Consider the following 57,671-nt stretch of genomic DNA (forward strand, 5'->3'; position numbering starts at 1 on the left):
TCGCGTCCACGCCCTGCCCCGCTCCTGCCGCGCTGGCCCCTGCCCGCGCTGCGGCTTCTGTTCCGATCACGGCGGTTGCACCGGCTGTTGCGGCGTCCCCGGTGGCAGCCGTCCAGGCCCGGCCACGCTCCGCCGTCGTCTTCGGCGTCATAGCGCTGGTGCTGATCGGACTGAACCTGCGCGCGGGCATCACCGGGGCGTCGGCCCTGCTCCACGACCTGCAGGCGGTACTCGGATACGGCGCGCTGGTGGCGGCCGTCATTCCGTCCATCCCCACCCTCTGCTTTGCCTTGGCCGGCGCCGGAACGTCCTGGCTGACCGGGCGGCTGGGCGTGGAGAAGGCCATCCTCCTGGCCCTGGCCATGCTCGCCGGCGGGCTCCTGCTGCGCGGCATTCCGGCCACCGGGATGCTACTGGCCGGCAGCGTGCTCGGCATGTCCGGGCTGGCGGTCTGCAATGTGGCCATGCCGTCCCTTATCCGCGAACACTTTGCTTCCCGGACCTCGCTGATGACAGGCCTATACACGGTAACCATGACCACCGGGGCAACCGTCACCTCCGTGGCTGTGGTCCCGCTGGCGCAGTCCCTCGGTTCACCGTCCGCCGCCGTCGGAGCTATCGGGATCACCGCCGTCGCTGCTTTCCTGGGCTTCCTGCCGGTGGCGCTGCACGCCCACCGCAACAGCCGCCGTGCCACCGGCGGGCCGGTAACACCCTGGCCGCTGCTGCGCACCCGCAAGGGCCTGCTCCTCACGGCAATCTTCACCCTCCAGGCCCTGCTCGCGTACGCCCTGATGAGCTGGTACCCCTATATGCTCACCACCCTGGGCCTCAGCGCGACGGACAGCGGCCTGATGTTCGGGCTGATGCAGCTCGTTTCGGTACCGGCCGGCATGGCCCTGATCGCCATCGGTTCCCGGCCCAGGATGCTGCGCCCGGCGTTCTACCTGGTCAGCATCGTCATGGTCCTGGGCCTCGTAGCACTCCTGGCACTGCCGGTGCAGCTTGCCTTCGTCTCGGCGATCCTGGTCGGCTTCGGCCTGGGAATCTTCCCGCTGGTGATGGTGATGATCAGCCGCAGCGGCTCGAGCACCGCCGAGACCACTGCGCTGTCCACCCTGGCCCAGTCCACCGGTTACCTGCTGGCGACCGTAGGCCCCTTCGGCATGGGGCTGCTGCACGGCGCAACCGGCAGCTGGACCCTGCCCCTCTCGCTGCTCCTGGCCCTGGCGCTGGTCCAGGTTGTGGTGGCGCACCTGATCACCGGCCCGGCAATGACCGGCAAGCAGAAGATAAAGTAGGACGCCATGGCACTGAGCCCCTCCACCCGCGCGCCCCTGGCCGACGAAGTGACCGCCAAGCTGCGGTCCATGGTGCACTCCGGCGAGTGGCCCCTGAACCAGCGCATCCCGTCCGAAACCGAGCTGATCGCCGGGTTGGGCGTTTCCCGCGGCACCCTGCGCGAGGCCGTCAAGGCCCTGGCCCACAGCGGCATGCTGGAGGTCCGCCGCGGCGACGGCACCTATGTCCGCGCCACCAGCGAAATCTCCGGCGCCGCCCGCCGGATGTACCAGGACCACACCGAGCAGCACATCCTGGAGGTCCGGCTGGGGCTGGACACGCAGGCGGCGCGGCTCGCGGCCCGGAACGCCACCGCCGACGACGTAACGGCCCTGCGCGGGCTGCTCGCCACCCGGGACCAGGCCTGGCACGCCGGCGACTACGACACCTGGGCGCGTGCCGACTGGGGCTTCCATGAACGGGTGGCGCAGGCCTCCGGCAACCCCCTGCTGCACGAGCTCTACATCAGTTTCGGGCCCGCGCTCCACCAGGATCTCCTGACCCAGCAGGCCCGGCCGGGATTCGAGGGGCTGCCGCTGGAGGGCCACGAAGTCCTGTTGGAGGCTATCGAACGGCACGACGAAGAGGCCGCCGTCGCCACCGTCAACAGAAACCTGAACTCCTGCGCAGAGTGGCTCGGCGCCTAGTCAGTCAGTAGGCTTACTATCTGACGTAGGTAGTAAGCCTGCCCGCGCCCGCGGGCGGGCGCCGCCGATGATGAGGAGTTCCCGTGGCGCGATCAACACGCCTGACCGAACACGAGCTGGGCAACGAGTCCGAACAGTCGAAACCGGGCACGGAGGCCGTGACCGCGGAAGGTGCAGCCCGGCAGGGTCAACCCCTTGGAAAGTCCGCCCTGCAGCGGGGCGGGAAACAGGGCGAAACCAAACCGGCCGGCGCCTTATGGGCTGACGGACTGGGACGCGTGGGCATCCGCTCCGCCCAGATCCTGCTGATCCTGACGGTGGCCGTGGTGTCCGTCTATGGCCTGATGCAGATCAAGCTCCTGGTTATCCCGATCCTGATCGCACTGATCCTGGCCGCGGCCATCGGCCCGTTCGTCAACATGCTCCGGCGCCGCGGAATGCGGGGCGGGCTGGCCACCGGCATCGCCTTCATCGGGCTCCTCCTGCTGCTGGGCGGCGTTTTCACGGTGATCTACTTCTCGGTCCGGAACCAGTGGGGCGAGCTGGCAGCCCAGGCCTCGTCCGGCCTGGACGAGCTGGAGAACTTCCTCCGCACCGGCCCCATCCCCATTGACCAGGAGCAACTGAACCAGGCGCGGCAGGGCATCATTGACTTCGCCACCAGCAGCCAGGCCCGTTCAGGCGCGATCACCGGACTCTCCGTGGTCACGGAATTCCTCGCCGGGTCCGCCCTGATGGTGGTCATCCTGTTTTTCTTCCTCAAGGACGGCGCCAAGATCTGGAACTTCCTGCTCCGCCCCTTCAGCGGGCAGCGCGAAGCCAAGCTGCGCCGGGTGGGCCGCCGCACCCTTGAGGTCCTGGGCGGCTATGTCCGCGGCACCGCCATCGTGGCGCTCGTGGACACGGTGGCCATCGGCGCCGCCCTGTTGATCCTGCAGGTTCCGCTGGCGTTCCCGCTGGCGATCATCGTGTTCATCGGCGCCTTCATTCCGTTGGTGGGTGCCACCGTGGCCGGGATCCTGGCCGCCCTGGTGGCCCTGGTGGCGAACGGCCCTGTGGTGGCGCTGATCGTGGTGGCGGTGGTCATCGCGGTCAACCAGCTGGAGGGCGACCTGCTGCAGCCCATCGTCATGGGCAACGCCCTGAAGCTCCATGCGCTGGTGATCCTGATGGCACTGACCGCTGGCACAATCCTTGCAGGAATCGTGGGTGCGGTGCTGTCCGTCCCGCTGGCCGCCGTCGTATGGGCCATCATCCAGGTGTGGACGGCCGAGGACCCGAACCTCGAGGACATGAATCCGGACCTGCCGGCGGCGGGAACCAAACCGGTCTAGTAACCCTTGGAGTTTTCGTCCAGATATGGGGGCTTGTAGGGCGTTTTGGACTCCATATCTGGACAAAAACTCCAGCAGCCACAGGCACGACGGCGGTCCGGCACCCAGGTGCCGGACCGCCGTCGTGCGTTCCGCCTTGCCGCCGCCCGGGCAGCGAAAGATGGCTAGGAGCGCAGACCCACAAACACGTTCTTGGGACGCTGCATCTCACCGTGCTTGGCGCCAAGGATGATCACCAGGCCGGCGAAGGCGGGGATGACCCACTGGAGCGCCTTGAGCTGCTGCTGGGCCGCCTGCAGTTCCTCGGAGGCACCCGCCCGTGGCTCGGTGGCACCCTCGGAGCCCTCCTCGGCGAGCTTTTCCACCTTCTTGCCCAGGATGCCCGAGTACAGGGTTACCGCCGCGCCGGCCACCGTCACGGCCGTCTTGATGGCGGTGTCCCGCGCCACGCCTTCCTGCTTGGCGATCCGGCCCTTGTTCTCCCAAGCGATGGCAAGGTCAGCCACCAGGTGGGAGGCGAACGCCGCCGTCTGGATCGGCGCCCACTTCATCCAGCCGGCGCTTGAGAGCCGGGTCCGTTCGGACGGGTCCCTGGCTTCCGCCGCTGCACCGTTGAGGCCGATGGCGCCCATCAGGGAACCGCCGAACCACGCCGCTGCCGTCAGATCGTGTACTGACCGGGCAATGAGATTTCCTGCCATGATGTGCGTTCCTAACGTTGAACTGGTTTCGGGATGCCGCTGCTGCGGACTTCGATTTCCGTGTCCCCTCAAGGTCATGGTCCGCCTATGGTAAGCACACTTACTAATGTTACGAAAGCCCGTCTTTCAGCCACGGGAACGCGTAATATCGTCGCCATGGGAAACACAGGCACATTGTTCGGCTGGGCCTTCGGGGACCCGGCGCGGGAAGATGACCGCACCTACGTGGACGGGCTCCAGCGCGAGGCCCTGCGCAACGCGCGCGAGACGGCGGAAGCCAAGGGCGTCAGCGCCGTTGCAGGTTCGGAAGTATTCACTGTGTTGAGTGGCGACGATTCCCTGGTGGAGCTGGGCAACGCGCCCGGCCGGCTGGTGGTCCGCTGCACCATCCACGTGGAGGGACCGGGCGCGGAGAAGCTGCGTGCCGAAGGGCCCATGAACGGCTGATCCATGTCGGACGGGGAATCTACGCTGAGCCAGGCGGCGGACGCCGTCGAGGAGGCTTCCAACCACAAGGCCCTGGATGTCCTGGCGCGCGCCGGGTTCGCTGTCATGGCCTTGCTCCACGTCATTGTCGGGGCCATCGCCGTCGCCGTGGCCTTCGGGCAGCCGGGTGAAGCGGATGCCACCGGTGCCATTGAGCAGCTCGCGGCGAACCCCTGGGGCCCGATTGTGATGTGGGCCTGCGTTGCTGCCTGCGCCGGGCTGTCGCTGTGGCAGGCCAGCGAGGCCACGCTCCGGATGCGGGGCAAGCCGCGCAAGGAGCGCTTGGCCAAGCTTGTCTCGTCGGGATTCCTGGGCATCGCCTACGGCAGCGTGGGGCTCAGCTTCGCCGGCTTCGCCGTGGGGCTGCGCGGGGACTCCGGGGACAGTGCCCGGGATTTCAGCGCCTCGCTGATGGCCAACCCGCTGGGCCTCTGGCTGCTGGTGGCCCTGGGGCTGACGATCATCGGGATCGGCATCTACTTCGTGTTCAAGGGCGCGCGGCGCGGGTTCAAGGAGGAGCTCTTCCACTTCGATGGGACGCGCCGCGGCCGGCTGATCGACAGCCTCGGCGTGATCGGGCACGTCGCCAAAGGCGCCGCCCTCAACCTCACCGGACTTCTGTTCGTCATTGCCGCCGCCAAGCACCGTCCCGAGGAATCCACGGGGCTGGACGGCAGCCTCAAGGCCCTCCGCGACCACCCCTTCGGCCCCACCCTGCTGGTTGCGATCGGAGCCGGCTTCATCGCCTACGGCATCTTTGCCTTGATCCGCTCCCGTTTCGGCCGCATGTAGTTTCCGCGGTTTTGGGTAGGAAGGAAACATGACGCACCTGACGACGGACCAGACGGCCGACGACGGCGCCCGCGGCCTGGGTGCGCCCCTCACCGAAGCGACGGGGCAGTCCTTTGCCGGCCTGTTCCGGCTGCTCAAGGTGGTGCGTCCGGGCCGGCCGATCCACCCGAGGGGCCTGGGCCTGGCCGGCGAGCTGAACCGGACTGGGAATCCCTTCCAACCAAGCGGCCTCGACTGGTTGGATTCTCCGGGCACTGACGCGGTGGAGGCGAGGTTTTCCCGGTCAGTCGGCCTTCCGCAGGCACTGCCGGACGTCCTGGGGCTGGCTGTCCGGGCCCGGCCTTCCGATGGTGGAGTGCCCGGCGGCAGCGCGGATGTCCTGTTCGCCTCCACCGGCTGGCGCGTCCCCGGCCGGTTCCTCCTGCAGCCCCGGCTCGACGTTGACGGCGCCACCATGACCACGCTCATGCCGTACCGGGGCCGGAAAGGCCCGGTGCTGCTCGGCCTGCGCACCATCAGCCTGCCGCCGGGTTCGCTGTCCTCGGGTGAATGGGTGCTGGGCTTGTTCTGGGCAAGGCCGATGGGACGCTGGCGCCAGTGCGGCGAGCTCCGGCTCCATGCAGGTGCCCAGCCCGGCGACACCAACCTGCGCTTCAACCCGCTGGAAAACCCGCCGCCGGGGGCGCAGACCTACGCTTGGACCAGGCGGCTGCGCGAGCACTCCTACCGCACCGCGCAGCGCAAGGCACCCGCCGACGTCGGGCGTCCTGGCAACAACCACGCCGGCACCGCAGAAGGAAGGAAGACCATGTCCACCGTGTCCCAGCTCTTCAACTCCCCCGCAGGCGACGTATGGCGCGTCCTCTCCGATGGCTGGCTGTATTCCGGATGGGTGGTGGGAGCCTCCAGGATCCGGGCAGTGGATGACGCGTGGCCCCGGACCGGCGCCCAGCTTCACCATTCCGTGGGTGCCTGGCCGTTCGTCATCAACGACAGCAGCAAGGTGGTGAACTCCGAGCCCGGCCGGTTGCTGGAGCTCGTGGCTCGCGGTTGGCCGATGGGTGAGGCCAAGGTGGTGATCACCCTCGAGGAGCGGGGCAACCAGTGCCAGGTGACCATCGTCGAAGACGCCATCAAGGGACCCGGCAAGCTGATGCCCAAGTTCCTGCGGGACGCCATGATCGGCGTCCGGAACCGCGAAACCCTCCGGCGCCTTGAGCTCATGGCGGCCGGCGGCGCGGGGCGGTAACGGCTTAAGCAAAAAGGAGGCCATCCCGCGCCGGGAACCCTTACGGCCCGGCGCGGGATGACCTCCCCACCCGCACCCTAGCCTCGCAAGCTAGGCCAGGGAACCCTGCGGGTGTGGGCCCACGTTTGCTTTTGGGCTAGACCTGGGCGGCAACGCCGTCGCGGGAGATCTCCACCATGTCCTCGCGCGGCACCACCTTGATGCGCTCACGCTTGACCTCGACGCCGTGCGAGCCGCCGGCCTCGGTGGCAGCGGCGCCCAGGGCGAGCTCGTGGGCGTCCAGTGCCAGCCAGCCTTCCCAGCTGGTGAACTTCACGCCGCGGGCGTCAAGGAGGTCAACGACGGCGTCCTCGGCAGGCACGCTGGCAACCGGAAGGTTCTCGCGGTCTTCCAGCAGGTAGGTCACGGTCTCGAGGGCGTCGCCCTTGGTGTGGCCGATCAGGCCCACCGGTCCGCGCTTGATCCAGCCGGTGGCGTAGAGGCCCGGCACGTGCTGGCCGTCGGCATCCAGGACGCGGCCGCCGTCGTTCGTGACAACGCCCTTCTTGTGGTCGAACTCAACGTCCGGCAGCGGGGAGCCGAAGTACCCAATGGCACGGTACACGGCCTGGACCGGGTAGTCCACGAACTCGCCGGTGCCGCGGGCGTTGCCCGTTCCGTCCAGTTCGGTGCGCTCGAACTTGATGCCGGCAACCTTGCCCGGGGTCTCGGCGTCGTCGTAGATCTCCACCGGGCTGTGCAGGAAGTGCAGGTGCAGGCGGCGGGAGGCCTTGAGCTCGGAGAGGTCCTCGGGCTGCTCGGCGATCCAGTTGGTGAGCGTGCCCACCATGGTCTTGGTCTGGTTGTTGGTCTGGATCTGGCGGTCCGATTCCTCGTCGAACTCGAAGTCCTCCGGGTACAGGATGATGTCCACGTCCTTGGAGTGGGACAACTCGCGCAGCTCCAGCGGGGTGAACTTGACCTGGGCGGGGCCGCGGCGGCCGAAGACGTGCACGTCGGTGACGGGCGAATTCTTCAGGCCGGCGTAGACGTTGTCCGGGATCTCGGTGCTGAGCAGGTCGTCGGCGTGCTTGGACAGGACGCGGGCCACGTCCAGGGCCACGTTCCCGTTACCGAGGACGGCGATCTCCTTGGCGTCCAGCGGCCATTCGCGCGGCACGTCCGGGTGGCCGTCGTACCAGGAGACGAAGTCCGCGCCGCCAAAGGAACCTTCAAGCTCGATGCCGGGAATGTTCAGGTCCGCGTCCTTAATGGCGCCGGTGGCGAAGATGACGGCGTCGTAGTGGGTGCGCAGGTCCTCGATGGTGAGGTCTGTGCCGTAGTCGACGTTGCCGAAGAAGCGGATGTCACCGCGGTCCAGGACTTTGTGCAGGGCGTTGACGATGCCCTTGATGCGGGGGTGGTCCGGGGCCACGCCGTAGCGGATCAGGCCGTAGGGTGCCGGGTAGCGGTCAAAGAGGTCGATGCTCACGGTCAGCTCGCCGCTCTTGACGGCTTCGCTCTTGGTGAGGATGTCCGCGGCGTAGACGCCGGCGGGGCCGGAGCCCACGACGGCAACGCGCAGCGGACGTTCGGCAGAACCTACGGAGGTGCTTGATGACACGGCTGTGTTCCTTTTGTTCGCTAGGAGGTGAGGACTCGGGGCTTGTTCGGGGTGGTGGTGCTGTAGTCAGCGGTTTTGAAGTGCGACGGCGCGAAAGGGCTCACGCGCACCACGTCACCGATGACAATCACTGCGGGATTCGCGACGCCGGCGGCCTCGGCCTGGTCAGCTATGGAACCAAGCGTGCCGATGGTCACGCGCTGGTCCGGCAGGTATCCGTTCTCCACAATACCAACCGGGGTGCCGGCGGGCAGGCCGGCTTCGCCCAGCGCGGACGCTGATTCGCGGAGCTGGCCTACGCCCATGAGCAGGACGATGGTGTGGTCGGCGCGGGCCGGAACCTCCGACAGTTCCTCGTGGCCGGTGACCACGCTGAAGCCCTTGGCCAGGCCGCGGTGAGTCACCGGGATGCCCGCGGCGGCGGGGACTGAGACCGCTGAGGTGACGCCGGAAACGACCTCGACCTCGACGCCGTGCCGGCGGCAGTACTCGGCTTCCTCGCCGCCGCGGCCCAGGACGTAAGGGTCCCCGCCCTTGAGCCGGACCACGCGGTGGCCCTGCAGGGCCTCGTCCACGAGGATCCGGTTGATTTCGGCCTGCGGCACGGGGTGGTGGCCGGGCGTCTTGCCGACCTCGATGACGCGGACGTCAGGGGCCAGTTCGTTGAGGAGTTCGCGGGGGCCAAGGCGGTCGGCAACCACCACGTCGGCCTGGCCCAGGAGGCGGCGGCCGCGGACGGTGATGAGGCCGGTATCGCCGGGACCGCCGCCCACGAGGGCAACCGAACCGGTGGCCGCAGGACGCCGGCGGCGCAGCGGAAGGTCCCCGGTTTCCAGGGCGGTGGCCACGGCATCTCGGACGGCCATGGCGCGGCGCGGGTCTCCCCCGGCGTTCACGGCGATCTTGACGTCATCCACCTCGGCGACGGCGGGCGTCCAGGCCGCGGAGGCTTCGTGATCGGAGGCGTTGACGCACCAGATGCGCTGCGCCTCGGCGTCGGCCGATACCAAGGCGTCCACGGCGGCATCGCCGGTGGCCGTCTGGACGAACCAGACGCCGTCGACGTCTTTGGAGTCATAGGGGCGCGCTGCCCAGGTGAGCAGGCCGGCGTCGGCCATGTCCTGGAGCGCGGGAGAGGCAACGGGAGCCACCACGGTGACCACGGCACCGGCGTCGAGCAGGCCCTTGGCGCGGCGGGCAGCCACCGGGCCGCCGCCCACCACCAACACGGGACGGCCGAGGAGCCGCAGCGCCGTGGGGTAGATATCCTGAATTGCCATGAATCAACGGTAGGGCCGCGTCACAATCGCCCACAAAGGCCGAGCAACACCAGTTCACGCAAGGTAACGCTGCGTCACAAACCCGGCGGGCCGCCGTCGTGCTCCATAGCGGGGCACTTTGGCTCGGAATGCGGCAGTGCTCGCCATGAAAGCCGGTGCGTCCGTGTCATAGTCCCCCGTTTCGGCTGCTGACCGTAGTGAGGAATCGGCCGCGCTCCCGGATCAGCCGCTGCAGGTACCGGCGCCGCGCTTCTATCCGTACAGCCCAGTGCTGAGATACCGGAACCCGGAGTCAACCATGATGGTGACCACAGTTGCATCCGGGCCAAGCTGTTCGGCGACGCGCAGCGCGGCAACAACATTTCCTCCCGAGGAGGTACCGGCGAAGATGCCTTCCTCCCGCGCAAGGCGGCGGCTCATCGCCATCGCATCCTCGGAATTGACCGGCTCTATGGAGTCCACCTCCTCGGGTTCCCACAGCGGCGGCAGGAAGCCGATTCCGATTCCTTCAATCCGGTGGGAGCCGGTAGGGCCTCCGGAAAGTACGGACGACTCAGCCGGCTCGACGGCCACGACCCTAAGCGTTGGCAGGTGGCGGCGCAGGGCGCGCGCAGCGCCGTGTATGGAGTGGGCAGTTCCGACAGACTGTATTAAGGCATCCACGAGACCGTGCGATTGCTGCCAGATTTCCTCGCCCAAGGCCAGATATCCGGTCACGGCGTCGTGGTTGTTGAGCTGGTCGCAGGCCCAGTAGCCCGGCTGCGCGCTCAGCTCGCCTGCGCGGGCGATCATGGCCCTGATCAAGGATTCGGTGATGCGGCCCTGGTCACTTGGTACGTCCTCAACCGTTGCCCCCAGGGCCTCCATGGTGCGGCGTTTCTCGTCGCTGAAAGCGTCTGAGAAAACGACATGCAGCCGGTAGCCCTTGGCCGCACAGGCCAAGGCGAGCGAGATGCCTGTTGTTCCGGCGGTGTACTCAACAACCGTATCGCCCGGGCTGATGTCGCCCCGGGCTTCGGCGGCGCTGATCGCAGCCACAGCCATTCGGTCCTTCATGCTCCCGGTGGGGTTCGCATACTCCAGTTTTGCGAGCACACGCGCTGACCCCGGCGGCACCACTTTTCGCAGTTCGATCAGCGGGGTGGAACCGATGCCCGCCAGTATTCCTTGACCCGGTTCCAGTCCGTGTTCCATGTATCCGCCTCACGCTGAGCGCCTCCGGCCGGAGCGGTCCGGTAAGGAACAAGGTATACCTGTCGGGAAGGGAAGCACAGCAAAGCCCGACGGCGGGAGGTCGCCGTCGGGCTCTGCAGAAGGTGGGTAGGGGCTAGCGTGTGCTGCCGGCGAGGAGGCCGCGGCTGCGCAGGAGCTTCTTCTCGATGGGGGCGAACACCAGCAGTTCGATGAGGATGCCGACGGCCAGGATCAGCAGGATGGCCGACATCACTACAGACATGTCCGACAGGATGCGGCCCTGGTCCAGCAGCGAGCCCAGGCCGAAGCCGATGGTGCCGCCCACGGCGATGATTTCGGCGGCCATGAGTGAGCGCCAGGAGAAGGCCCAGCCCTGTTTCAGTCCGCCGAGGTATCCCGGAAGGGCGGCCGGGAGGATGACCTGAAGAGCCATCTGCAGCCGTGACGCTCCCAGGACGGTGCCGACGCGGCGGTACTGCGGCGGGATCTGGTCCACCCCGGAGATGAGTCCGTTGATGATGGACGGGATGGCGCCCATGAATACCACGAAGTAGACGGTGGCGTCCGTCAGGCCGAACCAGATGATGGCGGCAGGCACCCAGGCGACGGACGGCAGCACCTGCAGGCCGGAGATCAGGGGGCCGAAAGCCCGGCGCAGTGGTGCCACCTGGGCGAGCAGCAGGCCCACCGGTGTGGCGATGGCGACGGAGATGATGAAACCCACCACGCCGCGCTGCAGCGAGGTCCACATGGCTTCCTGCAGCTTGCCTTCATTCCAGAGAAGGCCCATCTGGGCCACAACGTCCAGCGGCCCGGGCACCAGGTCGCGGCGCTTGACCCCAAGCGAGACGTAGAACTGCCAGATGAGCACCAGGACCACCAGGGCGGCGATGGGCAGCAGGATCCGGCTCCAGTCGATCCGGTGCTTGCGCTCGGCGTCCGACTGCAGCGAGTCCAGCCCGGACTCAAGCTCCCGAAGGTCCTCGTTCCCCGTAGACGTCCGCGTCAAAGCGGCATGCACATGAGGGGCTGGTGAAGCGCCGGATGCCGCCCTCGTTTCGAGAGGCCCAACCACCGGGGTCCTGTCCTCGAGGGGGGTGGGGTTACTTGGCATGGCGGCGAATCTCCTCCCGCAGCCGGGCAGTGATGACCCCGGTCAGCTGGCCGGCGAGCCCGGCGTCGGTTCGGTGTTCCTCGGTGACGGCCCACTCCTGGACCACGCGGCCGGGGCGGGAGGACAGCAGCAGTACGCGCTGGCCCAGCCGCACGGCTTCACGGACGTTGTGGGTGACGAAGACAATCGTGCGCCCGGTTTCCTTCCAGATGCGCTCCAGCTCGTCGTGGAGGAGGTCGCGGGTGATCGCATCGAGGGCGGCGAACGGCTCATCCATGAGCAGCAGCTGCCGGTCCTGGGCGAGCGATCGGGCCAGGGACACGCGCTGGCGCATGCCGCCGGACAGCTCGTGCGGACGCTTGTCGCCGGCGGCGCCGAGGTGCACCAGTTCCAGGAGCTCCTGGGCTTTGACGCGCCGCTCCGCCTTGCCCACGCCGCGCAGCTTCAGCGCCAGCTCAATGTTTTCGCGGGCCGTGAGCCAGGGGAAGAGTGCTGCGTCCTGGAACATGAAGGCTGCACCGTCGCTGGGTACTTCCAGGGCGCCCGACGACGGCGCCTCCAGCCCCGCAATGATGTTCAGCAGGGTGGACTTGCCGCAGCCGGAGGCACCGAGGAGGGCAACGAACTCGCCCTTTTCGATGTTGGCGTTGACGTCGTCCAGTACCGGGGCGCCGTCGCCGAAGCGCTTGCCCAGGTGTTCCAGTACGACTGGCATGGTGCCGTCCTTAGGTAGTGGGTTGGTCAGTCCTGGCCGAGGCCGGCCGCTGAAATCTTGCTGGTGCCGGCGACTTCGTTGAGTGCCCGGAGGTCGAAGAGCCCGCTGATGTCGGCCTGCTTCGTGGTGCCGGCATCGACGCCGTCCTGCAGGAGCCGGGGGTAGGCACCTGCCAGCGGGTCAAGGGTGAAGGTGATGTTGGCCAGGGACCGGGCCAGGACGTCGTCGGCCAGTGCGGCGCCCGCGGATTCCTGCAGGGCCGAGTTGATGACCGCTGCTTTCCGGTCCGCGGGGGCCTCGTTCAGCCACGCCACCGACTTCGCGTGCCCGGCGAGGAGGGCCTTCACGGTGTCCGGGTGTTCGGCCGCGAACTTCTGGTTCACGATCAGGATGGTGGTAGGGAACTCGCCCGGCTTGCCGGTCCCGGTGCCGTCCCACAGGTCCTTCTCGTCAACAAGCACCTTGGCTCCGGCCTGAAGCACCAGGCGTGACGCCCACGGCTCAGGCAACCACGCGCCGTCGAGCTTTCCGTCCTGGAACAGCTTGAGCGTCTGGGCGTTTTCGGTCGGGTTGATGGCCACGTCGCCGCTGCCGTCCACGTTGGTCTTGTAGCCCTGGTGGGCGAGCCAGGCGCGGAGGGCCACGTCCTGGGTACCGCCAAGCTGCGGGGACGCGATGGTCTTGCCCTTAAGGTCGGCAGCGGAGTTGATCTCCGGCTTGACCACCAGCTGGGCACCGCCTGCCGCAGCACCGGCGATGACCCGGACGGATACACCCTGGCTCTTGACGAAGGAGTTGATGGCGGGGTTGGGTCCAATGTAGGCGGCGTCGATGGCGCCGGCGTTCAATGCCTCGATGGCTGCCGGGCCCGCGTTAAAGGTCTCGGTGCTGAGGCTGGTGCTGCCCAGCGATTCGGCCAGGAGGCCTTCCTTGATCCCCACCAGCGCCGGGGCGTGCGTGACGTTGCCGAAGTAACCGAGCTTCAGCTCGGCGGCGGGGGTGGGGGCGACGGCCTGCGCCTCAGTGTTGCGCGAGACGGTGGACGCGACCACCGCACCGACGGCGATGAGCAGGACCAGTCCGATGGCCAGGACGGCCTCGATGGCACGCTTGCGCTTGGGTACCGCGCTTTCGCCTGCCACGATGCGGGTCATCCCGGGCTTGGAACTAGTCATTGTTTCACCATAGGGAGTGACATATTCGCGTTCAATGAAGCCTAAACGGGGGGTCACGCACGTTCATCTAGCGTCACATTCCGACGCGGGGGCACCGGGATTGCGCGGTTCAGTTGCCCTTCACGTTGACCAGCTGCCGCAGCTTGTGCCGCACGGTCACGAGGTCCGCGGCGTCCTGCATCACCTGGTCGATCGGCTTGTATGCGGCGGGGATTTCGTCGATGAATGCCTCCGACGCACGGAATTCGATGCCGCGCATGGCCCGCTTGAGTTCCTCCAGGCTGAATGCCTTGCGGGCGGCGTTGCGCGAGTACTCCCGGCCCGCGCCGTGCGGGGAAGAGTTCAGCGACGCCGGGTTGCCCAGGCCCTCCACCACGTACGACGCCGTGCCCATGGATCCGGGGATGAGCCCGGGATCGCCGGGCTCGGCTTTGATGGCGCCTTTGCGGGAGACCCAGACCGGCTTGCCGTAGTGGGTCTCCTGCTGGGTGAAGTTGTGGTGGCAGTTGATCCGCTCGCGCTCCTGCACCCGGCCGCCCACCCAGCGGCCGAACTGGGCACTGACGCGGTCCATCATTTCCTCGCGGTTCAGCAGCGCGAAGTGCTGGGCCCAGCGCAGCTCGGCAATGTACCTCTCGAACTGCGGCGTGCCCTCGTCCAGGTACGCGAGGTCCGGGTCCGGCAGGTAGACCTGGTTCTTCCGGCTGACATGCTGGGCTACGCCGATGTGGTGCTGGGCGATCTTGTTGCCGATGCCCCGGGAGCCCGAGTGCAGGAACAGCCAGACGGCCTGGTTCTCATCGGCACAGATCTCGATGAAATGATTTTCTAACGGTTACGGAGTGTCAACCTTGCTGCTACTGACAACCTAAAACCTCAACACTGCTAGACATACGGGTTGCTTAGCTCCCCCGTATGGGGCACCAGTGTGGCGTGGATTAGCCTTCTTGTCGAGGCCCTGTCATCTCCTGCGGGCCGCCGCGGATGCCGAGGTCTCCGTTCAGGCTGGACAAATATTGTGAATTTCGAGGAAGAGCCCATGGAACCCACCCCTCCCCCTTCGTTCGTCGAGGCAGTAGCGTTCGCGGATACCGACATCAAGAGTGCCGCCGAAGACCGACTGTCCCGGGCACCTTTTGCCAAGCGTGTAGCAGACTTGATAAAAGGGATCCCCTTGGGAGCCGATAGCACCGTTATTGGCGTCATCGGACCATGGGGAGGCGGCAAGACATCGATTCTGAATTTAATCAGAAGAGAGCTCAGCCAAGACGAATCCATGGGCATTGCACAGTTCACACCTTGGGCGGTCGGCGATAGCAATGCATTGATGATCGAGTTCTTTGCGACGCTACTGAATTCCCACGAGAGCCTTAGTGAAGCCAAGGACAAACAAAAATTCCAGGCTCTCGCCAAGAAGCTCGCGCCGGCGCTAGGTGGTTTGGGCGCTGTAGGCAAGGCAGCTGAAGGTGTCTTCCAAGCATTCTTGAGTGACGGGAACTGGCAAAAACAATTTGATGAGCTCGATCGAATGATCTCGGATTCTGGCGCCCGAATCCTAATTACCGTAGATGATGTCGACCGGCTGCACGGCGAAGAGATATTGACGCTTGTCAAAACTATTAGGATGCTAGGCCGTTTTCATAACGTTCACTACGTCCTGGCATATGATCATGCCGCGCTTGTTGATGCGTTGAGTCCGGGACTAGGAGGAAATCGACGACGCGCCGCCGAATATTTGGAGAAGATCGTTCAATATCCGCTTGACATCCCGCCAGCGCAGGAAAGTCAACTGCAAGCCATGCTGAATGAAGGCCTGTCGCCGTTGTTTCAGGAGGACATGGCGACAATCCTCAGCGACGCGAAAGGGCGCTTTCAGCACTTGTATAGCCAAGAATTGAAACGCCATCTAACAACCGCTCGATCCGTCAAGCGCTTCATCGCACAAGCTAATCACTACCACGCACTTGTAGCTGAGCACGTGGATGTCAGCGATTTCCTGCTATTGACATTTCTCCGGCTCCACTTTCCGACGCTCTACAATCGGCTTCAAGGATGGCGCGCGGACCTGACAACTGAGCGATCAGGAGTGCCCCGGGAATTGGCAGAGTCCAGCCAAGCACGCTGGACCGAGCGGCTGAATGACGCCGCTATCACCGACAGCGAGGACCAAAGCGGGCTGATGAAGGTCCTGGCAAAACTATTTCCTGCTGGCTTCGGAGGCTCAACCCAAGGGGCTCAGCCTGGACGAGTCGGCAACCCACGATACTTCGACCGGTACTTCGTCTTCGGCCTGCCTGAAGGGGACCTCTCCGACCAAAAAGTCAGGGAGGACTTCTTGTCGGCCGCAGCGCAGGGAGACCTGCGGGAAGAAACTTTTGCAGGTACTTTCACGTCCCCATCGCCCAGCGTGCGCCGGCTGGCAGTTGAAAAGGCTGAGCCTCTCGTTGCAGAGGCTCATTTGGACAGCGTAGCTAAGATCACGCGTTTTGTGGTTTGGCTGATGAACAGGGAGACCGAAGCCGACCCTCGCTACATGTTTGGCACGTTACTCGGGGACCTTCTGGCGAACCATCCTGGGTTTGATACGGACGAGCAGTGGGAGAGTCTCCTGAAGGAGCTACCGGGCGTACGAGCACTCCGGTCGGCCCTAGAACGGGTTTACTTCCAGACTCGCAGTTATTCTCTGCCTGACGAGGAGGACCCGGCAATCTGGCAAATGCTTAAAGGACCCATTTCAACCGTCGGAGCAGAGGAGCTCATCTCACTAGCCAAAGCTGGCAATACTCGTTGGCGCGATTTCATGGAGACCTACGCCGTTGTATCCAGCCACGGTGATCTACATATTGCCCGCAACACTGTTACTGCGGCTGTATCAAGTGGAGTGCTAGATCCCCTTCAACTCGCAGCGTTCTTTGTCTACCCAGAGGTCCGGCATCACGATCCGGAGTACCAGCTTCAGGACCTCGACATCGCACGCCTTCTTACACTCATCGACGCGACTTTACTCAAGGAATTCGAACTACCCGCGTACCAGGACGATCTGGCTACTGATCGAAGCAACGTGAGTTGGGAGGCCCGGATAAGCCTGGCTATCAGAGGAATCCACCAGTGGCGCCAACAACAGACTGCCGAGTCAGATTTGGCAAAGTGATTCGAACTGACCCTTGAAAGTGGCATCTACCGCGGTCTCCTACATGAACGCGGTGATGGGACGAACGACTTACAGCGAGTGAACTTCCGTCGGTCAGGACCTAACTTTCAGCGGCATGACGTTCGGACTCTCGCTTTCCCCCCACTGCACAAGAACGGTGTTGCCGCCCCACGACCCCTCGTGGGCAAGGATATGAGCGGCCGTTACGGCGCCGTCGTGCCAGACCAGGTCTTGACTCCTACGCTGGTGCCAGTGGCCACAGAACAGCAGGGTGGGCTTGAGCACCTCGACCGTTTTCTGAAGCAGTCCGCGTGTGTGTTCTGCAGCTGAGGCAATGTGTGGCGGCAGCACGAGGCCCTCGAGTCCTTGGAAACCGGCAGGGGCATCGTGCGTCAAGAGCACGTCCACGGGAGCTGATGCGACGAGCTGTTCGGCTTCCGCCGGCGTCGGTTCTTCCAGCTCGGCCCAAACGTCCTTTCCCTCAGTCCGCCATCGCCGATCGACGCTGTACGCGCCCCCAAGGCCCCCGATCCGGAGGCCTTGGCGCTCGATTACCATCCCCCGGGGCACATAGCTCATCCGATCGGACAGCCTCCTGGTACCGTCAGGACGTGACTTCAGCTCCCGGAGTTCTTTGTGGTTGTCATGGTTGCCGTCTATGAAGAGGAATTCGATGTCGGCGTCATCGAGCAGCTGACCGAGGCGTTTGTCGAAACGGCCCTTCTTGGGCCCGGGCCACCTGACGGCTAGGTCGCCTACGTGGAGGAGCAGGTGGACATCCTCGCTTCTTAGCGTTCGAACGACGGCCCGGGCGATGCTAAGGTCTCCGTGCCAGTCGCCAGACACAGCAAACCGCACGGCGTTCAATTTGCGAGCCTTCGGATGGCAAACACAGGAGTCGTTGTTCTAGTTGTCTCTATGCCGTCGCCGCGAACGTCCAGTCGGAAGACCGCTCGACGTCCGAGTTGAAGCTTGACGATCCCCAGTAAGGGCAAAGTCTCCTCGTCGCGCCTGAGAAGCGCTGCTGTCCAATCGGTGGTGGTTTCGGTCCGCAAGGAGCGGACGATAGAGCTGGAATCAGCTCGAAGGTTGAGGACGTATACAGCAGCTGAGGCAGTTATTACCAGATAACGGCCAAGATCGAGGTCAGTGACAGCCTCTACCGATTCGGCGTCAACGCACCGGGCCCTCCAGGATGTGTCTTCCTGACCGCATGTCGAAGTCTTCTTCATGCGGCTTGGCTGCTCGGCACGGCTTCGGTTTGCGGTGATGCAGAAGGGAAATCAACTAAGAGGTAAGCGACACTGTCTTCCTGCACGTAGCGGTGGCGCAAGTCCTTCGTTGCGTCGACGTACTGCGGCACGCAGTTGAGGAAGGTGCGAAGATCGCGGATGGAGACTGGGTCCGAAAGGTTGAGCCTGACCTGTACTGCCAAAATTGGTGCTCCTTGTCTTGATGGTAATTTTCGTCCTAATGTCTCACTAGTGAGACATTAGGACGATCCAATCTTAGTGACAGTGAAGGGGTCTTTCTTCCAAAAGCCCTCCGGCGTCCAGCTGAAGCTTTGAAAAACGCTTGGCAAGGCAGTACGGCTCACATGCGGGCACGGTTGGAGCGGGCGGTGGGACGATGAAGGGGTTGAAGTGGCGGGCAGAGCACGGCGTTCCTATCAAGTCGGGCCAGTTCATCGACGAGGCAAGCTTTTTGCTCGCAAGCAACCAGTAAAGACTCACCCGTCGAAATGGGTTGACTCATGACGGACAGTCTCGGCGCATTGGAAGGTCCAGCACAGGACACCGCCACCAAGGTCTGACACCCAGCGGACTGCTTGCCGAGCAAGGGCCTAAGTTACATAGCGCATATGCTGTGCGCATGGCGGAACTTCTGTATTCGGGCCAAAAATTCCACGTGTCAAAGGACGTAGACATCGAGGAGCTGGCAGAAACCATTCTCGACACCCTGGCCGCGGGAGCCCATGCGTGGATCACATTGCCCGTTGGTCACTCGGAGCCGAAGCGCATGAAACTCCTGATAGGACCCGGTATCCCCGTCGCTGTGCTTGGCGAATGAATAGCGACATGCGGTGGGTGAAACGCCGGCAGCCCCTTATGGGACCAGTGGGGACTGGGGCACCTACATACATCTCCATTTCTTGGTGATCTGCGTCGCTTCTTCGCAAATGTCTCACTAGTGGAGCTGACAAATATGTTTTAGTCTAGTGACATGAGGTGTGCCCATTAGACCTTCACAAACTCCACCCGCTCGCTTGCAGCGATGGCAGGAACGCCGGCGACAGGTGGGGTCCAGAATTCGTGCTATCAGGGAAAGCCAGGGCTTGACACAGATGTCGTTCGCCCTCGAGGCAGGGCTCAGCCGGAACATGGTAATTGGCATCGAATGGGGAAAAAAGAGCCTCGCGTACGAACGGCTCTGGGACATCGCCGACGTCTTGGGAGTGGACGTTCGAGATCTCCTGTCGGACGGCGAACCGTCCGATGGCCCGACCGGCGACGGCGACAAGCTTTGAGAAAGCCATTCCTCCCCTAAGGAGCATCTAGCGTCGCACATTAGGTCGACTGGACTTGACTATCGAGAGTTGATTTTGCTGTAGCCGCCCGAGCAAGCCTTAACTGACACCGAGCTGGGCGACTGGGCCATGTGATACGACAGCACGCCTGAGCCTTAACTGAGCGAGCCATGGGGCGCGGCAAATTGCGAGTGGCAGATTCCCGTAGGGCAAGATACTTCTCATGGGTTCCACAAGCTTCGAAGACGTTCTCGACCGGCTGTATTTCTCCGCCACTGACCAGCATGACAAAGGTACAAAGTTCGAGCACCTGATGAAGCGGTACCTGGAACTTGAACCCAAGTACGCTGACCAGTTCTCGGACGTGTGGCTGTGGAACGAATGGCCCGGCAGGAACGGACATGTCGATACCGGCATCGACTTGGTGGCGAGGGACCGCTACACCGGCGAGCTCACCGGCATCCAGTGCAAGTTCTATGACCCCGCGCGTACGCTAGATAAAAAGCAGATCGACTCGTTTTTCACTGCAGTCGGAAAGGCTGACTTCTCCTACGGCATGGTGGTCTCCACCACAGATAAGTGGTCCAAGCATGCTGAGGATGCGCTGGAGGGCCAGTCCAAGCCGATGACCCGGATGCGTTTCGCTGATTTGGCCGACTCCACCATCGATTGGGCCCAGTTCAGCATGGACGCGCCCGACCAGATGAAACAGCTCGGGGGAAAGGAACCCCGGAAGTACCAGCGCGAAGCCATCGAGGATGTAAAGGAGGGCTTCACAGTAAGTGATCGCGGACGGCTCATCATGGCCTGCGGAACCGGCAAGACCTACACCTCACTGAAGATGGTCGAGGAGATCGTCCCCATAGGCGGTTCCGTGCTGTTCCTAGTTCCCTCCATCGCCCTGCTCCAGCAGACCCTCAATGAGTGGACCTCCCAGGCGTCCGTCCCGCTACGGCCCCTGGCCGTCTGCTCCGACACGAAGGTCGGACGCAGGGAGCACGAGGACGTCAGCGTCCACGACCTGGCGTTCCCTGCGACCACGGACCCTGCGAAGCTCCTGAACCGGGCCAGGATCAGCACCGGCCAGGAAGCCATCACGGTGGTGTTCTCCACCTACCAGTCGATCGACGTGATTCACCAGGCCCAGAAGGAAGGCCTGCCCGAGTTCGACCTCATCGTCTGCGACGAGGCGCACAGGACCACCGGCATCACGGATGCCAGCCACGACGACTCGGCGTTCGTGAAGGTGCACGACAACACCTACATCGAGTCCGGCAAGCGCCTCTACATGACGGCCACGCCGCGGATCTACGTCCAGGAAGCCAAGGCCAAGGCCGGCCAGGACGACGTCAAGATGTACTCAATGGACGATGAGGACATCTACGGTCCGGAATTCCATCACCTCGGCTTCGGCAAGGCCGTGGAGATGGGCCACCTGGCCGACTACAAGGTCCTGGTCCTGGCGGTGGACGAGGAGACCGTCAGTAAATCCTTCCAAAGCCTGTTCGAGGACAACGGCGACCTGAACTTGGACGACGCCGCCCGAATCGTCGGCTGCTGGAACGGTCTGTCCAAGCGCGGTGTCAACGGCCAGCGGCTGGACATTACCGACAGCTCCCCCATGCGCCGGGCCGTCGCCTTCGCTCGCAACATCAAGGAATCCAAGAAGCTGGCCGCCGACTTCGAGCTCGTCGGCCGGCAGCTGCTCGTCAACCGCGGTGAGACCGAAGCGCCGGCATTGAAGCTCGAAGCCGATCACGTGGACGGCACCTTCAACGTCCTGGAGCGCTCCTCCAAACTGGACTGGCTCAAAGCCGAAGACACTGGCACCTCTGAGGGTGAAGACACGTGCCGGATTCTCTCCAACGCCCGTTGCCTCTCGGAAGGCGTGGACGTTCCCTCGCTGGACGCAGTGCTCTTCCTGAACCCGCGCAACTCCCAGGTCGACGTTGTGCAGTCCGTCGGCCGCGTCATGCGCAAGGCTGAAGGCAAGGAGTATGGCTACATCATCCTGCCGATCGCCGTGCCGGCCAGCCAGGACCCCGAGACTGCCCTGAACGACAACAAGAAGTACAAGGTCGTCTGGGATGTCCTGCAGGCACTGCGGGCCCACGATGACCGGTTCGAAGCGATGATCAACAAGCTCGAGCTGAACCGGAATGCCAACGACAAGATTGACGTCATCACGGTCGCCGACCCCTTCGGTGACGGGCCGGCCGGGAGCGGTGGCGAGAACAGGGGTGGGACCGGCACGGAGGCCCTGTTCCACATGGCCGGTGCAGACCAGTGGCGCAACGCCATCTTCGCCCGTATGGTGCGGAAGGTCGGTGACCGCCGCTACTGGGAGTCCTGGGCCAAGGACGTCAAGGAGATCGCCGACAGACACGTGCTCAGGATCCGCACCATCCTGGACGGCGACGACCAGCGTCCGCGAGAAGAATTCAGCGTCTTCCTGCAGGGCCTCCGCGGGAACCTGAACGACTCCATCTCCGAGTCGGACGCTATCGACATGCTCTCCCAGCACCTGATCACCAAACCGGTGTTCGAGGCGCTCTTCGAGGGCTACTCGTTCGCTGCCAACAACCCGGTCTCTCAGGTTATGGATTCCATGGTCGACATCCTGGAGAAGTACAACCTGGACTCCGAGGTGGCCAGCCTCGAGTCCTTCTACCGCTCCGTCCGGGTCCGTGCCGAAGGCATCACCAACGCCGAAGGAAAGCAGAAGATCGTCACCGAGCTGTACGAGAAGTTCTTCAAGCTCGCCTTCCCGCGCACTGCGGAATCCCTGGGTATCGTCTACACCCCGGTGGAGGTCGTGGACTTCATCATCCGCGCTGTCGACGATGTGCTGGCCAAGGACTTCGGCGCCTCCATCAGCGACGAAGGCGTCCACGTCCTGGACCCCTTTACAGGCACGGGCACGTTCATTGTCCGTCTGCTTCAGTCCGGACGGATCAAACCGGAAGACTTGCTCCGGAAGTACACCTCCGAGCTGCACGCCAACGAGCTGCTGCTCATGGCGTACTACATCGCTGCCATCAACATCGAGGCCACAGTCCACGGGCTCCTCGAGGAACAGGCGTCAGCCGACGGCCGATCTGTATCGGATGTGAACTATCTGCCCTTCGACGGCATCGTCATGACCGACACCTTCCAAATGACCGAAGACGGCGACACCCTCGACGACTTCGTCTTCACCTCCAATAACGACCGTGTCAAAGCCCAGAACGCTCTGGACATCCGGGTCATCATCGGCAACCCGCCCTATTCTGTAGGCCAATCCAGCGGCAACGACAACAACGCCAACCTCAAATACCCGACCTTGGACGAATCAATCCGCTCCAGCTATGCCGAACTCTCCAGCGCAACCAACAAAAACTCCCTCTACGACTCCTACATCCGCGCCATCCGCTGGGGCTCCAACCGGCTCCTCAACTCCACCCACGGCGGCGTCCTCTGCTACGTCTCCAATGGCGGCTACATCGACGGAAACACCGCGGACGGATTGCGAAAAACACTCGTAACCGAGTTCCACGACATCTACGTCTACAACCTGCGCGGCAACCAGCGAACTGCCGGGGACCAAAGCCGGCGAGAGGGTGGCAAGATCTTCGACTCCGGCAGCCGCAACACTGTCGCGGTGCTTCTGCTCGTGAAGAGACCTGGTGCCGTAGAAGAAGGGACTTTGCATTATCGGGACATTGGCGACCATCTGGACCGGAAGCAAAAGCTGGCGATTGTGGATGCGGGCAACGTGGCCGACATCGCCTGGGAATCAATTACGCCCAGCCCAGATAGACTGGATCAACCATCGGAACGCTGACTTCGAAGCGTTCAACCCGATCAGCGCCAAGGACGGAGGAAACCGCGGCATCTTTGCCATGCACTCCGGTGGGGTGAAGACCAACCGCGATGTGTGGGTTTACAGCTCTTCTGAGCATGCAGTTCGTCGAAATGTTGAGTCCATGGTCGAGTTCTACAACAATGAAGTCGCTCGTTATGCCTCCGGGGGCAAGGGCATGCCTGTGGACGCTTTCATAAACGTAGATCCTAAGAAACTGAGCTGGAACAGAGCCGATAAAGTCCAGCTGAAAAGAGGTACGGCTTACGCGGTGAAGGATAGCTACTACCGCGTCTCTTCGTACCGCCCCTTCCAGAAACAGCATGTTTGCTTCAGCCGACAGCTCAACGACATGGTGTACCAGTTGGAGACGATTTTCCCCACACCGGCTTTGGAAAACCACGGCATCTACATCACCTCGCCGGCATCGCATTACCCGACATTTGAAGCGCTTATGGTTGACGCCTTGCCGGACCTGCACACCCTTGATACGGGACAGTTCTTTCCGAGATACACCTACTCGGCCCAGGCCACTGGAACACTGTTTGATGTCGCTGACGGGGAGATGAAGCGGGTTGATAACATCACGGACGATTCACTTGCCGACTACCGTGCCGTCTATGGATTCGAGGTCAGCAAGGACGACATCTTCCACTACGTCTACGGGCTTCTCCACTCCCCCGAGTATCGAACCAGGTTCGCCGCCGATTTGAAGAAGATGCTTCCCCGCATTCCGCAGGTTCATGGCGCTGATCGGTTCCATGCTTTCGCCGCTGCTGGTCGCGAACTCTCCGCCCTTCACGTAGGCTACGAGTCACTGGAGCCGCACCCGCTGAACGAGGTGGCCACCGGTCTGGTTGTGGAACAGGACGACTACGCCCGGTATTCGGTAGCGAAGATAAAGTACGCCGGCAAGGCGGGGGCCTGGGACAAGACCCGGATCATTTACAACGCCCACATCACGCTGGACGGCATCCCGGAGGAAGCCCACGACTACATGCTGGGCTCCCGTTCAGCCCTGGACTGGATTCTGGAGCGCTATCAGGTGAAGGCCGACAAGGCATCGGGCATCATCAACGACCCCAACGACTGGTCGCGCGAGCATAACCAGCCACGCTACATCATTGACCTGATCGGACGAATAGTGACGCTCAGCCTGGAGACCAGCCGGATCGTTGCCTCGTTGCCTAGACTTGAGCTGGACTAAGCCCAGCTGGCGGCCCAAGGGACCTTTATGGCGGCCGCGAAGGCATGAGCCACTCCGGGCAGGCCTTGGTATCAGGATCGATGGTCCTGTGCTCTGCAGTAGTCAGGGCCTGCGCCGCTGGCTCGAGCGCTTCAAGGCGCGGTCACCGACCAGGCTGTTGCCACGGGACTCACAGGATGCTGGCCGCAATAGTGCATGGGTTCGGGAGTGTACAGGCCCGTAATCCGATGCTGCATTGGAGCCTGAGCATGACGTTCATCGAAACTTGTCATTCTCCCCCTGAGTGTGGGAACGAATCCGCCCTCTCCATCCTGTCGCTACGATTCAGGGATGACAGGTATACGGGCCCGTACCCTGAGGTCCTCGTTATTGGCCGCCGGCTACGAGCTAACGGACAAGAATGACGAGGACGCTGCCATCACCGATGATCTGCCTCACGCAGTTCGCCAGAACCTTTTGAGTCTCTACCGGCATTTGGGCGGTGTACTCGACCTGAGCGATTTCGCGGCAGGCGAGTGGGATTTCGACCTTGCGGGGGGTTTCAAAATCGAGCTCGACGAGTACCTGCACTTCAACCGCTACCGTGCCGAGTCCTGCTTGGGGCCCTGGGCCCAGGATGTTCCTTGGCGGGGGGCCTACCGTGATTACTGCGAGCAGTACGAATACAAGTGCTTCCAAGGCCAGCTTCCTGGCATGTGGGCGAACAAAAGTTCCGACTGCATGTTCGGAGGATCAGACCCCATCGGAGTGATAGGCGAGCTGGGTCCCTCAAGATGGAAACAGCGGGCCCTATACGACACCGTTAAGGACGCCTACGCCTGTCACAGGAATCTCTCGGTCGCCAGGATCTCAGTAACGGACACGATCAACGGAGTTAGCGTACAGCGGGAACTGAAGAAGGGTAGGCTGCTTGACCCGGAGGGGCTCCGGACATTACTCGACGCACGGACGGTAACCGGATCGGCAGCTTAGTCCTCGTCAGTGTAGGAAAAACCAGCTGGCGCACAGCGTCGAGGATGGCCTTCACCCCGGCTTCATAGTTGTCGTCCCGGCCGTTGCCCGGCCTCCCAACGAGGACATAATCTTCGCGCTCTGTTCCTGACGCCTGGCTTGCCGTTGGCATGACATGATGCACACATGGCAAAAACTCCTCCGGCCCTAAGTGACTGGGCCAAGAGCTCTCTGGCCATGGAAGCAGCCCTGCGCCTTATTGAAGGCGGCAAAGGTTGAGCAGCGAGGCACCAAGTACCGCGTCGTCCCACCAAGAGCAAGCCGAAGAGGCATTCCTTCGAGAGTTGATCGAACGATCTCGCAAAAACGATGGTGCTCGTAAGCACCACGTTGTCCCAAATTCCTATCTCAGGCGTTGGTCCGACCCTTCGGGGCGAGTCCAGGTCTGCGACTTGGCAACAGGAAAGTCGTACGCGACCTCTCCTGCCACTGCAGCTAGAGTCACTGACTTCTACCTATTGGAGTCACCAGACTTGGACCCAGATGAAATTCCGCCTGCATTCGTGGAGAATCTTCTAGCACTCATCGAGGGCAGGGCAGTGCCAGCGCTGGACCGCCTCTTGGAGCTAGGTCCGGATGGCATATCCGGACAGGAACGTGCTGACATTGCCACCTTTCTGGGTTTCCAGTCGGCGCGAGGGCAGCAAACCCGGAATATGATCCAACAACTCGCCGCCGATATGTCCAAGTACCTTCATCCGGTTGGCACGGCGACAGAATCGGGTCTTAAGTCGTTGCTGGAATCCAAGAACGTCCCATTGACCGATGATCTCCTGGCCGAGGTTCTTGAATTTCAGCGGGGGCTGCAGGATGGATCCATCATCATGCAGCCACAGCAGGCTGCCCTGGTTGGGATGCCAATTTCGATGGGCGTGGCCATCGCCGAGCGACTGTTCACAAGGCACTGGGTCCTTTTCAGGACTCGGCCGGTTCTTTCTACCTGCGACGAGCCCGTCATTTCGATAGGCGGTCCGGGTCGGCCTCGCAGCCGTAGGGCCGGCGTTGGCACAGCCCCCGTGGTCGTCTTCCCGGTGGCTCCCGATGCACTGCTGGTCATGTTCCTCACGAAGCCCACACCGCCCCAGCTGGCCGATCTAAGTCATACAGAACTGGCAGAGATTAACCGCGAAGTCGCGGCCTCAGCCAGTAGGTGGGTCATAGACAGAGAGGGGCGTAAGGCCGCCTTGGCCTTTGACATTCCGCCTTGGCCCGGCGCCGTCACGACCCTCGACGAGCTGCCGATGGATGAGAGCAGCGACGGGGCAACGCTGCTCCATGGCACGTGGATGAATAGGTGGGCTGCCAGTGAATTTCCACCTGAGTGGCCAGTCTTGCGGTGGTTCAGGTAGATGATCCTTTGAGCGCGAAAAAGCCCCCGGCATGAAGCCGGGGGCTTTTTCTGTCAGTCCTGCTAGGCGACGGCCACGTTGTACTTCGTGTTGTCGAACCACAGCAAAGCTGTGTCCACCGGCGGCCCGCGATCATAAACGGCCGCAGCCAAATCTGCGGGGAGACGTGAAGAATTGCTGCACTCATCGTCGTGCTTGGGACCGGTTTCAGCTTGGCAGGATGCATTTACGGAGGCTCCGGAAGCACCTCACTCAGCGACGTCCGCCGCCGCCATTTCTCCGACTGGAGCAACCGGCCAGTGAACCGCTTATGGGACACGATCCTCGTCACGACCTCACAGCCGCCGTCTAGATTGAAGATCCATTTAGACTGCCCGGTTTGTTTTCCAGCGGCTTCATGATGCCGGTTAAATGCCGTAGGAGAGCTAGCTTCGGGGCCAGCTCTTACTCTGCACGGATGCAAGCCGCGCCTACGAAAACGCAAGGTGCGGGCACCTGTATTTGCCATATTAACCTCGTCAAAGCGTCCTCCCATTATCCCCATTGGGAGGACGCTAAAAGAGGCTCCGCGGCGACCCCCAATGCCGCGGGGCCTCTCCTATTGCTAAAGGCGGGGGGCGCTACCTTCTACGGCGTCCGCGCCTCGCCTTTGACAGAGCTGAGGAAGAGATCAGCCAGGCCGATCCAGGCGTCTACCGGAAGCTCGTCGCAGTGGATTTCAAGGAACTCACGCGGTGTCAGCCCATGTGGATTGTCCGTGATCCCCTCCCTACCAAAGTCCTTGAACGGAGATGTGGAACGCCTGACCCTGTGGAGAATGTCCCGCGGCTGGCAGGTACCGCCATATTTTATGGGCGGCATGAATTCATTGTTGCTGTATTCCCACTTGCGCCAAGCCTGCATGAACGGCAGTTCAAAGGCCATGTTCGATTGGTCGAGCCTCTGGACACCAAGTTCAACCAGACCGGCGAGGAAGCCGTTTGCAAGGAGCAGCAGTTTCTGAGGCTTGGTCATCCTGATCATGCCTGCGAAAACTTCCCTGCCTTCTGCTTGGCTTTCTTGGTCACGATGCCCCAGCCGTTGACCGTGTTCCCGTCCTCATCCCGGGAGCTTGTGCTCTGAGGATTCAGCGCGGAGAGCTCCTGGGAGATGGAGAGCAACGCTGCCACCTCTGCAACCTTGAGTCGCTGATCGACCGTGAGGTGGTCGACGTCGGTAATGCTTCCGGAGCTATGACCCTTCGCAGCCCCGATAGCCTCCGTCAAAGCGCTCCATGCTGTGTTGTAATCACTCATGCTTTCCCCAATCACTCTTCCTTCCGGCGGCCGAAGTGCCGCGGGTCTTCTCGAAAAGTAGCATCCCGAAGTGAAGTTAGGTGCTCACCACGTGCTCACGGCAGAAAGTACCCAGCGGCAGCAAGGGTTCTGGGCGTGGGATCTGTCCTCAAGTCAGCTAACAGTGGAGGGTCAGCGGACGCAAGATGTCGGCTGCCTACCAGCCCTGACACAGACCGAACCCCTTGGCGGAGTGTGGAATGCTCGGAGCATGACAAAGGCAAACTCCGCATCGAACAACTTGCACCTGGGCGGCCAGGCGTGGGGCAGTCTCCGCCAGGCGCATGAAGACTTCCAGGCCGCGGCTTCGCCGGCCTATGACGAGGTGTTCGTCGAAGTGACCGGACGGGTTCGCGATACGGCCAGCATCGGCAAAGCCGACATCGGGGCCCTACTTTTCTGGAAGAGGCTGCGCGCTGATACCCGGTGGGTCAGGGACCTGATGGTCATGACAGACAACGAGGTTCGCTTAGTCACCACTAAGGCTGTGGCAGCCGTCAACAACACTTCCTTGGACGTAGCTGCGGCTGCTGTCGCGGGAAGGGCCGCGCTGTCCAAATTGCCAGGTTTCGTACGAGGTGATGCGATGGCGTCGGCGCTTCTGACCGCAGCGGCCCCCGAGCGGATGGCCGTATATGATCGGCGCGCGCACAGGGGACTGGAAGTCTTGGGACTCTCGCTCTCTGCCGCACGTGGACGATACGGGCGCTACATGCAGATCGTGGACGGCCTGAGGTCAAAAGCCAAAAACGAGGGACACAACTGGTCCGCACGCGAAGTTGACCTTGCGCTGTACTGGTTGGGTGGCCAGGCTTAGGTTCAGATAAGGGTGACAACGTCGGGGAGCTGGGTTGGAGGGTGTGCTGTGGAATCGCACACGTAAGGGAATGCGCGACCTTGGATGCCCTCAACCGGCATTTCTTGAGGACGGATGGTGACGCAGCGGCAGAGGTCCGGCTGCCCGCTGGCATGACAGACATCGCCATGCTGATGAAGCGCTTCACACGATGCTGACAAAGGCGGTCGCCCTCTTCACAACCAGGTCCAGCCCGTACTACTTGCCCCACCTCAAGTTCGGTCATCAAGCGACAACTCAGCAGCAGCCCTCGGTTGGAGTGTTTGTTAGCTTCCGGGGCAAGTGCCGTTGTCCCCGCCCCTGATGCCCCGGCGGCTCAAGACCGCACAAATTGTCTGTTGACATACAGGCGGGGCCCTGTGGTCGAATGACTCTCAAAGCCGGAGGCCGGCTCGCAACTTGGGGGAAGAATGCTGCTGACCGCGATGCTCGACGGGAGTCGGGTCGACGCCACCACGCACACCAAAGAGACGTGGCAGAGCTGCAAAACTCTGAGGACCGGAAGCGCATGTTTATGCCAGTGTGCGGGGTGCGTGCCGTGGCCAAGACCCGCGGGGAAACCACGCGGTTCTTTGCGCACCTCCGCAAGGCCGGATGCAAGGTCGACCACGGCGGCGAGTCGCCGCAGCACCTGGCTCTGAAGGAAGCTCTGAAGGACTGCATCGACCAGGTGTGTGGATGGCATGCCATCATCGAGCACCCGCATCCCTCTCGGGAATGGATCATCGACGCCCTGGCCGAGTCGGACGACCTCACGAAGAAGGTCGCCTTTGAGGTCCAGCTGTCGTCGCAGACCCCGGACAAATACTTTGCCCGCTCCCAGCGCTACTTCGACAGCGGCATCTTTCCCGTCTGGCTGGTGCCGCGCCGGCTGGAGTACCACGAGACCAAGGTGCCAGTTGTGGTGACTGGCTTCGGCAAATTATCCACTCTCCCCGAGAGCGTCTCCGACCTGCTGGCGCTGCCGGCCGAACAGGATTTCGTTCACGCCAAGGACAACCTCGGAGATTTTGTGGCCGCCCTGCTTCGGCAAGGCCCGCGCTGGGGGGCTGGCTCTCCGGAGCACCAGGCTGCCCTGCAGAAAACCGCGGCGGACAGGGAAGCGGCTCGGGCTGAGGCCGAGCGTAAGAGACTTGAAGCAATAGAGCGGGACATCGCCGACATGAACGACCGCTCCGCCTCCCCTGAGGCGGCATTCGGCCAGCACCTCATCAGGACGCAGACGGACACTTTCGTGTGGGGGTCCCTCACATGCTGCTGGGATTGCGAACAGCCGATGCTGGTCTGGGATGCCCGCGTCTGGGCCAGGGGTAGATACGCCGGGGCACCCGGATTGCGGGTGAAGCCCGAGGTCGGCGAGAAGCGGTGGGAGAACCACCCCGAGGTGCACCGTGCCGTCGACAAGTGGATCCGCGCTGCAAAGTCCGACGTTCCCAAGGCCACCATCCAGAAGAGGCGAACCAAAGCCAGTGGCCGGCTCTATGGCGCATTCGTCTGCCCCGGCTGCGACAGCACTATGGGTCAATTCTTCATCTCCTGCATTCGGCCCGAAAAATGGTCGCTCCTCAGCAGCCCCATCGGAGTGCCGTCGACGGAGCGATCAGCGGGGACGTCTCCGGCTGCGAGGATTGAAACATCGGCAAGTGCCCGGCCCGCAGCCCACACCGACACTCCCCCGCTGCCGGCCGCCGGTGCCGGCACGTTGCGCTGCCGCCTCCATTCGACTCCGAGGCAGGGTTGCGACTATTGCCGGCGGGCGCAGGGTTAGTTCAGGTTCATGCCGAACTGCCGGGTCAGGAGTGCACGTTTGAAGTGGGCCTCGGCGGCATCGACCTGCGCGGCCGGCGCGCTCGGCGAAAAGACCTGCAGGATGCTGAACTGGAAGTGCTGCCGGTGCCTGGCGTCGGCGGCAGCCAGCTCCCGGAGCGCGACGTTACCGCCGTGGCCGTTCCTGGCATACTCGCCCCAGCGGCCAAGGAAGCGTTCGGCGCCGTCGGCCTTGCCCACATACAGCCGGCCGGTGCTGGTGTCGGCTATGAGATAGATGCCCTGCACGGAGCTGAGGGCTGTCCGCCATTGTTCATAGCGGTCGTCTGTGATGATGGCCTGGAGTTCGTCGAAGCTGACAAGCAGCGAATCGAATCCCGGGAATGGGTCGCTGACAGGGTCAGCAATCTCCACCACACGCAGTGCCCCCGCGGACTCGCCGTATTTGGCCCAGTTCACCGGATCAGCTGTCCATTCGATGACCAGACGGTGTTGCAGGGCCGACAACACCTCCGAGGGCCGCAGGTCGAAGTAGCGGTCCTGGTCTAGGCTCTTCTCCCGTATTTCGCCATGGTTTTCGAACGTGGTCAGGAACCGTGCACGGTAGCCGCTCGTGACGAGGAAGTTCAACCAAATTTTCGGAGGGCTCTTCCGGACTTTGTTGCCCGTTCGCTGTACCCGCGTGTAGGCGAGGAGCCCAGGTCCCATGGCTTCTGCCCTGCTGGCTAGCCCGCCCGTGTTGAGCGTGTGCCGGATAACCATAACGTCCTCGCAATTCAGCCCGGCAGCTTGAAAGAGATGTCCGAGGTTCAGTTCGCCTGAGCTGCCGTTATTCATGCCTTGCCTTCGCTCAATCCTGTCGGTCCAGGGCTCCTGGCCCCTCCGGCCTGTCCCACAACGAAAGAAGGCCGCCCTCCCCGCCAGCACTGCATTGTCCAACACAACACTCAGGCGGGCAGCCTCAGCCATCCTACGTGTGGCGCCACCCAAGGAACGACTCGGGGCGGTCGGTGGATGCCGCCTCACTGTCAGGCAGATCTACTCCCCCGTTCAACGCCAGGCCGCCTGAGGTGTTTCCGAAGGTAAGGACACCGCGCGACTGCAAAAACCCGATAGCGACGAAGCGGACAAGGGGGCTACCGTCTTGGGCCAGGGCGTCAAGGACCTCCTGGGGGACGCCCGGGTTCATCGCGACGAGAATGGCCAGGTCGATGCTTTGACCGGCGAGGTCGACGAGCAAATCTGGCGCTGTCGCGCCGTTGAAGGCGACGGCATGGCGCACCTGGTCGTCGTCGTCGCTGGCAAGTGCCCGCAGGACTTCGGCAGGAGTGTTTGGGTTGGCGGCCACGGCACGGCGGACCTGTGCACTCCGCCGTTCGCCACCCAGCATCCTCAGGAGGTCGGCATCTGCGGCCGGGTTGAAGGCGACGCCCATCCGCACTTCCGCCTTCCTATCCGCGACCATCTGCGCCAGGACGGCACGGGTGGGTGCCGAGCGCTGCCGGGAGCTCGCGAGGGCGGCTTCCGCTTCCCGAACAAGTTCCTCCGGCGCCGCAGGGTTTTGCGTCGCGGCTGCGCGGACGCTGTCCGCGGTGTCGCTGAGCAGGGCTTCAAAGATGCTTTGAGGAAGGTGCGGGCTGCCGGCTGCCCCGGCACGGACCTGTGGCTCCTCGTCCTGGGCGAGCCGGTGGAGCACAGCCGCGGGTGTACCCGGGTTGGCGGCCACTGATGTCCGAACATCTGGCTCGGGGTCTCGGGCGAGCTGCTCCAGCACGGTGTTGGAGGTGCGGGGGTTTGATGCGACCTCCCGGCGGACATCGTCGTCGGTGCTTCGGGCAAGGCGCGCCAGGGTTTTCTCGCCGGTGCGTTCGTCGGCGGCGACCACGAGACGCATGTCAGGGTCCCGCATTCGGCTCTTCGATAGCCGGTCTAGGGCGCCTTCGACCACTCGGGCCGGCATATCGATGCCATCCCTCTTGCTCATCAGCCGCAGCACGTGGAGCAGGTCTTCATCCACGTCCGTCAGCAGCAGGGATTCCGCGATGGACCGGGCCAGTTCAGCAGTGCTTGCCTGGTTTTCCAATACGGCCAACTGCACGCCCCGATGACGGTCTTCCGCCAGGCGGGTGAGAGTGGACGGCGGCGCTGCGTGATGCCGTGCGACCGCCTCTCGGACCCTGACGTCTCGGTCGGATGCCAATTCGATCAGGGCTGTCTCCGGCACGGACCCCAGCGACGCGAGCATCACTCGGACCGCTACGGATCTGCTGGCCTGCAGAGCCTCGATGAGCCGCGCGTGATCTTCGGCCTTCAGCGTCGGGTTTTGGATCAGGCTGGCGAGCACCTCCGGCGGGGAGTCCTCCATCAAGCCCTGCAGGATGCTGTAGGGGGTCGACGGGTGAGCGGCAAGGACGCACAGTGTCTGTCGCTCGTATTCGGCGGCGGTGTAGTGCCACTCGCGGCGGGCGCCGAGACCAGCGGTGCGGAACCGCAGTCTTGCTTCCCGGGACGCCCCGAGGTCAGCCAGGAATGCCGTAAGATCGTCGCCCCGGTGGTGGACCGAGCGTTCCAGTGTGTGCCAGCGAATATCGGGATCAAGGTCGTTGAGCATAGTTGAACGCACGGCAGGGTCTGTGAGGGGCAACCTGCCGGCTGCCACCCTCCGCACCCATGCAGGGCGGTCCGGGCGAATCAGGTCGTACAGGACGTCGTCCGGGAGGCCTGCCTGCATCCACCCCCCGATGGCAAGATCCCGGCCTGTCTGCAGGCCCCAGCGATAGCTCGCCCGGGGTATCGAGAGCAGGGGTCGTCCGCCTCCGGTCATCAGGAGGAAGTCCGAGAACCAGCGCGTTTCCAGCGCCGATTCGTCCCGATCTTGGTTGATGTTGATCTTGCCCCGGTCCACCGCAGTGTCCGTCAGCGTCCCTGGGTTTGTCCGGGCGTCTACGGCGGCTGCGTCTTCGGCCCCCGGCGCATCTTGGTCGCCGTCGTGAATGATGCAAGCGGAAACAGCCTTCGGCTGCGGCCGCGGAGTACGGGGATTCCCCTCTGCGGCGCGTCTGACGGCAACGCTGCGGTCGCGCGCCAGGGCCTCCAGCACGTCCTCGGGTGCCTTCCTGTTTTCGGCGACGCCCTGACGGACCAGCCAGCGGGCATCGTCGGCCAACATCCGGACAATGGGCTCCGGCGTCGACTCATTCCGGCCCACGCGGCTGCGGATGTCTGGGTCCTCCTTCGCTGCCAGCTCGTCCAGTAAGTCGAACGGTGTGTGCCGGTTGTCGGCGAGATACTGGTGCCGGCGCCTCTCCGGTACCGGCTCGTGCCAGGCAATCTGTGTCTTTGCGGTGGCCTTGATGAACCCTTCCCGCAGGGATGGCAGCAGAGCTTCTGCATCCCCGCCCAAGAGATGAGTAAGGCTCCAGGTGGGCATCAGTCGCTGGCGCGGGAGCCAGATGCCGACGCGGCGGATTCCGAGGCTGTCGTCGGTGTCGAGCATGAGGTAGCCGAGCAGCTGACGGAGGAAGTTCCTGAGCCTGCCGACCGACAATGCGCTGTAGACCTTGCAGTCGATGAGGGTCTGCCCGATCATCCAGTCGGCGTCGGCGCCTCCGACGAGCTCAGACCCGGCAAACTGCGGGTTTGGTTCGTAGCGGACTCCGGCGGCGATCTGCTCCTGCCAGGCTTCCAGCCGATCAGCGTTGGAGGACATCAACGACCTGAGGTTTGCCAGCGTCCGCAGATCAACCTGGTCGGCGAGGGCTTGTCCGTTGACTGCCTGGTCGCAGGACGTTCCCAGCGAGCCGGTCATCACCACGGCACCGCTCCGCGCGACCTGTTCGCAGTAGGCCAGCAGAATTGCCGCCCGTTCGAGGTCCCAGTCGCTGGAAGGTTCCTGCAACAGCCCGGCAGCGACGTCGAAGGCTTCAGTGAGGACCCGTGTGCGGTGAGCACCGTTCTCGACGGAGGAAGCAAGGGCAGACAGGACTTCAACGCCGGAGGCCGCCACGGAATGGCGGGGGTCAAAACCGCCCAGCTCGATGCGGGCGCGAAAATCGAAGGCCGTGCCGGCCAAACGGGGATCGGCCCCTTGGAACGGTGCCACCACAGTCCTGCTGCTGGCAATGTCCGAAAGGCCCAGGGCCTCCGCCGCCGCCCGGGCCCCGGTGGTTTGCCCGCCCGAGGCTTCAAGGAGCGGAGATATGCGGTCCAGGTAAGCACGCTCTGTCGACTGCGAGTCCTGGAGAAGCGATGTAAGGCTCATCGACTGACACTCTATCCGTGAGCTTTCGCTCCGACTCCGGACCTACTCTCGGCGAGTCATCCGATCGTGGAGACCTCGACGGCCACTAACGGGGAGAGATCGGGTGAGTGGTGCCTGTTGCTAACCTAGGAGTGCCATGACACCAGTGACACGCGACCTAGCGAGAGCCTCCAAGTTTCTCGGTAGCGCCCATCTCCGCAAGGTGGCGAGGCACGGCCGTCGATTAGGCCCAGATGACGCGGCGGCGCTTAGTGCTTTGGGCCTGAGGGAACCTGGGGAGACAATTGCCGATGGCCTGAACAAGCTGCATAGCACTTTGCAGAAGAACTACCGGGTGGAGACTGTCTACAAGAACGCGATCGCGCGCAAACTTCTTGTGGGCCGCCATGGCCTCCGCTCTGCCACACTGCTGCAGGAGTTGCGAATAGGTAATTCCATCGTGGACATGGTCCTGCTCAACGGCGTGTGTGAGGCTTTTGAAATAAAGACGGAGTTCGACTCCCCCGACAAACTCCGCAAACAGCTTGAGGACTACTACCGCGCGTTCACGAGGGTCACGGTTGTCTGTGACGAATTGAAGACCACCCAGTACCTCGACCATCTCGCCGGCTCCCCCGCCGGACTCATTGTCTACACGCGGAGAGGCACGCTTCGACCTATCAAGGCGCCGCAGGTCCACACCGCCGCTTTAGACGTGGAAACCATGATGGCGGTTCTACGGCAGGCGGAGTACATGGACGTCGTCCACAGCGTCCTGGGACCGCAACCTGAACAGCCGAACACGCTGCGGTACCGTCATTATCTGCGCCTGGCCGAAACAATCGCTCCGACCTATTACGCTGAGCTCATGGAGCAGCGGCTCAAGGCCCGACGTCCCCGTGAAACAGACGCGGTCGGGAACCCGCAGGTCGCGCCCATCATCAGTTCATTCCTAAGAGTGAATCCGACGCAGAGCCAGTACCAAAACATCGTAGATTGGCTCAATGAGGGGGGCCACAACGATGTACTTTCCGTACCTACGGGGGAAACAGTTCGAACTGCTCGCCATCAAGGAACTGGCGCCTGCGATCAGGGCCTCTGGGGCGGTTCATCCGATCATTGAGCCCGTCCGGGACATCGATGCCGGCCCCACGTTGCTTCGTAATCTGGCAGCCTTGGTTGAGCACCGCGTCCCGTGTACGGTCATCATCAACCCCCGGGTGGGCGACATGCGCGGCGTCTCCAAGACCGAGAACATCCTCACGCAACTGGAGCCCCTGTTCGATGCCCACAAGGGTATGCGGATCGGCATCCTCCTGACCAGCGAGCAGGAGATCCAACAACTCCTGACGATACTGGGACGGTCCACCCGCCGCTACCGCGCCGACCTGATCTATGGGACAGCTGTAATCAGCGAAGAAAGCATGCAGCGCCTTGCGGAACTGTGTGACGTGGATACACATCTTGCGGAGGACAAGAACTCAGTCAGGCGGTACCGCAGCATCTTTTCGCGCCCGGCCACGGCCATCCTCAAAGACAGCTTCGCGAAGCAGAAACAGGAACGCAACCAGGACTACTATCCCCTCGAAGAATCAATTTTCACCGAAGACAACATCTTCTTTGCCGAGGACGGCTACAAGGGGTTCGGCGACTACCAGACCATCGGTGAGGCCTTCAAAGAAGGTGGAACGATGCCCCGCGTGGTCGCTATCCATTTGACGTACCAGCGGCCCCATCAGGAAGCAATATTCATCCGGCATTTCTGTTCCACACCCAACGGATCCTCGGCCGACACCGCAGGCAAATACCTCGAAGCCCTGTCCAAGCTCGTAGCCTTTGCCAACGATTCAGGACTTTCCAATCTGGCCTTGGATACTTTCCGGTCACATCTGGACAAGCAATCCTTTCCCGGGCTGGGTGTGATCAAAAAGCTCTCCATTCAAAATCACATCCACGTAGCCATTGGGGCGCTCAAGGATGCCTAAGTTCAACACCTGCGCCTCATGCTTCGGTGATGCCAGCCCCGTTGACTACCAAACCGAGGAACCCCAGGTTGGCGTGTGCAGCTTCTGCGCCAAGGGCACCGACGATGTCTGGCCAGCGACCGCCTGGGCAGATCCGTTCCAGCAAGTAACCGACCTCTACCGGCCAGCTGATGGCGCCGGGTCGCCCCTGCACGTGAAAATTCAGGACGACTGGAGCCTGTTCGCGTCACACCGCACCCCTCAGCAAAACAGAGCCTTCCTCGAAGCAGTCTTTCCTGACGGGCACCAACTCCTCGAAGCCGCGGCGGTGGAGCCTGTGAACGGCACCAACGTCGACAACTACTCCACCGTTTGGGACGACTTCGCTCATGACCTGATTAAGCGGAACCGGTTCTTCCCCTCGGGGGCTATCGACCCCCTGGTTCTGGAGCACGTCATCGGGCGCAGCCTCCGCCGCATCCATTCCGGGACAAGCTTCTACCGCGGCCGGATCAGCGCCGAGGGTAGCGCCATCCCGCGCGGAAAAATGGGAATGCCGCCGGCCAGGTGGGCCACCGGTGGACGAGCAAACCCTCCGGGGATTCCCCACCTGTATCTGGCATTTCACGAAGACACCTGTGTCGCAGAAATCCGCCCTTCCACGCACAGCACACTCACCATTGCCACGTTCGAAACTACCGACGAAATTACCTTTCTGGACCTTTCGGCGATCCAGCCACTGAATCCATTCGGCCTCGAAGACGACGAGTTCAGCCAGTTGTACAGCTACAAGCTGCTCAAGCGACTCGGCCGCGAACTCTCAAAGCCAGTGCGGCGCTCAGACAACGGCGTGGAGTACGCAGCGAGCCAGTACATCTGCGAATTCGTGAAGTCCATCGGCATCGAGGGCATCAAGTACGCCAGTTCTGTGCATCCAGGAGGGCAAAACCTCGTCCTCTTCAACGAGAAAAAGGTTCGCGTCACTGGGAAGCTGACCACTTACGAAGTCATAGGGGCTAAATACACCACCAGGGCGAAATCGACAGCCAAATGAGTCAGTGGGAGCAGAGCGTGGCGGTTTGCCTTGCCCCCGAGACTTGCATCGATCACCCCGGCTCAGTCCGAAGCAGCGACGACGTTGAGGCCTGAGCTAGCTTCTTTAGACTGCAGCGCCCTGATGGTTGCGTCGCTCAGCTCGAGGTGGTGAAGCGCCCGATCGCGCTGGCGCTCGGCCTCAACGCGCTTCTGGCGCTCAGTGCGCAACTCGGCTGCCAGAGCATCGTGCTTTTTTTGCAGACCCGAGGTTCCGAGGTCCACTTCGGGTGTCCATTCCGCTCTTAGCTTGGCCACAAGCTTCACCACCGGCTGGTGGTCCTTGTGCAGCGCCTGCCGGGTAACACCGGAGAGCTCGGCGACCCTGCTTAGGCTAGGTCGTTCGCCGGTCATCACCATCGCCAGGGCGGCTGCGGTTGCACGGAGTCGTGTAGGGGTTGCAAGCAGAGATTCAATATCCTCAGATTCAATATTCACGCCGTGCCTCCAGGTTCACGCCGAATTGATCCTCGATCACCTTCACTTCGGCGCTTGCTCGCTCACGTGCCAAAGCAGGAAAAGTGCGGTCTTTCGCCAAATCGAGCAGCCGGTCACCCTTCGCCATATGAGCGGCCACCGCAATTGACGGTGTCGAATGATTTAGGCAATTGTACGGCTGGCAACGGAAAGGCTGCGGGCCTCCGATTCCACCGCACAGGGCATGGACTTCATCCCAGTCACACCATCCGAATTCCGTAAGATGGATGTTCTCAGCATGGTCGCGAAGCAATCTCTTAAGCCGACGAGGATCTTCTTCAACTGAAGGTTCAGAAGTCATCGCGCTGCTCACGGAGGCGAACATGTCACGTTTGCGGCGTCCATCAGGGCCGGTCGGCAGCGAGGGTTCGAATCCGGCGTCAACCTGGCTCTGCCATACAGCGAATTCATCAGCAAGAGCATTGACTACTAACTCCGTTTGAAGCTCCGCTACCTCCTCGTAGACTGCCCGCTGGCCGAGCGCGACGCCCTCGGGCGCCACTCTGAAATACCCTGCGGCAGTGTCCGCATGCTGCCACTTAAACTGCTCCATTGCCGCCTGTGCTCCGTGCGGGCGTGCGGCCACCACGACGGTGAAGTTACGCCTCAATTGGCGGCCGTTGGGCTTGCTGGAGGGCCTATCGCTTATTAGGTTTTTCTCCCTCATGCTATTCATCGCCTTGCCGAGCGCCTCGACTACACGCTCAAGTCTCATTACCGCGGCTCCGCCTTCTTCTTCCCGGAAGGTCGAAAGCGCCCGCCGATCAAACAGAGGAACTTTCCCGGTTGGAGCGTATGTTGGTCCGGGAGAAAAGCCTCTCCGCTCCAATAGATGCAAAAGTACTTCGACTGCATCTGCCACGATGGGCGGCACCAGCCATTTCTCACGGATGGGTGCTTGAAGGCCTTTGCTGAGATAGCTGTGAAGTAACCATCGTTTTGTTCCGGATACTTCTATAGCTTCGAGGGGGTTTTCCCTAGGTACCGCCTCGAGCTCGGATGCTCGCATGCCCGTGAAGGCAACGGTGACAAAAGCACATGCAGCCGCGACCTGCCTCAGGATCCTCCCGGCTTCCAAGCGGGTGCAGTCGCTTCTTAAGAATTCAACAACTGAGCCATCAAGATCTTGCGCCCTCACAATCTGAACCGGGGGTGGCACACGTGTCCGCTCATTTCTGAGCCGACCCTTGCTGCGGATGGCAGCAGGATCGGTGACCAGTTCCAGGGTGGCAACGTCAACGATCTCTCGTCCGTGTTGAACCAAGAACATCGCGCTCTCCACCCATTGCGCCAAATCCTCCAACGGAAACAGTGGCGTCGTATTCCGTCCATCATTTTTGTTCAGACCACCGCCGACGGAGAGAGCCGACCGCCCCGGCCACGGATAGGCGCGCAGGCGATCCAACGAAGGACTCATCGCTGCGCTATACCGGGCGAAAGCTTGGAGTGCGGCAATCCGGCGGTGCTCTAACTTGAAGGCTTGCTTCAAAGATTTGAAGTCTTCTTGACGCACGGCGCTGAGCACGCCTGCCTTTTCGGTCAAGTACGCGAGGTCTATTGTCAGGCCGGGCAGCCAGCGCATGACTGTCTTGATGTCCTTCGCAGGAACGCCCATGAGGTCAGGCGCAAAGTCGGCAGCGTGAACAGTAGGACGCGTAGCGATGAGCACCAATTCCTTGAGCACGTCCCTTAAGCGACGAGGAGCTTCGCTAAAGTGCCACGTCCGCTTTCCGCCCCCACCTGCAACATCCGGATGTCCCGTCAGGTTCCAGACGTCATCGTCGAACACGCCGATAATGGCACTGTTGTCGAATAGGACGGCCAGGGAACGGCCTGAGAACCTGCTGGCCGCACCACTTTCTCTATCAATCGCTTCTATGCTCACGAGTACGCCGCCCTAATCTTCAGCAACTGCGTTCGCGCTTCATTCAAGTCTTGGCGTGCCCTTTCGAGGGCGGAGCCAGAAAAGGCCTTCAAGATCCGAGAAACCCCCACGTCGAGCCCTGCCCACACGGCGACAAACTCCTCCGCAGGAAGAGTCCCTCGTTGCTGTTCAATTTCTTCCTCAAGGGCAAGGATCATGGGAAGGTGCACCAGCGTGTGAATGGCGTTCGGGCAGGTGATGCAGGCGAAAGGCATCTTCCTGCACAGAGTGCCTTGCGCCTGTCCCGGCGCGTTTCTTGAATCCCGGCATGTTGTTGTTCCGCTGTTCTCAGCCTGCCCGCGCAGGATCCGTTCAGCAACCGTCCTGTCGATACCCACGTTAATAAGCGCCAACAGCGCCTCCTCACGCGACATCTCGTCGCTGATCACAACGCCGGCCGCTTTTATCATCGCTAGATAGTCGTCCTGGGCTTCAGCGATGATGGCTTGCCGCTCGGTTTGGTCCAAGGCCACGCTTCGATAGAAGGCCCAGGCGGTGTTCTTATCATGGGCAGGATCTATGCTGCCTGCGATGCCCGAGCCGACGGCTCGCTCAGCACGCACAACCCAAGTTTTCCGCATGCGCCGGGTGCTTAGTCGTATTCCGTCGCCGTTCGGCATCGGAATTACGCTGATCTTCCCCTCCATGACAATGGGACGTTCCGGGATGAATGTTTGAAAAGGTGCTACTACAGTCTTGTCGCTCCGGGGCGCCTTTAAGCTTTGCCATAGCCACAGGTGGCCTGTGGAAGTCCAACGACGTGCCGGCGCGGTTGCCGCGATCCACCGTTCCAGAACTCTGCCACCGCTCCAGGTTGAGACAGCGTTCCCCTTGCGGCTGACCGCTTTGTCAGCTCGGGCCTTCACACCGGTTATCACCATGACTGAAGAGTCAGTTGCGTCTCGGCGTACGTCTGAAACATCAAGACTGACTAATACCTGCCCTTCCGCACCGTACTCATTCACGACGAGCAAGACCGCGGCAACTGCATCCTGTGATGTCGGGAAAAGAGCCTCCATGGCCGTCCTGAAATTTTTCCGTCGAGGAGAACCGGGCGGTGGGACGAGTGCAAATCCGTTTGCATAGAGTTGGGCGATCCACCAGCGATAACTGCTAGCGGCGTTCGCCTCTGGCGAGTTTGATGGGGATGGCTCGGGTTCTTCAAGGATGGCCAGAGCCCTATCAAGGACCTCCTGATCAGTCTCGTTGTCTTCCGCGCCAAGGAGCGCGAGTGCTTGGGCCCGGCGCATGAACATGGCATTGAGGCGAGTCTTGCACCAAGCGAGAACGGTTTCCAGTTCGGCAGCGCTGTATGGGTTCGATGGCTTCGAGTATCCGTGCAGTCGCAGATTCTGTAGATAGCCCTCAAGGACGGGGTTGCCCTCTACCCGGGCTGCTTCCACCAGCAGTCTGCGTGCCAAGGCGGTCCGGGGCGATGCTGGTGACGTCCTGTTTTCGAATAGGGCGGCGTGAACGGTCGGAATCGTCAGTGTCCGAACATCGAGTGGCTTTTCGGCCGAGGTGGCAAATTCATTCAGGAGTGCGTGGGCTGCGCGCGCAGCGTCCCAATAGGCGCTAGCTGAACCCCGCGTTTTGGCGCTGCCGCCTTGGTCAATGAGCACAGCAAGGTTAGCGTCCCTGAACTGTCTGCGGAGGGGACTCTTTGGGATGCGACTGTAGTCAAGTTGGCTGGTTCTGCCGTCAGCCATGATACGGATTCCGAATGGCACCTGGGTGGGCTTCGATGACAGGCCCCGCTGTTCGTCCCTCATGCCTGACTCTCTCTGATGGCTGGGTTATGTTCGGGGTCCGCAGCTACAGAAAGGAGCATCTTCCAAAATGCGGATTTGCGATATTTGTTGGTAGTCTCGATGCTGCTGTGGCCCATAGATTCCTGAACAATGCGTGATTTGTCCTGCCGCAATAACAGTCTCGCCCAGGCTGGTTGCCGTCCATGGAGCGCCTCGAATTCACCAATTCGAAAGTCACTTTCACTCAAAAAATTGGTCAATTCTGTGCAGAAGGTATGCCTAAGGTTGTGCGTACTAAAGTCCCAATCCAGTGCTGGCCAATGCTTCTGACACCGGGTTCCGGCCAGCGTAAAGGCGTCGTTTAAGGAATCAGCATCAGTCAAAGGGGAACCGTTCTCATCCCGATGATTTAGGAGTAGCAGCGGCGTACCATGTCCAGGAATAACCATTTGCAGTCTTTCGTCCAGGCCGAGATCGTTCCACTTCAATGACTCTTCACGGCCTGACGCACGCCGGACTAGCACGTGGGTACGGGTTGTCCGGGCGGGGTCAATCTCCCAAGGATTTTTCGGGACCCAAGTCGCTTTGCGGGCGATCCGTCTCCGGTCACCGCCTATATAAGCGTGGGCCGGTCCTAGCCACTCTGAGAGTCCCACAATATTGCGCCCCCTCTCCCGCTTCGAGATAGCATCCGCGACTCGCGCAGGTGTCAATCCGTCGGGATGAGCGGGCGGAATCTCGAAAATCGTGGTCCCGAGAATTTCGGCGTGCCGCAATCCGAAGGCCACCCCTAGAGCGAACCCAGCTGCGTTGCGCTGGGAGGTCATGAATGACAAAAAGTCAGGATCGGGTCCGCCGGTGGGCAGTTGCCCTCGAACTCCGACCTGCAAAAAGCGCCCGATTTGAGCCGATGGTATGGACTGACGTTCATCAACTGTCCGCCTGCCTCCCCGCAAATAAGCCAGCGTCTGCACGGGACCCCGCCGAGACGGCACTGTGACGAGCTTGAAAGGCAGATTTGATATAAGTTTCTCCTCAACAGCCCACCAGTAAAAGGACAAAAGAGCTGCCCGCCGCTTTCCAAGGGTGGAAGCCGAATCACCTACAGGGCGATCCGAATCGTCCTTTTCATCAGCTTTGATGAGATGTGCGGCATAAGCCTTGAGGATGCTATTCCCCTTCTTATGGATGTCCGGGCCCAAGAGAGGCGTGGAAAAGTACTGCTCCGAAAAGTTGCTAAACCGCGCGACCTCGCGACCATAGTCGTTGCAGGTGGTTAACGGATTGCTAGTCGATAGTTCCTGCAGCCAGTCATTGACAGCACGCGCGGGTCGCAGGTCGTCGTCAAAGAACGTCAGCAGACCAGCCGGACGGGCCGGACGTCCTGGCGGAGTGAAAGGGGCGTCTTCGGCCAAACTGGGTCGCCACGATATGGGCTTGAGCACAGGCATCCTCTCCCTTCGACATAAGTATCAGCTACCGCTGACGCTCATGCCTCAACTTCGCGCAGCCCACTGGGTCTAGTTGACAGTTACGGTCCGGGGGTTAGAAGTGGTTGCCGGAGCCCAGGGAGCCCAGCTGCAGGTCCCACTTGTCGACGTACTGCGCGGGGCTGAAGCCGGCCTTCGCTGCCAGTGCCTTCAGCTCCGCGATCCGGGGTTCCGCGGTGGGCAGTACCTTCTTGTTGTTGTGCCCGGCGGAGAGCGGAATGACGCGCTCGATGTCCTCCCGAATCCGCTTGAGGTCCTTTGGAAGGTCCTTGACCGAGTACTGGGTGCGGACGGCAATCATGCCGCAGCCGATGTCCACCCCTACCGCGGCCGGGATGATGGCACGAAGGGTGGGAATGACCGAACCGACCGTGGCGCCCTTGCCCAGGTGCGCGTCGGGCATCAGCGCCAGGTGCGGGTAGATGAACGGCAGGCTGGCTGTCTTCACGGCCTGCTCGCGGGTTTGGCTGTCCAGGATCGAGGCCCAGTTCAGAAGCTTCGGGCTGATGGTTTCCATGCTCCGCCTCCCACTGCACGGCCTAGGACTAACGTAAGTCCTAGGCTAACCCGCACGTTAGAAGGAGATGCAGCATGGTGGACGTCCAGACCGAGATTGTCATCAACCGGCCGCGCGCCGAAGTTGCCGAATACACGGCCAACCCGGACAACGCGCCGCGCTGGTACGTGAACATCCATAAGTCACAGCGGTTGACCGCGGGCCCCATCGGTACGGGCTCCAAGGTGGCGTTCACGGCCAAATTCCTGGGCCGGGAGCTGGACTACACCTACGAGTTCGTAGAGTACGTCCCCGGCGAGAAGCTGGTGATGCGGACTGCGCAGGGACCCTTCCCGATGCAGACCACCTACACATGGACGGACCACACCGGCGGGACCCGGATGACCCTCGGCAACACCGGCAAGCCGTCCGGCTTCTCCAGACTGGCCGGGCTGGTCATGGAGCCGATGATCCGCCGCGAGACCCGCAAGGACCTGGAACGGCTGAAGGCGATCCTCGAAGGCGGCCTTTAACCACGAAATCGCCGGAACGGTGCGTTGCAGCCGTAGCGCTACGGCGATTTCGCACTGTTCCGGCGATTTGGGCTAAGACTAGATGCTGTAGCGCTCGTCCTCGTGGTCGCCCGGGTGGTCCTTGACCAGGCCGGCGGCCAGCGTGTTGCCGTCCAGCGGGTCGATCACCAGGAACGCGCCGGTGCGGCGGTGGTGCAGGTAGTTCTCAAGCGGCAACGGCGCGGCGAGCCGGAGCTGCGCGTGTCCGATGTCGTTGAGTTCCAGGCTTGAGGCCGGCTCCAGCTTGAAGGAGGCCAGGTCCAGCTTGCCGGAGACACTGCGGACCAGGGCCTGCACGGTGCGGGTGCCGTGCTTCACCAGGACCTTCTGGCCTTCGCGCAACGGCTTCGGGGACAGCCAGCACAGTGCTGCGTACAGGTCTGCGGAAGCTTCGCGGACGGTGCCGGCAGCGGCGATGGTGTCACCGCGGGCGACGTCGAACTCCTCGGCCAGGCGGATGGCGACGGACTGCGGGGCGGCGGCTTCCTCCAGCGAGGAGCCGGCGAAGTCGATGCCCGCCACGGTGGTGGTGCGCGGGTCCTGGCCGGGGGTCAGGACGGAGACCTTGTCCCCAACCTTGACAGAGCCCTCGGTGATCTGGCCGGCGTACGCGCGGTAGTCGCGGTAGGCCTCCACGTCCAGGCCGGCGGCAACGGCGTCGGGAGCCAGGGCACCCTGCGGCCGGATGACCAGCTGCACCGGGAAGCGGAAGCTCTCCAGGTGGCTTTCGAGTTCGTCCGCGGCAGGCAGGGTCTCCAGGACCTCCAGCAGCGCCGGGCCGGTGTACCAGGGGGTGCGCTCGGAGCGGTCCACCACGTTGTCGCCGTCGAGGGCGGACACGGGGATGACCAGCAGGTCGCTGATTCCGTCGGAGCCCAGGCCCAGTTCGCGGCCAACCTGCTGCACGTCCGCCTCGATGTCACGGAACACGGACTCGCTGAAGTCCACCAGGTCGATCTTGTTCACGGCCACGATCACGTGCGCCACGCGCAGCAGCTGCAGCACGGAGAGGTGCCGTCGGGTCTGCTCCAGGACGCCCTTGCGTGCGTCGATGAGCACGACGACGGCGTCCGCCGTGGACGCGCCGGTCACCGTGTTCTTGGTGTACTGCACGTGCCCGGGGCAGTCGGCCAGGATGAAGCTGCGGCGGTCGGTGGCGAAGTAGCGGTAGGCCACGTCGATGGTGATGCCCTGCTCGCGCTCCGCGCGCAGGCCGTCGGTCAGCAGGGCCAGGTCGATGCCGCCCTTGTCCCCGCCGAAGCCGCGGTCCGCGGAGGTGCGGGCAACGGCGTCCAGCTGGTCAGCCAGGATGGCCTTGGAATCGTGCAGGAGGCGGCCCACCAGGGTGGACTTGCCGTCGTCGACCGATCCCGCGGTGGCAAAGCGGAACAGGGTTGTGGGCAGGGCCGTCTCGAGGTCGGCAGCCAAAATATCGGTGCTCATTAGAAGTACCCGTCCTTCTTGCGGTCTTCCATGGCAGCCTCGGAGATGCGGTCATCTGCGCGGGTGGCGCCACGTTCGGTCAGGGTGGAGGCGGCGACTTCGACCACGACGTCGGCCACGGTGAAGGCGTTGGACTCGACGGCGCCGGTGCAGGACATGTCGCCCACCGTGCGGTAACGGACGGTCTTGGTGATGACTTCCTCGTGCGGCAGCGGCTGGGAGACCTCGCCCACTGCGCGCCACATGCCGTCGCGGGCGAAGACCTCGCGCTCGTGGGCGTAGTACAGGCCGGGAAGCTCGATGTTTTCGCGCTCGATGTAGCGCCAGATGTCCAGTTCGGTCCAGTTGCTGATGGGGAACGCACGGACGTGCTGGCCCACGGTGTGGCGGCCGTTGTACAGGTTCCACAGCTCGGGGCGCTGGTTACGGGGGTCCCACTGGCCGAACTCGTCACGGAGGCTGAGGATGCGCTCCTTGGCGCGGGCCTTGTCCTCGTCACGGCGGCCGCCGCCGAACACGGCGTCGAACTTGTTCTGCTGGATGGCGTCCAGCAGCGGGACGGTCTGCAGCGGGTTGCGGGTGCCGTCGGCGCGCTCTGCCAGTTCCCCGCGGTCGATGAACTCCTGCACGGAGCCCACCACGAGCTTCAGGCCCAGGCGCTCAACGGTCCGGTCGCGGAAATCGATGACCTCGGGGAAGTTGTGGCCGGTGTCCACGTGCAGCACGGGGAACGGGACCTTGCCCGGCCAGAAGGCCTTGGTGGCCAGGTGCAGCATCACCACGGAGTCCTTGCCGCCGGAGAACAGCAGCGCGGGCTTCTCGAACTCGGCAACAACCTCGCGGATTATGTGGATTGCCTCGGATTCGAGGGTGTCCAGGCTGGAGAGGCGCGTGGAAACGGCGGCGTCAGTCACCTGGGTGGTCTCCTCGGTCAGTGAAGTGCTCATACGTGTAGTCCGCATTCTGTCTTGTTGGTTCCTGCCCAGCGGCCGGCGCGGGGGTCCTCGCCGGGAGCCACCTTGCGGGTGCAGGGCTGGCATCCGATGGACGGGTAGCCCTGGGACAGGAGCGGGTTGACGGGCAGGAGGTTGTCGTCGGAGTACTGGACCAGCTGGTCGAACGTCCACGCGGCCATCGGGTTGACCTTTACCAGGCCGTTCTTGTCGTCCCAGCCCACCAGCGGGGTGTTGGTCCGGGTGGGGGCTTCGTCGCGGCGGACACCGGTGAACCACAGTTCGTAGCCGGCCAGGGTGCGCTGCAGCGGCGCCACCTTGCGGAGGGCGCAGCACTGGGCGGCGTCACGGGCGAACAGGTCCTTGCCCAGGAGCCGGTCCTGCTGCTCCACCGTGTTCTCCGGGAGCACGTCCACCACGTTGACGCGGAGGTTCGCTGCCACCTCGTCGCGCGTGGCGTAGGTTTCCGGGAAGTGGTAGCCGGTCTCCAGGAACAGGACGTCGACGCCGGGCATCTGGTCCGCGACCAGGGCGGGCAGGACGGCGTCGGCCATGGAGCAGGCGACGGCGACGGCGGGCAGGTCAAAGTTGCGCTCCACCCAGGCGATGACATCGCGGGCGGGGGCGTCCCAGCCGAGTTCGGCGGCACCGGCTTCGGCGAGGGCCTTCAGCTCTTCCTTGGAACGAAGCTTGGGGGCGGCGGTGGCCACAGTGGCCTCAACCTGGGCTGAAGCTTCGGCGGGCGCGGCCACGGGGTCGACTCCGAGTGCGTGCTTGGACATTACTGCAGTGCCTCCTCGTCTGCCGCGTGGGCCCACTCTGCGAAGGTCTGGCCTTCGGAGCGCTGGGCCACGAACGTACGGACAACGCGCTCCACGTAGTCCGGCAGGTCATCGACGTACACCTTCAGGCCGCGGACGGTCCGGCCCAGGCCGGCTTCCTCGCGGTTGTTGTTGGCCAGCCCGCCGCCCAGGTGGACCTGGAACCCCGGGGAGGGGTCGCCGTCGGGCGTGGGAAGCATCATGCCCTTGAGGCCGATGTCTGCCGTCTGGATGCGCGCGCAGGAGTTGGGGCAGCCGTTGATGTGCAGGGACAGCGCCTGCGGCAGTTCACCGGATTCGGCGAGGTCCGCCAGGCGGCGCTCCAGCTCGGCGACCGCGGTGGCGGCGGTGTGCTTGGTCTCCACGATGGCCAGCTTGCAGTACTCGATGCCGGTGCAGGCGATGGTGCCGCGACGGAACACCGACGGGCGGGCGGACAGGCCAAGGGCGTCCAGCTCGGCCACCAGCGGCTCCACGTGGTCCTTCTCGACATCCAGGACAACGAGCTTCTGGTGCGGGGTGGTGCGCAGGCGGTAGGACCCGCGGGCCTCCAAGGTGTCCGCCAGCTTGACCAGCGCAGCGCCGGACAGGCGGCCGGCAACCGGGGTGGCGCCGATGAAGAACTTGCCGTCCTTCTGCTCGTGCACGCCAACATGGTCGCCGGGCGTGGTGGGCTTAGGCGCGGCGGGACCGTCGGCGAGCTTGTATCCGAGGTATTCGTCCTCGAGGATCTGGCGGAACTTTTCCGGACCCCAGTCGGCCATCAGGAACTTCAGGCGGGCCTTGGTGCGCATGCGCCGGTAACCGTAGTCGCGGAAGATGCTGGTGACGCCGAGCCACACGTCGGCGGCCTGCTCGGGCTTCACGAACGCGCCCAGGCGCTTGCCGAGCATCGGGTTGGTGGACAGCGCGCCGCCGGCCCAGAGGTCGTAGCCGACGCCCAGTTCCGGGTGGCGCACGCCCACCAGCGCGAAGTCGTTGATCTCGTGGACCACGTCCTGGCTGGGGTGGCCCGTGATGGCGGACTTGTACTTGCGCGGCAGGTTGGACAGCAGCGGGTTGCCGATGAACCGCTCCCCCAGCTCCTCGATGAGCGGGGTGGGGTCGATGATTTCATCCTTGGCGATGCCGGCCACGGGCGAACCCAGGATGACGCGGGGCACGTCGCCGCAGGCCTCGGTGGTGGACAGGCCCACAGCCTCCAGCCGGTTCCAGATCTCGGGGATGTCCTCCACGCGGATCCAGTGCAGCTGGATGTTCTGGCGGTCGGTTAGGTCGGCCGAATCGCGGGCAAAGTCCACGGAGATCTGGCCGATGACGCGCAGCTGCTCGGTGGTGAGCGCGCCGCCGTCGATCCTCACGCGGAGCATGAAGTACTTGTCTTCGAGCTCGTGCGGTTCAAGGGTTGCGGTCTTGCCGCCGTCGATCCCGGGCTTGCGCTGGGTGTAGAGGCCCCACCAGCGGAAGCGGCCGTGCAGGTCCTGGCCGGGGATGGCATCGAAGCCTTCCTTGGCGTAGATGGTTTCGATACGCTCGCGCACGTTGAGGCCGTCGTCTTCCTGTTTCCAGGTTTCGTTGGCGTTCAGGGGCGTTTTGCCGTCAACTTTCCACTGCCCGTGCGGCTTTGCAGCGGGACGGGACGCGCGGGCGGGGCGCTTGGTGGAAGCGGAGTCCGCGGACGCTCCGGCTAGAGCTGTATCAGTCATGCATCGACTGTAGGTCCCCCCGGAATGGCGTCACAAAGGCCCGGAAACGCTAAGTCACCTAGGGAAATATTTCGTCACGAAACGCCGGACGGCCTTGAAGAAGCCGTCCTGCTGTGCATCGGATTCCGCTGTTCGCCGGGGGTCCGAGGGCGCCTCGGCGGGCGCGCCGGCGGGTGCAGCGTCGGCTGAATTTCGGGCCTTCGCGACGGCGGCGTCGTACCGCTCCAAGGCGATTTCGGCGAGCACGGGGGACGGCAGCAGCGGCTCGGTCACCAGGTCGGCCCCGGCTTTCGCCAGCTGGTCGTGGAAGTAGCCCGGCGCCAGGAGGTAGGAGGCAATCACCACCCGCCCGCCGACGTCGACACCTCCCGCGGACTCCCCCGCCCCGGCACCTCCTGCCAGCTCCTCGCGAAGCATTGCGACGGCGTCGGGCACGGACGGCTTGGCAGAGGCACCGTAGGCGGCCACCATCCGGTTGGATCGCAGCTGCCGCAACTGCCCCAGCAGCTCCTCCACGCTCTTGGCCGCGTTCGGGTTGGACGAGCCCGCGGCGGCGAGCACCACCACGTCGTTGTCCGTGACGCCTGCTTCGCGCAGCCGCTGGTCAAGCAGCGCCGCGAGGCGCGGATCCGGGCCCAGGGGTGCGGCGGCGGCACTTCCCGGCCGGCTCTTCACAGCCCGCGCAATGTCCACCTTCACGTGGTAGCCGACGCTCAGCAGCAAGGGCACCACGACGGCGGACTCCCCCGCCGGCAGTCCCGCCACCACATCCACCAGATCGGGCTGCTGGACGTCCACGTACGCTTCCCGAACGTCCAGGCCGGGGCGGAGTTCAGCGATGGCGGCACGCAGCGCGCTGACCTCCGCCGCTCCCTGTGCGTTGGACGTCCCATGGGCGCAGGCGATCATGATGGGGCTGTTCATAGGGGCTAGCGTAACGTTGGAGCCGCCCTGTCCGAACCACTTTGAATTGCCGGGACGCTCCATGACATCCGCTTTTGACATCGCCCTGGTTTGGCTGGACCTGGCCGGTGTCTTTTTCTTCGCAGTCTCGGGGTCCTTGCTGGCGGCGAGGAAGCGGTTCGACATCCTGGGCTCGCTCCTCCTGGCCTCGCTCGTGGCCCTGGGCGGCGGCGTTATCCGCGACATCATCCTCAACATCGTGCCGGCCGCCTTCACCAACCCCGCCTACCTGGTGCCGCCGCTGCTGGCCACAGTCCTGGTGTACTTCCTCTTCTCCAGCGTCCAGCGCTTCACCTCGCTGCTGGTCCTGTTCGACGCCGGCGGGCTGGCTCTGTTCTGCATCACGGGCACCCTGAAGGCACTCTCCTTCGGCATGAACCCGTACGCGGCCGTCCTGCTGGGCGTGGCCACCGCGGTGGGCGGCGGGCTGCTGCGCGATATCACCGCGAACGAGGTGCCCCAGCTGTTCAACGCCCGGGAGCTGTACGCGTTGCCGGCATTCAGCGGGGCGGCGCTGACCTCCCTGCTGTGGGTGTCGGGCTTGTTCAACACCATGACTGCCGTCCTTGTGGCGGCTGTGGTTTTTGCCTTCCGGGTCATTGCATGGCGGCGCTACTGGTACGTTCCGCTGGCTGTCCGGGGGTGGCAGCGCAACGGCTCCACCGGCGGCGAATCGCGGGGCGGCCATTAGCTAGGATATGAGCATGACTGACATGTTCCTCGAGAAGTTCCGCGCGCTTGTTCCGAAGTATCTCGAGGATGAATGGCAGGAAGCGGACGGGCTGTCCGAGGAGGAACTGGACAAGGCCCTGGCCGAGCACCAGTTCCAGATTCCGCTGGTCCTGCGCGAGTTCTACCTGGCGGTGGGCGGCTGCGAGGACCTCATGGAGGCCTACCACTACTTCTGGGACCCGGACGAGCTCGAGGTGGACGACGAGGGTTTCCTCATGTTCCTCGAGGACGAGGACGAGGAGTACACCTGGGGCTTCCGCGTGGGCGACCTCACCGTCCCGGACCCCATCGTGTACCGCCGCAACAACGCCCGCGGCCAGTGGAAGTCCGAGGAGGGCACCTTCTCCGAGTTCGTGTTCGACATGTTCGAGTGGGCCTTCGAGGACGACGAGCACGAGGACTAACACCCCTGGCTCTTTTCCGCGACCGGAATGCGTTACTTTTAGGCCTCTGGTCCCCTCGAAAGTGCCTGAATAGCGGGAATTCAGCTCAGCCAGGGCTATAAGTCACGCAAATGGGTCAAGTTATAGCTCAGTTCCAGCAGTGAATACGCCGCGACGCCAGAGTTCCAGCACCGCCTGCACCTCGGCGACCATTGCCTCAGGCGTGTGCACAACATCGTCGTAGTAGTAGCGCAGGACCAGGTATCCTCCCAGAAGACTTCGGTTGTTGCGGCGCTGATCCCGCTTGACCGCCTTCGGTTCAAAGTGCGTTGATCCATCGGTCTCAACCACAATGACTTCCTCCACCAGGAAGTCCACCTCCCCGACGCCCGCAATAAGGACATGCCTCCTGACCCGCAGCCCTGCCCGGGCGAAATGCACATTGGCGAGGACTTCCAACACTGAATCTGCTCGAGTAATGACCAGATCGAGTACGGAACGCGCCTTTCCATTGCGGCGGCCGTGGCATTTGGCGTAAAGGAAATCCAAGGAGATGCTTCCATTGCCTACAGCCGACTGCACCATCACGAGCGCCTCGAATTCCGGCAGACAGCGAAGGGCATGAATCAGGACGTCCGCCAATCCAAGTACGGGAAGCCAGGCATGCTTCGGATGCTGGGGACGGCCATGGTCTATGGTGCCTGGAGTGTTGGACGGGTGGCTCCGGCAGAGATGAACACAGGTGGGGCGGTTGAGCGTCCAAAGGCTATAGACCGGCGCTGCGGAAAGACAGGTGAGACGACCTCCAGCTGCAACGGCGGTGGCGAGGAGGCCGGCATGGGGAACCGCATAGATGCCACGCCTGACCTTATGCACCAGCCCGAGTTCCAGGGCCTGAGTAACGGTAGTCCGTGTGAACCCTGCCTTCTTCAAGTGGGCTGCCCGGGCAGCTCCCCCACGCCGCGTCAAGAAATCAGTGGCGTCCATACTCCATAGTCGGCATTCGACAGCACCTGGTGAGAGGGGCCGCCTTGGCTATGTGCAAACCCGGAGTGTTCGGTGACCGGATTGCGCGACTTTTGAAGCTCCATTTGGCAGTGGGTCGCGTCAGGTTGCGGCAGGCTGTGCCCGAAGCTCCCATAACTTACGCAATTGCGTCATCGGACCGACGACGCTGCCCCTTACTGCCCAAAGAGGTGCCGAAATACACGGTGACACAGCCGTAAATTATCGCTTGCCTTTTGTGACAGATCTGTCATAGACTGTTTCCGGATCCGCTAAACGCCTCCGGCGGGTCTGATGCGAACGGAGAGATGGTCCCGGTTCAAAGCAATGCAAGTTGCAGCGGACCGGGGCTGTCCCGTTTAACTGGCGCTGCCGGATTGTGGGCGGGCGGCGCCACAAACAACAGAAGCCCGGCGCCTGGGGGGAGCCGGGCTTCTGCTTTGAGAACTAGCTGGCGCGGTCCACCACAGCCAGCGCGAAGTTGGACAGCGATTCCTTGACCACACCCTCGGGCAGCGGTGCCAGCGCGGCGATCGCCTCGTTGGCCCAGCTACGGGCCACCACCCAGGACTCGGCCGTCACGGGGTGCGCGCGCAGCCCGGCAACGGCCTCGGCCAGCGCCTCGTCCGAGCTCAGGTCCCCGTCCACCAGCTTGAGCAGTTCGACGGCGGACTGGTCGCCGTCCTCGGCAGCCTTCCGCAGGAGCAGCACGGGCAGGGTGGGAACACCTTCGCGGAGGTCCGTTCCGGGCGATTTGCCGGACTTGACCTTGACCCCGGTGACATCGATGACGTCATCGGCGAGCTGGAAGGCCACGCCCACCTTCTCGCCGTATTCCACCAGCACATTCTCAAAAGCCTCGTCGGCGCCGGAGAAGATGGCACCGAGCTGCCCGGAAGCAGCAACCAGCGAGCCGGTCTTGTCCGCGATCACGGAGAGGTAGTGCTCCACCGGATCCTCGTCCGGCCGCGGGCCCACAGTTTCATGCAGCTGTCCGAGGCAGAGCCGCTCGAAGGTGCGGGCCTGGATGCCCAGTGCACGCGAGCCCAACTCGGACACCAGGATGGAGGCACGGGCGAAAATCAGATCGCCGGTAAGGACCGCCACCGAGTTGCCCCAGACTTCGTGGGCCGTGGGCGCGCCCCGGCGGAACGGGGCGGAGTCCATGACGTCGTCGTGGTACAGCGTTGCCAGGTGGGTCAGTTCCACCACGACGGCGGCCTGCACCACTGCAGGCAGGGAGGCATCGCCCAGGTGGGCACACAGCAGGGTGAGCAGCGGCCGGATGCGCTTGCCGCCGGCCTCCACCAGGTGGCGCGACGTTGCGTCAGCCAGTGGGTCCGAGTTGGCAATGGCCTCGCGGAGCTTCTTCTCCACCTTGGCCAGGTTGTTGGTGATGGCCGGGCCCAGTTCTGCATCTTCGGCGATGGCGGCGAATCCCGCGGGGAGCTGGAGTCCGGTGGCAATGGCGCTGGTGTTGAGGCTTGGTTCAGCGTCGGTCATGCCGTGTCCGGCGTGGGTCCAGCTGTGCTCTGCGGGTTTGGTCACGGGTTAACCCTAACTTTTTGTTGCGGATACCGCTGGTTGGAGACTGCCGGGGTGGGCGTCAATGTATTGGATGTGGCCGGGACGAGCGACTCCAGGACCCGGATCACCCTGTCCTCAAAGCCCTTTGCGGTCGGGTCCGTCAGGTTGGCCAGCAGCCGCACCACGAACCGCATCAGCACCGGGATGGGCATTCCGGTCCGCAGCGCGAGCCCCATGACGGCCGGCTTGCCGATCAGCGCGGCGAACACCCTGCCCAGGGTGAAATGCGAGCCCCACTGGCCCCGCACGTAGTCCGCGTATCGCGCCAGGTGCGCGTCGGCGTCGTACGTTCCGCCGGAGGAGGCCAGGCGGGCGGACGCGTCGATAATGAACTCGGCGGCGAAGCGCGCGGATTCCATCGCGTAGGAGATGCCCTCGCCGTTGAACGGGGACACCATGCCGCCGGCGTCTCCGAGCAGGAGCAGGCCGGGTAAGTAGTGCGGGGTGCGGTTGAAGCCCATGGGCAGGGCGGCGCCGCGGATTTCGCCCACCTGGTTTTCCGGCGTGAAGCCCCAGTGGGCGGGCATGCCGGCGGTCCATTCGCGGAGCACCTGCTTGTAGTCGAGCTTGCCGAATTCCTTCGAGGAGTTCAAAATGCCCAGGCCCACGTTGGATGTGCCGTCGCCGACGCCAAAGACCCAGCCGTAGCCGGGCAGCAGCTTGCCGTCGCGGCCGGGAAGCTCCAGCCAGCCTTCCATCCAGTCGTCGTCTGTGCGCGGGGAGGTGAAGTAGGTGCGGACCGCCACGCCGAGGGGCCGGTCGTCACGTTTTTGGATCCCGAGGGACACAGCAGTGCGCGTGGAGTTGCCGTCCGCGGCGAGTACGACGTCGGCAGGAAAGTCACGCGTCTCCCCCGTCTTGCGTCCGGACTGGTCCAGGAGCGCTGCGCGGACGCCTGTCACGCGGCCGTCCTCCGCATGCAGGGCGTCGGTGACACTGTGCCGCTCAAGGATGGTGGCCCCCGCCGCCTGGGCGTGCCGGGCCAGTTCCTCGTCGAAGCCCAGCCGGGTGCGGATCAACCCGTACTGGGGGAAGTCGGCCACCTCGGGCCACGGCAGCTCGATGGTCCGCCCCCCGGCGATCAGGCGCAGGCCCTTGTTCCGGCGCCAGCCGTCATTTTCAGGGTGCGGCAGGCCGAGCTTCTGGATCTCCCGGACGGCGCGGGGGGTCAGCCCGTCGCCGCAGACCTTTTCGCGCGGGAAGCTGGTCTTCTCTAGGACCGTGACCTCGAGCCCGGCCCTGGCGAGGTAATACGCAGCGGTGGATCCGGCGGGACCCGCACCGACAATCAGTACCTTCACGCCGGTCAGCGGGTGATGTTGCGGCGGAGCTTGGCCACCGGGCCCTTGTGCGCGGCGATGGCGGCAGCAGCGTCGCCGGGCGTTTTGTCCGCCGCCTTGAAGGCGCGGTGCACCGCCACGATTCCGCCCGTGAGGTTGCGGTAGGTGACGTTTTCCCAGCCGGCGTCCTGCAGCCACGCCGCCAGGTGGTCCTGGTCCGGCCAGGCGCGGATGGACTCGGCAAGGTAGACATAGGCGTCCGGGTTGGAGGCAACCTTCACGGCGATGGCCGGAAGCGCGCGCATGAGGTATTCGGTGTACATGGTCCGCCAGAGCGGGACCACGGGCTGGGAGAACTCGGCAATGACCAGGCGGCCGCCCGGCTTGGTGACGCGGAGCATCTCCTGCAGTGCCTTCTTGGGCTCGTTCACGTTGCGGAGGCCGAACGAAATGGTGGTGGCATCAAACGTGTTGTCAGCGAACGGCAGGTTGGTGGCGTCCCCGGCGATGAAGTTGATGTCCGGGCGGCGGCGCTTGCCCACCTTGAGCATTCCGAGGGAGAAGTCGCATGCCACAACATCTATGCCTGCATCGGCATATGGCTCGCTGGACGTCCCGGTTCCGGCAGCCAGATCCAGGACGCGCTGGTCCTTGGAGACTTCCATCGCTTCCACCACAACCTTGCGCCAGCGGCGGGTCTGCCCCATGGACAGGACATCGTTGACAACGTCGTACTTCGGTGCGACGTCGTCAAACATGGTGGCTACTTCGTCCGGACGCTTATCCAAGGATGCTCGGTTCACCATGTCATTGTCTCAAATGTTCGGCAGGCCCCGGACCACGGGCCCATTGACTCCCGGCCCTTCCCGGGATGCCCTAAGATCCCTCCCGAAGCCGGCTTTGCGGTCCGGAGTAGTGTTGTCTCATCATGACGAGCACGATCCGCACCCTGACAGTCCCCCTGGATGGCACCGCATTCCCCGGGGGGCTGCCTTCGTTTCTGGTGCGGGACGATGTCCTTTGCTGGACCCGCCGCGAGGGCGGCCTGGCGGGCTTCGGCGAGATCGCCCGCTTCACGGCCACCGGCCCGGAACGGTTCCTCGAGGCCGACATCTGGTGGCGGCACCTGGTGATCGAAGCCGACGTCACCGACCACGTGGAGTTGCCGGGCACCGGCCCGGTGGCTTTCGGGTCTTTCGCCTTCTCCAAGACCTCCGCGCACGAGTCCCGGCTGATAGTGCCGGAAGTCGTGGTGGGCGTGCGGGACAGCAAGGTGTGGGTCACGCAGCTGACGCTCGACGACGGCGAGCTCACCGCACAGAGCGCCCTCGCCGCCCTGGACCGCTGGCTCGGCAACGGCGCTCCGTCCGCAGCTTTCGCCACCGCAACCATCACGACGTCGGCAGCGGACTCCGCCACGGACCCGCAGCAGGGTGCCCTTCCCGGCCGTGCGGGCGCCGCCGTCGTCCGCCCCCTCCCCCTGGCCGCCGGCGCAACACTCCACACCGGGTCCCTGAGCGAGGAAGACTGGATGGAGGCGGTATCCGCAGGGGTTGCTGAAATCCGCACCGGAGCGCTGGAGAAACTGGTGCTGGCCCGCGACGTGGTGGCCACCATCCCCACCGGCGTGAACGCGGCGCAGGTGCTCCGGGAACTGGCCGCGCGGTACCGCGAATGCTGGACCTACGGCGTGGACGGGCTGGTGGGCGCCACCCCTGAGATGCTCATCCAGGTGGAGGGCCGGACAGCCCAGGCGCGCGTGCTGGCTGGAACGCTGGACCGGCGCGACGCGCACGGCGAGGACGGCCTGCCGATGGATTACGCCACCCGGGTGCTGGCCGGCTCCGAGAAGCAGCGGCACGAGCACGAGATTGCCATCCAGTCGCTCACCAAACAGCTGGCGCCGTTCTCGGAAGCCATGAACGCGCACGATGAGCCCTTCATCCTCGAGCTGCCCAACGTCTGGCACCTGGCCTCCGACGTCAAGGCCGAACTCACCGAGGTGGAAGGCCACGTCCCCACCTGCCTGGCACTGATCAACGCACTGCACCCCACCGCCGCCGTCTGCGGCACGCCCACGCAGGTGGCGGGCGCACTGATCCGCAAGCTGGAGCACCT

General features: G+C 63.5%; 49 protein-coding genes and 2 pseudogenes (2 of these 51 only partly in view). 22 read left to right on the forward strand and 29 right to left on the reverse strand.

Features of this window, described 5'->3' with window-relative positions:
* From AC5RU7_RS03535 to AC5RU7_RS03545, 3 genes are all read left to right on the forward strand, one after another.
* Positions 1-1,301 carry the 3' portion of an MFS transporter gene (locus tag AC5RU7_RS03535; protein WP_494051078.1) on the forward strand. 28 nt of this gene lie to the left of the window's left edge, so 1,301 of the gene's 1,329 nt are visible here — the last part of the coding sequence; its start codon lies off the left edge, out of view; the stop codon is at positions 1,299-1,301.
* Between the two features lie 6 nt (positions 1,302-1,307).
* Positions 1,308-1,988, forward strand: a complete 681-nt coding sequence (locus AC5RU7_RS03540) for a FadR/GntR family transcriptional regulator (protein WP_494051079.1) — start codon at positions 1,308-1,310, stop codon at positions 1,986-1,988.
* Between the two features lie 83 nt (positions 1,989-2,071).
* The gene (locus tag AC5RU7_RS03545) at positions 2,072-3,322 is read left to right on the forward strand and encodes an AI-2E family transporter (RefSeq protein WP_494051080.1); all 1,251 of its coding nucleotides are present in this window, start codon (positions 2,072-2,074) and stop codon (positions 3,320-3,322) included.
* A 164-nt stretch (positions 3,323-3,486) separates the two neighbouring features.
* Here the strand turns inward: AC5RU7_RS03545 and AC5RU7_RS03550 are convergent, their stop codons facing one another.
* Positions 3,487-4,023, reverse strand: a complete 537-nt coding sequence (locus AC5RU7_RS03550) for a hypothetical protein (protein ID WP_494051081.1) — start codon at positions 4,021-4,023, stop codon at positions 3,487-3,489.
* A gap of 156 nt (positions 4,024-4,179) precedes the next feature.
* On the opposite strand from AC5RU7_RS03550, the gene AC5RU7_RS03555 reads away from it, so the two are divergent.
* From AC5RU7_RS03555 to AC5RU7_RS03565, 3 genes are read left to right on the forward strand one after another with little or no spacing between them, the layout of a single operon-like run.
* Positions 4,180-4,470, forward strand: a complete 291-nt coding sequence (locus AC5RU7_RS03555; RefSeq protein WP_494010306.1) for a hypothetical protein — start codon at positions 4,180-4,182, stop codon at positions 4,468-4,470.
* 3 nt (positions 4,471-4,473) lie between these two features.
* Positions 4,474-5,301 (forward strand): DUF1206 domain-containing protein, encoded by an 828-nt coding sequence (locus AC5RU7_RS03560; RefSeq protein WP_494051082.1) that lies wholly within the window; start codon positions 4,474-4,476, stop codon positions 5,299-5,301.
* A gap of 28 nt (positions 5,302-5,329) precedes the next feature.
* Positions 5,330-6,550, forward strand: coding sequence for an SRPBCC family protein (locus AC5RU7_RS03565; protein WP_494051083.1), 1,221 nt, complete (start codon positions 5,330-5,332; stop codon positions 6,548-6,550).
* A 136-nt stretch (positions 6,551-6,686) separates the two neighbouring features.
* Here the strand turns inward: AC5RU7_RS03565 and AC5RU7_RS03570 are convergent, their stop codons facing one another.
* The 7 genes and pseudogenes from AC5RU7_RS03570 to AC5RU7_RS03600 all read right to left on the reverse strand — a co-directional run.
* The gene (locus tag AC5RU7_RS03570) at positions 6,687-8,153 is read right to left on the reverse strand and encodes an FAD-dependent oxidoreductase (protein ID WP_494051084.1); all 1,467 of its coding nucleotides are present in this window, start codon (positions 8,151-8,153) and stop codon (positions 6,687-6,689) included.
* Between the two features lie 20 nt (positions 8,154-8,173).
* The gene (gene cobA / locus AC5RU7_RS03575; protein WP_494051085.1) at positions 8,174-9,433 is read right to left on the reverse strand and encodes a uroporphyrinogen-III C-methyltransferase; all 1,260 of its coding nucleotides are present in this window, start codon (positions 9,431-9,433) and stop codon (positions 8,174-8,176) included.
* A 252-nt stretch (positions 9,434-9,685) separates the two neighbouring features.
* Entirely contained in the window at positions 9,686-10,627 is a 942-nt protein-coding gene (locus AC5RU7_RS03580) for a PLP-dependent cysteine synthase family protein (protein ID WP_494051086.1), read from the reverse strand.
* A 133-nt stretch (positions 10,628-10,760) separates the two neighbouring features.
* Positions 10,761-11,741 carry an ABC transporter permease gene (locus tag AC5RU7_RS03585; RefSeq protein WP_494051087.1) on the reverse strand — a complete coding sequence of 327 codons (981 nt, stop codon included), beginning with the start codon at positions 11,739-11,741 and terminating at the stop codon, positions 10,761-10,763.
* Positions 11,731-12,456 (reverse strand): ABC transporter ATP-binding protein, encoded by a 726-nt coding sequence (locus tag AC5RU7_RS03590; protein ID WP_494051088.1) that lies wholly within the window; start codon positions 12,454-12,456, stop codon positions 11,731-11,733. The genes AC5RU7_RS03585 and AC5RU7_RS03590 overlap by 11 nt, the downstream gene beginning before the upstream one ends.
* Positions 12,457-12,482: 26 nt before the next feature.
* Entirely contained in the window at positions 12,483-13,610 is a 1,128-nt protein-coding gene (locus AC5RU7_RS03595; RefSeq protein WP_494051352.1) for an ABC transporter substrate-binding protein, read from the reverse strand.
* A 130-nt stretch (positions 13,611-13,740) separates the two neighbouring features.
* Positions 13,741-14,457 (reverse strand): annotated as a pseudogene (locus AC5RU7_RS03600) (RtcB family protein); the annotation flags it as partial.
* 213 nt (positions 14,458-14,670) lie between these two features.
* Between AC5RU7_RS03600 and AC5RU7_RS03605 the strand changes: the two are divergent.
* A complete protein-coding gene (locus AC5RU7_RS03605; RefSeq protein ID WP_494051089.1) occupies positions 14,671-16,782 on the forward strand; it encodes a KAP family P-loop NTPase fold protein in 2,112 nt (703 codons plus the stop codon).
* A 93-nt stretch (positions 16,783-16,875) separates the two neighbouring features.
* Here the strand turns inward: AC5RU7_RS03605 and AC5RU7_RS03610 are convergent, their stop codons facing one another.
* From AC5RU7_RS03610 to AC5RU7_RS03620, 3 genes are read right to left on the reverse strand one after another with little or no spacing between them, the layout of a single operon-like run.
* Positions 16,876-17,640 (reverse strand): metallophosphoesterase family protein, encoded by a 765-nt coding sequence (locus AC5RU7_RS03610; RefSeq protein ID WP_494051353.1) that lies wholly within the window; start codon positions 17,638-17,640, stop codon positions 16,876-16,878.
* A 5-nt stretch (positions 17,641-17,645) separates the two neighbouring features.
* Positions 17,646-18,014, reverse strand: coding sequence for a hypothetical protein (locus tag AC5RU7_RS03615; RefSeq protein WP_494051090.1), 369 nt, complete (start codon positions 18,012-18,014; stop codon positions 17,646-17,648).
* Positions 18,011-18,217 (reverse strand): hypothetical protein, encoded by a 207-nt coding sequence (locus AC5RU7_RS03620; protein ID WP_494051091.1) that lies wholly within the window; start codon positions 18,215-18,217, stop codon positions 18,011-18,013. The genes AC5RU7_RS03615 and AC5RU7_RS03620 overlap by 4 nt, the downstream gene beginning before the upstream one ends.
* A gap of 473 nt (positions 18,218-18,690) precedes the next feature.
* On the opposite strand from AC5RU7_RS03620, the gene AC5RU7_RS03625 reads away from it, so the two are divergent.
* The 6 genes from AC5RU7_RS03625 to AC5RU7_RS03650 all read left to right on the forward strand — a co-directional run bounded on the left by AC5RU7_RS03625 (position 18,691) and on the right by AC5RU7_RS03650 (position 26,717).
* On the forward strand, positions 18,691-18,852 hold the full coding sequence (locus AC5RU7_RS03625) for a hypothetical protein (RefSeq protein WP_494051092.1): 162 nt from the start codon (positions 18,691-18,693) through the stop codon (positions 18,850-18,852).
* Between the two features lie 226 nt (positions 18,853-19,078).
* Positions 19,079-19,309: a helix-turn-helix domain-containing protein gene (locus AC5RU7_RS03630; protein WP_494051093.1), complete on the forward strand. Its 231-nt coding sequence runs from the start codon at positions 19,079-19,081 to the stop codon at positions 19,307-19,309.
* Between the two features lie 223 nt (positions 19,310-19,532).
* Positions 19,533-23,132 (forward strand): DEAD/DEAH box helicase, encoded by a 3,600-nt coding sequence (locus tag AC5RU7_RS03635; protein WP_494051094.1) that lies wholly within the window; start codon positions 19,533-19,535, stop codon positions 23,130-23,132.
* Positions 23,133-23,190: 58 nt separating this feature from the next.
* The gene (locus tag AC5RU7_RS03640) at positions 23,191-24,357 is read left to right on the forward strand and encodes a type ISP restriction/modification enzyme (RefSeq protein ID WP_494051354.1); all 1,167 of its coding nucleotides are present in this window, start codon (positions 23,191-23,193) and stop codon (positions 24,355-24,357) included.
* 330 nt (positions 24,358-24,687) lie between these two features.
* Positions 24,688-25,329 (forward strand): DUF7255 family protein, encoded by a 642-nt coding sequence (locus tag AC5RU7_RS03645; RefSeq protein WP_494051095.1) that lies wholly within the window; start codon positions 24,688-24,690, stop codon positions 25,327-25,329.
* A gap of 323 nt (positions 25,330-25,652) precedes the next feature.
* Positions 25,653-26,717, forward strand: coding sequence for a DUF4238 domain-containing protein (locus AC5RU7_RS03650; RefSeq protein WP_494051355.1), 1,065 nt, complete (start codon positions 25,653-25,655; stop codon positions 26,715-26,717).
* 627 nt (positions 26,718-27,344) lie between these two features.
* On the opposite strand, the gene AC5RU7_RS03655 is transcribed toward AC5RU7_RS03650, so the two are convergent.
* Positions 27,345-27,740, reverse strand: a complete 396-nt coding sequence (locus AC5RU7_RS03655) for a hypothetical protein (protein ID WP_494051096.1) — start codon at positions 27,738-27,740, stop codon at positions 27,345-27,347.
* Positions 27,737-28,012: a hypothetical protein gene (locus tag AC5RU7_RS03660; protein WP_494051097.1), complete on the reverse strand. Its 276-nt coding sequence runs from the start codon at positions 28,010-28,012 to the stop codon at positions 27,737-27,739. The genes AC5RU7_RS03655 and AC5RU7_RS03660 overlap by 4 nt, the downstream gene beginning before the upstream one ends.
* A 250-nt stretch (positions 28,013-28,262) precedes the next feature.
* Between AC5RU7_RS03660 and AC5RU7_RS03665 the strand changes: the two genes are divergently transcribed.
* A complete protein-coding gene (locus tag AC5RU7_RS03665) occupies positions 28,263-28,868 on the forward strand; it encodes a hypothetical protein (RefSeq protein ID WP_494051098.1) in 606 nt (201 codons plus the stop codon).
* 511 nt (positions 28,869-29,379) lie between these two features.
* A complete protein-coding gene (locus tag AC5RU7_RS03670; protein WP_494051099.1) occupies positions 29,380-30,675 on the forward strand; it encodes a competence protein CoiA family protein in 1,296 nt (431 codons plus the stop codon).
* Here the strand turns inward: AC5RU7_RS03670 and AC5RU7_RS03675 are convergent.
* Both AC5RU7_RS03675 and AC5RU7_RS03680 read right to left on the reverse strand, forming a co-directional pair.
* Entirely contained in the window at positions 30,672-31,511 is an 840-nt protein-coding gene (locus AC5RU7_RS03675; RefSeq protein WP_494051100.1) for a GIY-YIG nuclease family protein, read from the reverse strand. The two genes, AC5RU7_RS03670 and AC5RU7_RS03675, sit on opposite strands and share 4 nt — an antisense overlap.
* Positions 31,512-31,644: 133 nt before the next feature.
* The gene (locus AC5RU7_RS03680; protein WP_494051101.1) at positions 31,645-34,935 is read right to left on the reverse strand and encodes a variant leucine-rich repeat-containing protein; all 3,291 of its coding nucleotides are present in this window, start codon (positions 34,933-34,935) and stop codon (positions 31,645-31,647) included.
* A gap of 136 nt (positions 34,936-35,071) precedes the next feature.
* Here AC5RU7_RS03680 and AC5RU7_RS03685 point away from each other — a divergent pair, with 136 nt between their 5' ends.
* Genes AC5RU7_RS03685 through AC5RU7_RS03695 form a run of 3 tightly spaced genes read left to right on the forward strand, consistent with a single transcriptional unit; the run spans position 35,072 to position 37,932 of the window.
* Positions 35,072-36,037 carry a sce7726 family protein gene (locus AC5RU7_RS03685; protein ID WP_494051102.1) on the forward strand — a complete coding sequence of 322 codons (966 nt, stop codon included), beginning with the start codon at positions 35,072-35,074 and terminating at the stop codon, positions 36,035-36,037.
* Positions 35,937-36,899 carry a sce7725 family protein gene (locus AC5RU7_RS03690; RefSeq protein WP_494051356.1) on the forward strand — a complete coding sequence of 321 codons (963 nt, stop codon included), beginning with the start codon at positions 35,937-35,939 and terminating at the stop codon, positions 36,897-36,899. Before AC5RU7_RS03685 ends, AC5RU7_RS03690 begins: the two co-directional genes overlap by 101 nt.
* A complete protein-coding gene (locus AC5RU7_RS03695) occupies positions 36,892-37,932 on the forward strand; it encodes an RES family NAD+ phosphorylase (protein ID WP_494051103.1) in 1,041 nt (346 codons plus the stop codon). Before AC5RU7_RS03690 ends, AC5RU7_RS03695 begins: the two co-directional genes overlap by 8 nt.
* A gap of 62 nt (positions 37,933-37,994) precedes the next feature.
* Here the strand turns inward: AC5RU7_RS03695 and AC5RU7_RS03700 are convergent, their stop codons facing one another.
* The 5 genes and pseudogenes from AC5RU7_RS03700 to AC5RU7_RS03720 form a co-directional block, all read right to left on the reverse strand.
* Positions 37,995-38,408: a hypothetical protein gene (locus AC5RU7_RS03700; RefSeq protein ID WP_494051104.1), complete on the reverse strand. Its 414-nt coding sequence runs from the start codon at positions 38,406-38,408 to the stop codon at positions 37,995-37,997.
* Positions 38,398-40,332 (reverse strand): hypothetical protein, encoded by a 1,935-nt coding sequence (locus AC5RU7_RS03705; protein ID WP_494051105.1) that lies wholly within the window; start codon positions 40,330-40,332, stop codon positions 38,398-38,400. The genes AC5RU7_RS03700 and AC5RU7_RS03705 overlap by 11 nt, the downstream gene beginning before the upstream one ends.
* Complete coding sequence (locus AC5RU7_RS03710) at positions 40,329-41,774, reverse strand: hypothetical protein (RefSeq protein ID WP_494051106.1); 1,446 nt, start codon at positions 41,772-41,774, stop codon at positions 40,329-40,331. The genes AC5RU7_RS03705 and AC5RU7_RS03710 overlap by 4 nt, the downstream gene beginning before the upstream one ends.
* 365 nt (positions 41,775-42,139) lie before the next feature.
* Positions 42,140-43,537 (reverse strand): site-specific integrase, encoded by a 1,398-nt coding sequence (locus tag AC5RU7_RS03715; protein ID WP_494051107.1) that lies wholly within the window; start codon positions 43,535-43,537, stop codon positions 42,140-42,142.
* Positions 43,538-43,670: 133 nt separating this feature from the next.
* Positions 43,671-44,129 (reverse strand): annotated as a pseudogene (locus AC5RU7_RS03720) (RtcB family protein); the annotation flags it as partial.
* A gap of 74 nt (positions 44,130-44,203) precedes the next feature.
* Here AC5RU7_RS03720 and AC5RU7_RS03725 point away from each other — a divergent pair.
* Positions 44,204-44,641 (forward strand): SRPBCC family protein, encoded by a 438-nt coding sequence (locus tag AC5RU7_RS03725; protein ID WP_494051108.1) that lies wholly within the window; start codon positions 44,204-44,206, stop codon positions 44,639-44,641.
* A 78-nt stretch (positions 44,642-44,719) separates the two neighbouring features.
* Here AC5RU7_RS03725 and AC5RU7_RS03730 read toward each other — a convergent pair whose 3' ends face one another.
* Genes AC5RU7_RS03730 through AC5RU7_RS03750 form a run of 5 tightly spaced genes read right to left on the reverse strand, consistent with a single transcriptional unit; the run spans position 44,720 to position 50,527 of the window.
* Positions 44,720-46,123, reverse strand: coding sequence for a sulfate adenylyltransferase subunit 1 (locus AC5RU7_RS03730; protein ID WP_494051109.1), 1,404 nt, complete (start codon positions 46,121-46,123; stop codon positions 44,720-44,722).
* Positions 46,123-47,070: a sulfate adenylyltransferase subunit CysD gene (cysD, locus tag AC5RU7_RS03735; protein WP_400611432.1), complete on the reverse strand. Its 948-nt coding sequence runs from the start codon at positions 47,068-47,070 to the stop codon at positions 46,123-46,125. Before cysD ends, AC5RU7_RS03730 begins: the two co-directional genes overlap by 1 nt.
* Positions 47,067-47,858 carry a phosphoadenylyl-sulfate reductase gene (locus AC5RU7_RS03740; protein ID WP_494051110.1) on the reverse strand — a complete coding sequence of 264 codons (792 nt, stop codon included), beginning with the start codon at positions 47,856-47,858 and terminating at the stop codon, positions 47,067-47,069. The genes cysD and AC5RU7_RS03740 overlap by 4 nt, the downstream gene beginning before the upstream one ends.
* Positions 47,858-49,603 carry a nitrite/sulfite reductase gene (locus tag AC5RU7_RS03745; protein WP_494010296.1) on the reverse strand — a complete coding sequence of 582 codons (1,746 nt, stop codon included), beginning with the start codon at positions 49,601-49,603 and terminating at the stop codon, positions 47,858-47,860. Before AC5RU7_RS03745 ends, AC5RU7_RS03740 begins: the two co-directional genes overlap by 1 nt.
* A 54-nt stretch (positions 49,604-49,657) precedes the next feature.
* On the reverse strand, positions 49,658-50,527 hold the full coding sequence (locus tag AC5RU7_RS03750; protein WP_494051111.1) for a sirohydrochlorin chelatase: 870 nt from the start codon (positions 50,525-50,527) through the stop codon (positions 49,658-49,660).
* Between the two features lie 61 nt (positions 50,528-50,588).
* Here AC5RU7_RS03750 and AC5RU7_RS03755 point away from each other — a divergent pair, with 61 nt between their 5' ends.
* Positions 50,589-51,257: a trimeric intracellular cation channel family protein gene (locus tag AC5RU7_RS03755; RefSeq protein ID WP_494051112.1), complete on the forward strand. Its 669-nt coding sequence runs from the start codon at positions 50,589-50,591 to the stop codon at positions 51,255-51,257.
* A gap of 13 nt (positions 51,258-51,270) precedes the next feature.
* A complete protein-coding gene (locus tag AC5RU7_RS03760) occupies positions 51,271-51,702 on the forward strand; it encodes a hypothetical protein (RefSeq protein ID WP_494010293.1) in 432 nt (143 codons plus the stop codon).
* A 120-nt stretch (positions 51,703-51,822) separates the two neighbouring features.
* Here AC5RU7_RS03760 and AC5RU7_RS03765 read toward each other — a convergent pair whose 3' ends face one another.
* The 4 genes from AC5RU7_RS03765 to AC5RU7_RS03780 all read right to left on the reverse strand — a co-directional run bounded on the left by AC5RU7_RS03765 (position 51,823) and on the right by AC5RU7_RS03780 (position 56,356).
* Entirely contained in the window at positions 51,823-52,614 is a 792-nt protein-coding gene (locus tag AC5RU7_RS03765; protein WP_494051113.1) for an endonuclease domain-containing protein, read from the reverse strand.
* Positions 52,615-53,133: 519 nt separating this feature from the next.
* A complete protein-coding gene (locus AC5RU7_RS03770) occupies positions 53,134-54,234 on the reverse strand; it encodes a polyprenyl synthetase family protein (RefSeq protein WP_494051114.1) in 1,101 nt (366 codons plus the stop codon).
* Positions 54,231-55,574, reverse strand: coding sequence for a geranylgeranyl reductase family protein (locus tag AC5RU7_RS03775; RefSeq protein ID WP_494051115.1), 1,344 nt, complete (start codon positions 55,572-55,574; stop codon positions 54,231-54,233). Before AC5RU7_RS03775 ends, AC5RU7_RS03770 begins: the two co-directional genes overlap by 4 nt.
* A 5-nt stretch (positions 55,575-55,579) precedes the next feature.
* Positions 55,580-56,356, reverse strand: a complete 777-nt coding sequence (locus AC5RU7_RS03780; protein ID WP_494051357.1) for a demethylmenaquinone methyltransferase — start codon at positions 56,354-56,356, stop codon at positions 55,580-55,582.
* A 125-nt stretch (positions 56,357-56,481) separates the two neighbouring features.
* On the opposite strand from AC5RU7_RS03780, the gene AC5RU7_RS03785 reads away from it, so the two are divergent.
* Positions 56,482-57,671 carry the 5' portion of an isochorismate synthase gene (locus tag AC5RU7_RS03785; RefSeq protein ID WP_494051116.1) on the forward strand. Its footprint extends 217 nt past the window's final position, so 1,190 of the gene's 1,407 nt are visible here — the first part of the coding sequence; the start codon lies at positions 56,482-56,484; the stop codon falls past the right edge of the window.

Source organism: Arthrobacter sp. K410C, assembly GCF_059090105.1.

Coding starts and splice junctions, on each gene's coding strand:
- AC5RU7_RS03540 (WP_494051079.1), top strand. CDS start 1,308: ATGGCACTGAGCCCCTCCACCCGCGCGCCCCTGGCCGACGAAGTGACC.
- AC5RU7_RS03550 (WP_494051081.1), bottom strand. CDS start 4,023: ATGGCAGGAAATCTCATTGCCCGGTCAGTACACGATCTGACGGCAGCG.
- AC5RU7_RS03555 (WP_494010306.1), top strand. CDS start 4,180: ATGGGAAACACAGGCACATTGTTCGGCTGGGCCTTCGGGGACCCGGCG.
- AC5RU7_RS03560 (WP_494051082.1), top strand. CDS start 4,474: ATGTCGGACGGGGAATCTACGCTGAGCCAGGCGGCGGACGCCGTCGAG.
- AC5RU7_RS03565 (WP_494051083.1), top strand. CDS start 5,330: ATGACGCACCTGACGACGGACCAGACGGCCGACGACGGCGCCCGCGGC.
- cobA (WP_494051085.1), bottom strand. CDS start 9,433: ATGGCAATTCAGGATATCTACCCCACGGCGCTGCGGCTCCTCGGCCGT.
- AC5RU7_RS03580 (WP_494051086.1), bottom strand. CDS start 10,627: ATGGAACACGGACTGGAACCGGGTCAAGGAATACTGGCGGGCATCGGT.
- AC5RU7_RS03585 (WP_494051087.1), bottom strand. CDS start 11,741: ATGCCAAGTAACCCCACCCCCCTCGAGGACAGGACCCCGGTGGTTGGG.
- AC5RU7_RS03590 (WP_494051088.1), bottom strand. CDS start 12,456: ATGCCAGTCGTACTGGAACACCTGGGCAAGCGCTTCGGCGACGGCGCC.
- AC5RU7_RS03595 (WP_494051352.1), bottom strand. CDS start 13,610: ATGACCCGCATCGTGGCAGGCGAAAGCGCGGTACCCAAGCGCAAGCGT.
- AC5RU7_RS03605 (WP_494051089.1), top strand. CDS start 14,671: ATGGAACCCACCCCTCCCCCTTCGTTCGTCGAGGCAGTAGCGTTCGCG.
- AC5RU7_RS03615 (WP_494051090.1), bottom strand. CDS start 18,014: ATGAAGAAGACTTCGACATGCGGTCAGGAAGACACATCCTGGAGGGCC.
- AC5RU7_RS03635 (WP_494051094.1), top strand. CDS start 19,533: ATGGGTTCCACAAGCTTCGAAGACGTTCTCGACCGGCTGTATTTCTCC.
- AC5RU7_RS03640 (WP_494051354.1), top strand. CDS start 23,191: ATGCACTCCGGTGGGGTGAAGACCAACCGCGATGTGTGGGTTTACAGC.
- AC5RU7_RS03645 (WP_494051095.1), top strand. CDS start 24,688: ATGACAGGTATACGGGCCCGTACCCTGAGGTCCTCGTTATTGGCCGCC.
- AC5RU7_RS03655 (WP_494051096.1), bottom strand. CDS start 27,740: ATGATCAGGATGACCAAGCCTCAGAAACTGCTGCTCCTTGCAAACGGC.
- AC5RU7_RS03660 (WP_494051097.1), bottom strand. CDS start 28,012: ATGAGTGATTACAACACAGCATGGAGCGCTTTGACGGAGGCTATCGGG.
- AC5RU7_RS03665 (WP_494051098.1), top strand. CDS start 28,263: ATGACAAAGGCAAACTCCGCATCGAACAACTTGCACCTGGGCGGCCAG.
- AC5RU7_RS03675 (WP_494051100.1), bottom strand. CDS start 31,511: ATGAATAACGGCAGCTCAGGCGAACTGAACCTCGGACATCTCTTTCAA.
- AC5RU7_RS03680 (WP_494051101.1), bottom strand. CDS start 34,935: ATGAGCCTTACATCGCTTCTCCAGGACTCGCAGTCGACAGAGCGTGCT.
- AC5RU7_RS03685 (WP_494051102.1), top strand. CDS start 35,072: ATGACACCAGTGACACGCGACCTAGCGAGAGCCTCCAAGTTTCTCGGT.
- AC5RU7_RS03690 (WP_494051356.1), top strand. CDS start 35,937: ATGTACTTTCCGTACCTACGGGGGAAACAGTTCGAACTGCTCGCCATC.
- AC5RU7_RS03695 (WP_494051103.1), top strand. CDS start 36,892: ATGCCTAAGTTCAACACCTGCGCCTCATGCTTCGGTGATGCCAGCCCC.
- AC5RU7_RS03725 (WP_494051108.1), top strand. CDS start 44,204: ATGGTGGACGTCCAGACCGAGATTGTCATCAACCGGCCGCGCGCCGAA.
- AC5RU7_RS03730 (WP_494051109.1), bottom strand. CDS start 46,123: ATGAGCACCGATATTTTGGCTGCCGACCTCGAGACGGCCCTGCCCACA.
- cysD (WP_400611432.1), bottom strand. CDS start 47,070: ATGAGCACTTCACTGACCGAGGAGACCACCCAGGTGACTGACGCCGCC.
- AC5RU7_RS03740 (WP_494051110.1), bottom strand. CDS start 47,858: ATGTCCAAGCACGCACTCGGAGTCGACCCCGTGGCCGCGCCCGCCGAA.
- AC5RU7_RS03745 (WP_494010296.1), bottom strand. CDS start 49,603: ATGACTGATACAGCTCTAGCCGGAGCGTCCGCGGACTCCGCTTCCACC.
- AC5RU7_RS03750 (WP_494051111.1), bottom strand. CDS start 50,527: ATGAACAGCCCCATCATGATCGCCTGCGCCCATGGGACGTCCAACGCA.
- AC5RU7_RS03755 (WP_494051112.1), top strand. CDS start 50,589: ATGACATCCGCTTTTGACATCGCCCTGGTTTGGCTGGACCTGGCCGGT.
- AC5RU7_RS03760 (WP_494010293.1), top strand. CDS start 51,271: ATGACTGACATGTTCCTCGAGAAGTTCCGCGCGCTTGTTCCGAAGTAT.